The sequence below is a fragment of the Rhodoferax sp. RT5P35 genome, from assembly GCF_056521385.1.
On sequence record NZ_JBWMAX010000008.1, the window covers coordinates 166,281 to 222,785 of the forward strand.

The 56,505-nt window shown below is 63.3% G+C and carries 53 protein-coding genes (2 of these 53 running past the window's edge); 16 read left to right on the top strand and 37 right to left on the bottom strand.

Going from position 1 to position 56,505, the window contains the following annotated elements:
* The 13 genes from AC097L_RS14605 to pgm all read right to left on the bottom strand — a co-directional run.
* Positions 1-190 carry the start of a Tex family protein gene (locus AC097L_RS14605; protein ID WP_479587160.1) on the bottom strand. 2,168 nt of this gene lie to the left of the window's left edge, so the window shows 190 of its 2,358 coding nt (coding positions 1-190); it begins with the start codon at positions 188-190; its stop codon lies off the left edge, out of view.
* Between the two features lie 107 nt (positions 191-297).
* A complete protein-coding gene (locus AC097L_RS14610; RefSeq protein ID WP_479587163.1) occupies positions 298-1,068 on the bottom strand; it encodes an ABC transporter ATP-binding protein in 771 nt (256 codons plus the stop codon).
* 147 nt (positions 1,069-1,215) lie between these two features.
* The gene (gene modA, locus AC097L_RS14615) at positions 1,216-1,950 is read right to left on the bottom strand and encodes a molybdate ABC transporter substrate-binding protein (RefSeq protein WP_479587165.1); all 735 of its coding nucleotides are present in this window, start codon (positions 1,948-1,950) and stop codon (positions 1,216-1,218) included.
* 11 nt (positions 1,951-1,961) lie between these two features.
* Entirely contained in the window at positions 1,962-2,636 is a 675-nt protein-coding gene (gene modB, locus AC097L_RS14620; protein WP_479587167.1) for a molybdate ABC transporter permease subunit, read from the bottom strand.
* A 30-nt stretch (positions 2,637-2,666) separates the two neighbouring features.
* Positions 2,667-3,014 (bottom strand): winged helix-turn-helix domain-containing protein, encoded by a 348-nt coding sequence (locus AC097L_RS14625; protein ID WP_479587169.1) that lies wholly within the window; start codon positions 3,012-3,014, stop codon positions 2,667-2,669.
* Complete coding sequence (locus AC097L_RS14630) at positions 2,974-3,300, bottom strand: hypothetical protein (RefSeq protein ID WP_479587171.1); 327 nt, start codon at positions 3,298-3,300, stop codon at positions 2,974-2,976. Before AC097L_RS14630 ends, AC097L_RS14625 begins: the two co-directional genes overlap by 41 nt.
* Positions 3,301-3,309: 9 nt before the next feature.
* Positions 3,310-4,779 (bottom strand): RCC1 domain-containing protein, encoded by a 1,470-nt coding sequence (locus tag AC097L_RS14635; RefSeq protein WP_479587337.1) that lies wholly within the window; start codon positions 4,777-4,779, stop codon positions 3,310-3,312.
* A gap of 17 nt (positions 4,780-4,796) precedes the next feature.
* Positions 4,797-6,341 (bottom strand): hypothetical protein, encoded by a 1,545-nt coding sequence (locus AC097L_RS14640; RefSeq protein ID WP_479587172.1) that lies wholly within the window; start codon positions 6,339-6,341, stop codon positions 4,797-4,799.
* 12 nt (positions 6,342-6,353) lie between these two features.
* On the bottom strand, positions 6,354-6,806 hold the full coding sequence (locus AC097L_RS14645; RefSeq protein ID WP_479587174.1) for an immunoglobulin domain-containing protein: 453 nt from the start codon (positions 6,804-6,806) through the stop codon (positions 6,354-6,356).
* A 237-nt stretch (positions 6,807-7,043) separates the two neighbouring features.
* On the bottom strand, positions 7,044-8,321 hold the full coding sequence (locus AC097L_RS14650; protein ID WP_479587176.1) for a sensor histidine kinase: 1,278 nt from the start codon (positions 8,319-8,321) through the stop codon (positions 7,044-7,046).
* Entirely contained in the window at positions 8,314-9,009 is a 696-nt protein-coding gene (locus tag AC097L_RS14655; protein ID WP_479587178.1) for a response regulator, read from the bottom strand. Before AC097L_RS14655 ends, AC097L_RS14650 begins: the two co-directional genes overlap by 8 nt.
* Before the next feature lie 60 nt (positions 9,010-9,069).
* A complete protein-coding gene (locus AC097L_RS14660; protein WP_479587180.1) occupies positions 9,070-9,807 on the bottom strand; it encodes a sulfite exporter TauE/SafE family protein in 738 nt (245 codons plus the stop codon).
* 83 nt (positions 9,808-9,890) lie between these two features.
* Positions 9,891-11,531: a phosphoglucomutase (alpha-D-glucose-1,6-bisphosphate-dependent) gene (pgm, locus tag AC097L_RS14665; RefSeq protein WP_479587182.1), complete on the bottom strand. Its 1,641-nt coding sequence runs from the start codon at positions 11,529-11,531 to the stop codon at positions 9,891-9,893.
* Positions 11,532-11,825: 294 nt separating this feature from the next.
* Here pgm and AC097L_RS14670 point away from each other — a divergent pair, with 294 nt between their 5' ends.
* The gene (locus AC097L_RS14670) at positions 11,826-12,488 is read left to right on the top strand and encodes a DUF1223 domain-containing protein (RefSeq protein WP_479587184.1); all 663 of its coding nucleotides are present in this window, start codon (positions 11,826-11,828) and stop codon (positions 12,486-12,488) included.
* Between the two features lie 23 nt (positions 12,489-12,511).
* On the opposite strand, the gene AC097L_RS14675 is transcribed toward AC097L_RS14670, so the two are convergent.
* The 9 genes from AC097L_RS14675 to AC097L_RS14715 all read right to left on the bottom strand — a co-directional run bounded on the left by AC097L_RS14675 (position 12,512) and on the right by AC097L_RS14715 (position 22,890).
* Positions 12,512-13,441, bottom strand: coding sequence for a glutathione S-transferase family protein (locus AC097L_RS14675; RefSeq protein WP_479587186.1), 930 nt, complete (start codon positions 13,439-13,441; stop codon positions 12,512-12,514).
* A gap of 11 nt (positions 13,442-13,452) precedes the next feature.
* On the bottom strand, positions 13,453-13,659 hold the full coding sequence (locus tag AC097L_RS14680) for a hypothetical protein (RefSeq protein WP_479587188.1): 207 nt from the start codon (positions 13,657-13,659) through the stop codon (positions 13,453-13,455).
* A gap of 92 nt (positions 13,660-13,751) precedes the next feature.
* Complete coding sequence (locus tag AC097L_RS14685; protein WP_479587190.1) at positions 13,752-14,927, bottom strand: acetyl-CoA C-acyltransferase; 1,176 nt, start codon at positions 14,925-14,927, stop codon at positions 13,752-13,754.
* A gap of 161 nt (positions 14,928-15,088) precedes the next feature.
* Positions 15,089-17,206, bottom strand: a complete 2,118-nt coding sequence (locus AC097L_RS14690) for a 3-hydroxyacyl-CoA dehydrogenase NAD-binding domain-containing protein (RefSeq protein ID WP_479587192.1) — start codon at positions 17,204-17,206, stop codon at positions 15,089-15,091.
* A 99-nt stretch (positions 17,207-17,305) separates the two neighbouring features.
* Entirely contained in the window at positions 17,306-17,992 is a 687-nt protein-coding gene (locus tag AC097L_RS14695) for an ABC transporter ATP-binding protein (RefSeq protein ID WP_479587194.1), read from the bottom strand.
* Positions 17,992-18,738: an ABC transporter ATP-binding protein gene (locus tag AC097L_RS14700; protein WP_479587196.1), complete on the bottom strand. Its 747-nt coding sequence runs from the start codon at positions 18,736-18,738 to the stop codon at positions 17,992-17,994. Before AC097L_RS14700 ends, AC097L_RS14695 begins: the two co-directional genes overlap by 1 nt.
* Complete coding sequence (locus tag AC097L_RS14705; RefSeq protein WP_479587198.1) at positions 18,735-19,865, bottom strand: branched-chain amino acid ABC transporter permease; 1,131 nt, start codon at positions 19,863-19,865, stop codon at positions 18,735-18,737. The genes AC097L_RS14700 and AC097L_RS14705 overlap by 4 nt, the downstream gene beginning before the upstream one ends.
* Complete coding sequence (locus AC097L_RS14710; protein WP_479587338.1) at positions 19,855-20,733, bottom strand: branched-chain amino acid ABC transporter permease; 879 nt, start codon at positions 20,731-20,733, stop codon at positions 19,855-19,857. Before AC097L_RS14710 ends, AC097L_RS14705 begins: the two co-directional genes overlap by 11 nt.
* A gap of 213 nt (positions 20,734-20,946) precedes the next feature.
* Positions 20,947-22,890, bottom strand: a complete 1,944-nt coding sequence (locus AC097L_RS14715) for a PhoX family protein (RefSeq protein WP_479587200.1) — start codon at positions 22,888-22,890, stop codon at positions 20,947-20,949.
* A 268-nt stretch (positions 22,891-23,158) separates the two neighbouring features.
* Between AC097L_RS14715 and AC097L_RS14720 the strand changes: the two genes are divergently transcribed.
* Both AC097L_RS14720 and murI read left to right on the top strand, forming a co-directional pair.
* The gene (locus AC097L_RS14720; RefSeq protein WP_479587202.1) at positions 23,159-24,709 is read left to right on the top strand and encodes a fumarate hydratase; all 1,551 of its coding nucleotides are present in this window, start codon (positions 23,159-23,161) and stop codon (positions 24,707-24,709) included.
* 98 nt (positions 24,710-24,807) lie between these two features.
* A complete protein-coding gene (murI, locus tag AC097L_RS14725; RefSeq protein ID WP_479587339.1) occupies positions 24,808-25,611 on the top strand; it encodes a glutamate racemase in 804 nt (267 codons plus the stop codon).
* On the opposite strand, the gene AC097L_RS14730 is transcribed toward murI, so the two are convergent.
* The gene (locus AC097L_RS14730) at positions 25,608-26,042 is read right to left on the bottom strand and encodes a VOC family protein (RefSeq protein ID WP_479587204.1); all 435 of its coding nucleotides are present in this window, start codon (positions 26,040-26,042) and stop codon (positions 25,608-25,610) included. The genes murI and AC097L_RS14730 overlap by 4 nt on opposite strands.
* A gap of 18 nt (positions 26,043-26,060) precedes the next feature.
* Positions 26,061-26,522 (bottom strand): N-acetyltransferase family protein, encoded by a 462-nt coding sequence (locus tag AC097L_RS14735; RefSeq protein ID WP_479587207.1) that lies wholly within the window; start codon positions 26,520-26,522, stop codon positions 26,061-26,063.
* Between the two features lie 221 nt (positions 26,523-26,743).
* Between AC097L_RS14735 and AC097L_RS14740 the strand changes: the two genes are divergently transcribed.
* The 4 genes from AC097L_RS14740 to AC097L_RS14755 all read left to right on the top strand — a co-directional run bounded on the left by AC097L_RS14740 (position 26,744) and on the right by AC097L_RS14755 (position 36,142).
* Entirely contained in the window at positions 26,744-28,252 is a 1,509-nt protein-coding gene (locus AC097L_RS14740; RefSeq protein WP_479587209.1) for an MdtA/MuxA family multidrug efflux RND transporter periplasmic adaptor subunit, read from the top strand.
* A 136-nt stretch (positions 28,253-28,388) separates the two neighbouring features.
* A complete protein-coding gene (locus tag AC097L_RS14745; RefSeq protein ID WP_479587211.1) occupies positions 28,389-31,460 on the top strand; it encodes an MdtB/MuxB family multidrug efflux RND transporter permease subunit in 3,072 nt (1,023 codons plus the stop codon).
* Between the two features lie 196 nt (positions 31,461-31,656).
* Positions 31,657-34,782 carry a multidrug efflux RND transporter permease subunit gene (locus AC097L_RS14750; protein ID WP_479587213.1) on the top strand — a complete coding sequence of 1,042 codons (3,126 nt, stop codon included), beginning with the start codon at positions 31,657-31,659 and terminating at the stop codon, positions 34,780-34,782.
* Positions 34,772-36,142, top strand: coding sequence for an efflux transporter outer membrane subunit (locus AC097L_RS14755; protein WP_479587215.1), 1,371 nt, complete (start codon positions 34,772-34,774; stop codon positions 36,140-36,142). The genes AC097L_RS14750 and AC097L_RS14755 overlap by 11 nt, the downstream gene beginning before the upstream one ends.
* A gap of 134 nt (positions 36,143-36,276) precedes the next feature.
* Here the strand turns inward: AC097L_RS14755 and AC097L_RS14760 are convergent, their stop codons facing one another.
* A complete protein-coding gene (locus AC097L_RS14760) occupies positions 36,277-36,912 on the bottom strand; it encodes a DUF6806 family protein (RefSeq protein WP_479587217.1) in 636 nt (211 codons plus the stop codon).
* A gap of 387 nt (positions 36,913-37,299) precedes the next feature.
* On the opposite strand from AC097L_RS14760, the gene AC097L_RS14765 reads away from it, so the two are divergent.
* A complete protein-coding gene (locus AC097L_RS14765; protein ID WP_479587220.1) occupies positions 37,300-37,632 on the top strand; it encodes a hypothetical protein in 333 nt (110 codons plus the stop codon).
* A 14-nt stretch (positions 37,633-37,646) separates the two neighbouring features.
* Here the strand turns inward: AC097L_RS14765 and AC097L_RS14770 are convergent, their stop codons facing one another.
* A complete protein-coding gene (locus AC097L_RS14770; RefSeq protein ID WP_479587222.1) occupies positions 37,647-37,868 on the bottom strand; it encodes a hypothetical protein in 222 nt (73 codons plus the stop codon).
* Positions 37,869-37,986: 118 nt separating this feature from the next.
* Here AC097L_RS14770 and AC097L_RS14775 point away from each other — a divergent pair, with 118 nt between their 5' ends.
* Complete coding sequence (locus AC097L_RS14775) at positions 37,987-38,913, top strand: alpha/beta hydrolase (protein WP_479587224.1); 927 nt, start codon at positions 37,987-37,989, stop codon at positions 38,911-38,913.
* Positions 38,914-39,076: 163 nt separating this feature from the next.
* On the top strand, positions 39,077-40,426 hold the full coding sequence (argA, locus tag AC097L_RS14780) for an amino-acid N-acetyltransferase (RefSeq protein ID WP_479587340.1): 1,350 nt from the start codon (positions 39,077-39,079) through the stop codon (positions 40,424-40,426).
* 123 nt (positions 40,427-40,549) lie between these two features.
* On the opposite strand, the gene AC097L_RS14785 is transcribed toward argA, so the two are convergent.
* Positions 40,550-42,160: an HD-GYP domain-containing protein gene (locus AC097L_RS14785; RefSeq protein ID WP_479587226.1), complete on the bottom strand. Its 1,611-nt coding sequence runs from the start codon at positions 42,158-42,160 to the stop codon at positions 40,550-40,552.
* Positions 42,161-42,411: 251 nt separating this feature from the next.
* Between AC097L_RS14785 and AC097L_RS14790 the strand changes: the two genes are divergently transcribed.
* The 3 genes from AC097L_RS14790 to AC097L_RS14800 are packed head-to-tail and all read left to right on the top strand — an operon-like array spanning position 42,412 to position 45,209.
* On the top strand, positions 42,412-43,131 hold the full coding sequence (locus AC097L_RS14790) for a PDC sensor domain-containing protein (RefSeq protein ID WP_479587229.1): 720 nt from the start codon (positions 42,412-42,414) through the stop codon (positions 43,129-43,131).
* Positions 43,132-43,143: 12 nt separating this feature from the next.
* A complete protein-coding gene (locus AC097L_RS14795; protein WP_479587231.1) occupies positions 43,144-44,316 on the top strand; it encodes a GGDEF domain-containing protein in 1,173 nt (390 codons plus the stop codon).
* Positions 44,313-45,209: an aldose 1-epimerase gene (locus AC097L_RS14800; RefSeq protein ID WP_479587233.1), complete on the top strand. Its 897-nt coding sequence runs from the start codon at positions 44,313-44,315 to the stop codon at positions 45,207-45,209. Before AC097L_RS14795 ends, AC097L_RS14800 begins: the two co-directional genes overlap by 4 nt.
* Before the next feature lie 71 nt (positions 45,210-45,280).
* Here AC097L_RS14800 and AC097L_RS14805 read toward each other — a convergent pair whose 3' ends face one another.
* The 9 genes from AC097L_RS14805 to AC097L_RS14845 form a co-directional block, all read right to left on the bottom strand.
* Positions 45,281-45,949 carry a Rossmann-fold NAD(P)-binding domain-containing protein gene (locus tag AC097L_RS14805; RefSeq protein ID WP_479587235.1) on the bottom strand — a complete coding sequence of 223 codons (669 nt, stop codon included), beginning with the start codon at positions 45,947-45,949 and terminating at the stop codon, positions 45,281-45,283.
* Complete coding sequence (locus AC097L_RS14810; protein WP_479587237.1) at positions 45,946-46,881, bottom strand: SDR family oxidoreductase; 936 nt, start codon at positions 46,879-46,881, stop codon at positions 45,946-45,948. The genes AC097L_RS14805 and AC097L_RS14810 overlap by 4 nt, the downstream gene beginning before the upstream one ends.
* A 56-nt stretch (positions 46,882-46,937) precedes the next feature.
* A complete protein-coding gene (locus AC097L_RS14815; RefSeq protein WP_479587239.1) occupies positions 46,938-47,516 on the bottom strand; it encodes a TetR/AcrR family transcriptional regulator in 579 nt (192 codons plus the stop codon).
* A gap of 44 nt (positions 47,517-47,560) precedes the next feature.
* Entirely contained in the window at positions 47,561-48,067 is a 507-nt protein-coding gene (locus tag AC097L_RS14820) for a disulfide bond formation protein B (RefSeq protein WP_479587241.1), read from the bottom strand.
* Positions 48,068-48,119: 52 nt separating this feature from the next.
* Complete coding sequence (locus tag AC097L_RS14825; RefSeq protein WP_479587243.1) at positions 48,120-49,241, bottom strand: sulfate/molybdate ABC transporter ATP-binding protein; 1,122 nt, start codon at positions 49,239-49,241, stop codon at positions 48,120-48,122.
* A 9-nt stretch (positions 49,242-49,250) separates the two neighbouring features.
* Positions 49,251-50,207: a sulfate ABC transporter permease subunit CysW gene (gene cysW / locus AC097L_RS14830; protein WP_479587247.1), complete on the bottom strand. Its 957-nt coding sequence runs from the start codon at positions 50,205-50,207 to the stop codon at positions 49,251-49,253.
* Positions 50,204-51,073 carry a sulfate ABC transporter permease subunit CysT gene (cysT, locus tag AC097L_RS14835; protein ID WP_479587249.1) on the bottom strand — a complete coding sequence of 290 codons (870 nt, stop codon included), beginning with the start codon at positions 51,071-51,073 and terminating at the stop codon, positions 50,204-50,206. Before cysT ends, cysW begins: the two co-directional genes overlap by 4 nt.
* Positions 51,070-52,095, bottom strand: coding sequence for a sulfate ABC transporter substrate-binding protein (locus AC097L_RS14840; RefSeq protein WP_479587251.1), 1,026 nt, complete (start codon positions 52,093-52,095; stop codon positions 51,070-51,072). The genes cysT and AC097L_RS14840 overlap by 4 nt, the downstream gene beginning before the upstream one ends.
* 108 nt (positions 52,096-52,203) lie before the next feature.
* Complete coding sequence (locus AC097L_RS14845) at positions 52,204-52,386, bottom strand: hypothetical protein (protein WP_479587254.1); 183 nt, start codon at positions 52,384-52,386, stop codon at positions 52,204-52,206.
* Positions 52,387-52,574: 188 nt separating this feature from the next.
* On the opposite strand from AC097L_RS14845, the gene AC097L_RS14850 reads away from it, so the two are divergent.
* Both AC097L_RS14850 and mnmC2 read left to right on the top strand, forming a co-directional pair.
* On the top strand, positions 52,575-52,847 hold the full coding sequence (locus AC097L_RS14850; protein WP_479587258.1) for an oxidative damage protection protein: 273 nt from the start codon (positions 52,575-52,577) through the stop codon (positions 52,845-52,847).
* Positions 52,848-52,849: 2 nt separating this feature from the next.
* Positions 52,850-54,583 carry a tRNA (5-methylaminomethyl-2-thiouridine)(34)-methyltransferase MnmC2 gene (gene mnmC2, locus AC097L_RS14855; RefSeq protein WP_479587262.1) on the top strand — a complete coding sequence of 578 codons (1,734 nt, stop codon included), beginning with the start codon at positions 52,850-52,852 and terminating at the stop codon, positions 54,581-54,583.
* Here mnmC2 and AC097L_RS14860 read toward each other — a convergent pair.
* Positions 54,580-55,365: an SDR family oxidoreductase gene (locus AC097L_RS14860; RefSeq protein WP_479587266.1), complete on the bottom strand. Its 786-nt coding sequence runs from the start codon at positions 55,363-55,365 to the stop codon at positions 54,580-54,582. The two genes, mnmC2 and AC097L_RS14860, sit on opposite strands and share 4 nt — an antisense overlap.
* 144 nt (positions 55,366-55,509) lie before the next feature.
* Between AC097L_RS14860 and AC097L_RS14865 the strand changes: the two genes are divergently transcribed.
* Positions 55,510-56,505, top strand: partial view of an electron transfer flavoprotein-ubiquinone oxidoreductase gene (locus AC097L_RS14865; protein ID WP_479587269.1) — the 5' portion only. It continues 702 nt past the right edge of the window; the window shows 996 of its 1,698 coding nt (coding positions 1-996); its start codon is at positions 55,510-55,512; its stop codon lies beyond the right edge, outside the window.

Here is a 56,505-nt window from a genome sequence, read left to right on the forward strand (position 1 = left end):
GTTCGCGCAGGTAGCCCAGGCGGGTTTCCAGTTCGCGCAGCTGGATGTCGTCCAGCCCGCCGGTGACTTCCTTGCGGTAGCGGGCGATAAACGGCACGGTGGCCCCACCGTCGAGCAATTCAACGGCGGCGCGGACTTGCTCCTCGCGGGCTTTGATTTCGAGGCTGAGCTGGCGGATGATTTTCTGCATGGACTGGGTGCGGGTGGGTCAACAAGGGCGAGAGTTTGCCACAGCTGACCCATCGCCAAATTTAGATAAAAATAGGCCCCAAGCGCATATATAGCCTACACAAGACGCTACTGATTCAATAGCATTTGGCGGAGTTTGGTTTGCAACGGTGTGTGCACTGCGCCGCCCATCGCCACGCGTGCCAGGCTGCGCGCGGTCGCGTCCTCCAGGTGGACCTCTTGCACCACCTGCCCGGCATCGAACACAAAGGCCACGTCGGCCAGGGCCAGCACGTCGTCCACGTCGTGGGTGATCATCAGCGCCGGAATGCCCCACTGGCGGCGCGCTTGGGCCAGCTCTTCGCGCAGGCTTTGGCGCAAAGCCGGGTGCAGCGCGGCAAACGGCTCGTCCAGCAACAGCACCTGCGGCTGGCAGGCCAGGGCCCGCGCCAGGGCCACACGCTGCTGCTGCCCTCCCGACAGCGTGGCCGGTCGGCTGTGGGCCAGGGCGGACAGGCCAAAGCTATCCAGCAGGGTCTGGATATGCTCCTGCTCAGAAGGCGACAGGCTGCGTTTGCGCCAGGATTGAAGGCCGAAAGCGATGTTCTGCTGAACAGAAAGGTGTGGAAACAGCGCGTAGTTTTGCGGCAAGTAGCCCACGCGGCGCTGGGGCGTGGAGACGTTGATTTTTTGGGCCGAGTCGAACAGCGTGCGCCCGTCCAGCCGGATGTGGCCTTGTGTGGGCCGCAGCAGCCCGGCGATGGCCTGCAAGGTCAGCGTTTTGCCCGCGCCCGACGGCCCGTACAGCGCGGCGAATGGCACGTCGCTGGCGAAGCGTACCGCCAGATCGAAGCGCCTGCGGCCATCGGAGACGGTTAACTGGATATCTACATCAATCATCACAGGTGCGTGGCCCAGAACAAATGTAATAAACGCCCCTTCCAGGAACAACGCAGAACTGGCTTTGCCAGGCTGCTGGTGTTGCCCCCTGCAAGGGGGTTGGAGGCCACACGCAGTGGGCAAGCCTGGGGGTGTTTCATCGGCTCGTCAAGGTTTGCCGAAGCCGTATTTGGTGAGCACCTGCTGGGCCGCGTCGGTGAACAGGAAGCTGACAAAGTTCTGCGCTACGGCCTTCTGCTTACTGTCGCTAATCACGGCGATCGGGTACGACACGGGCGTGTGGCCGGGCGGGGTCAGGACGATCTTGACCTTGTCGCCAAACAAGATGGCGTCGGTGCGGTACACAAAACCGGCTTCCACCTCGCCCCGGCTAACGTAGTCCAGCACCTGGCGCACGTTGTCAGCCTGCACAAATTTGGGCTCCAGCAGCGTCCACAGATTCGCGCTGGTCAGGGTTTGCTGGGTGTAACGGCCCGCAGGCACGGTGACGGGCTTGCCGATAGCGATTTTGCGCACTACAGGCCCGGTGAGGTCTTGCAGGGTCTTGAGGCCAGGGCCGTCTTTGCCGGGTTCGACCAGCACCAGGCTGTTGGTGACGAAGTTTTTGCGGCTGTCGGTGTCGATCAGCTTTTGCGCCATGGCCCGGTCCATGGTGTCTTGGTCGGCGCTGACGAACACATCTACCGGCGCGCCCTGGCTGATCTGCTGCAGCAGTACACCGGACGCGGCAAAGTTGAAGCGCACGGTTGTGCCGGGTTGGCTGGCCTCGAATTTGGGGCCGAGTTCTTTGAACGCATCGGTCAGGCTGGCGGCCGTGGAGACGGTGATTTGCTGCGCTGAGACAACAAAAGGCAAGAAGCACAACAGGGGCAGAAGGCGCATGGCGGGTTTCCTTAGCGGAGTGAAAAAAAGCGGTTCGACAGCACCAGCACGGTAATCGACAGCAGCGAAGTGATGGCCACCAGCAGCAGCGCCAGGTCGTCCTGTCCGGCCTGCACCGCGTCATAGATAGCCATCGACAGGGTTTGGGTTTGCTGCGGAATCGAGCCGGCCACCATCAGCGACGCGCCAAACTCCCCCATGGCGCGGGCAAAGGCCAACAGCGTACCGGCCAGAATGCCGGGCCAGGCCAGGGGCAGCGTGACGCGCAAAAACACCGACAACGGACTTTGGCGCAGCGTGCTGGCCGCCGCCTCCAGCGAGCGGTCGACCCCGGCAAACGCCGCGCTGGCGGATTTGAGCACCAGCGGCAAGGCGACGATGCTGGACGCGACCACCGCGCCGTGCCAGCTAAAAATAATCGTGTAATCCAGGTGTGCCCGCAGCCAGCTGCCCAGCGGGCTGCGCCGTCCGGCCGCTACCAGGATCGCGTAGCCAATGACCGTGGGCGGCAGCACCAATGGCAGCATGCACACCGCTTCCAGCACGCCGCTACCGGGGAAGGTCTTGCGTGCGAATATCCAGCCCAGTGCAATGCCCGCGATGGTGGCCAGCAGAGTTGCCACCGCCGCCACTTTGAGCGACAGGATGAGCGGAAACCAGTCCATGGTGGCGAGGAGCGCGGGCATGGCCCGCATTGTATCCAGCAGGATATAGCGCTACGGAGCTAGTAGCGCCTGCAGTGCCCCGATGTCCGCCGCTGCAGCGTTGCGCGCAGCCGCCTCCACCGCCCGGTAATGCCGCACCAGCTTCTCGCCCAGCGGCGACAGCACCGTGCCCCCGCCCTGCACGCCGCCAGCGACCGTGGTCACCACCGGTGACACCAGCGCGCGGTTCATCTCGTCCACCAGCACCCAGGCGCGCCGGTACGACATGCCGAGCTGGCGGGCGGCGGCGGAGATGGAGCCGGTCTGCGCAATGGCTTCCAGCAGATCGACCTTGCCCGGGCCGATGGCAACGCTGTCGTCACGGTAAATGCGCAGGCGGAATTGGGCTTTGGATGGCATGGCTGCGATTGTTGCACTTGGCACCCTTCATGCGGCTGCCCATAACCAGGCGGCGCACCCGCAGTATTTCGTCGATCAACCGCACAATATTCACCGGCAGCAAGATGGAATGCAACACCAGCACCGGCAGCAGCCCCGAACTCAGCCCGTAGGCAATGAAGGCCAGATTAGCCAGCACCGCCACCGAGCGCAGGTAGCGCGGCTCACGCAGCATGAAGGTCAGCAGCATCAGCGATGCTGCAAGCCAGCCGCAGAGGTCTGGCAGCGAGATGGCGGCGGCATCCATAGCCGGGACCTAGAACGCCACCGGCGTGGGGCTGAAACGCTGCACGGTGCTGCCGTCGCCCAGTTGCCCATAATTGTTCAACCCCCAGCAAAAAACCGTGCCGTCCGTTTTGGTGGCACAGGTGTGGGCGTCCCCCAACGCCACGGAGCTCACGCCGGCCAATCCCGGGACTGCGGTAGGCAGCCGGTCCACCTGGGTGCCGTCGCCCAGTTGGCCGTAACCGTTGTATCCCCAGCACCACAGGCTGCCATTGGATTTCACCGCGCAGGCGTGGTGAGCCGAACTGCCGATACCAAGAGACACCACATCTGTCAGGCCCGGTACTGCGACCGGGACGAGGGAAGATGAGATGCTGCTGTTGCCGAGCTGCCAACTGGTGTTGGTGCCCCAGCACACAACGGTGTGATCGGACTTCAGCGCGCAGGTGTGGCCGGCGCCGGCCGTGAGGGCAACTGCACCGGTCAAATTAGGCACCAAAGTCGGAGTCGCTCTATCGATCGTCGTACCGTCGCCCAACTGCCCGGCGAAGTTATAGCCCCAGCACAGCACGCGGCCGTCGGCCCGGACCGCACAGGTATGCATCGCGCCCGCTGCCAGAGATATTACGCCGCCCAGGCCCGCAACCGCCGTGGGCAGGGAGTGGCCCGCGGTGGTGCCGTCACCCAGTTGGCCCTGCGCATTAAAACCCCAGCAGAGCACGCTGCTGTCCTGCTTCACCGCGCAGGTGTGAAAGGTGCCGCCCGCGATGCCCGTCAAGCCGGTCAGGGGCAGATCGGCCCCCGTGGCATAGGGATAGGGGATTTGCAATGTGTCGCCATGGCCCAGTTGGCCTTCACCATTGCCACCCCAGCAGTTCATGCTGCCGTCTGAATGCAGGCCGCAGGTATGGAAGCCCCCTGCCGCAAGACTGACAACGTCGTTGATGCTGACCGCGGTGGGAGTAGATTTGTTGGTAACAGAACCATCGCCGAGCTGGTAGTAAAGATCGTTATTGCCCCAGCAGGCAACGGTATTGTCCGGCTTCACCGCGCAGCTGTGTTCGCTGCCCAGCGCCAGGCGCATGCCGACCGCCAATCGCGGCGTAACGGTCAATGTTCCTCCATTGCTGGTGGCATCCGGCGCAGTGCCGTTGCTCACGACCACGCTGTAGTTCCCCACGTCCCCGTTCTGCACATTGCTCAGCGACAACGTAGCCGAGCCGCTGCCAGCCACGCCGGATGTGCCGCTGCCAGCGGCGTGGTCCGCCAGCGGTGTGCCGTTGAATCGCCACTGGTACGACAGCGGGGCCGTGCCACCCGCACCCACGCTGAAGCTGGCTGCGCCACCCAGCACGGCGGTGGTGGGCGTGGGCTGGCTGCCGATGCTGGGTGCCACGGCGGTGCTTCCTACGGTCAGCGTGGCGGTGCGGCTGGTGATGGTGGTGGCCTTGGCCTGGTCGTTCCAGGCTTCGGCCCAGACCCGCGTGCCTGAATCCCCCACATCCAGCGCAACGGTGGTCAGCGTGCAGGTGGTGGGGCCGTTGACACCGTGTACGAAGGGGCAGGTTTGCGTGATCTCGGGACTGGCGGGCAGCTTGATATGCAGGGTGACGACAGGCGGCGGTACGCCTGTGGCGGTGGCGGTGAAGCTGGCGGTGGTGCCGGCCGGGATGCTGGTGTCCAAGGGCTGCAGGGTCCAGGCGGGCGCGACCGGGTTGTTCCACATATCCATGGTGACCACCTGGCTATCGGTACAAGTAGCGTTACCCGAAGGAAAACCGTCGCATACATGGCCCGGAACTTCGCGCCGTAGTCCTGCGATATATCCGCGGGGGTGATGGAGAAAGTGCCGGTTTCTATGACGCCGGTGGACAAAGTCGCGTTGAGGGTGCTGGCATCCGTGCCTACCGTCGTAAAAGCCTTGGAGTCCTTGGCGCTCTTCCACTGCTGCGTACTGGCATCCAGCCGCTGCCAGGTGAAACCGATGGCATGCGGGGCGCTAGCGGTGACCTTGAAAACAGCTTGATCGCCTCGGCGCACACCGGCATCCACCGGTTGCACCAGGATGGTGGGTGCATCGGGCGCGGGGTTGGTGTCGCGCAGGCGAAACGCCAGATCGGCATCGAAACTCCAGCATACCGTCTGGTTGGCACCCCGGCCGATGATGAAGCCGGTCCAGCAATAGTTGGCGCTGGCGTTAAAGCGGTGGATGGCACCGTGGACACCGGCCGCGCCAGGGGTTTGGGCAGGGTCCAGGCGCACCTTCACGTCCTTGGAGAAAAAGACCTGGTTGGCGGTTTCGTCGATCAAGAGGCCGCCCAAATACTTGCCGCTGAGTGTCAGCCGGTCTTGCCGGTCCACGCCCCGGGGACGGGACCAGTTCAGGCGCAGCACCACGTCGGTGGGTGTGGTGATGTCGTTCAAAAAAGGCAGCGCACGGCCAAAGTTGTCGCGCGGCACCGGTATGTCCAGCCCGTTGCCATCCAGGTATTCCAGGGTAAGCACATGGTCGGCCGGGCAGTCGCCGATGCCAAAACCAAAAACCCCCGCATCGCCCGGCGTGCACACACCCATGCCGTACCAGGACAGGCTGGACACATCGACCGCAGCCACGCCAGGCGCTGCGTTGACCAAAGGCTGCACATGCCAGGTGCCGTCGGCCTCGCCACGCAGCACCACGGCCTGCGAACCGGGGGGTATCTTGCTGGCATCAAACGGCAGCTTGAGCAAGGCGCTGGTGGCGAAGCTGGTGCCGTGCGGTGTCACTGCGTAAAGGGGACTCAACAGGCTCATGCCGAGCAAGGGCGGCGCACCGCTGGAGTCACGCGCGATGCGCAGGGTCATCGGGGCATCCAGCGACTGCGCGGGAACCGACAGGCTCACGCTATCCGGTCCCGTCACCGTGCCGCCATTGGCATCCAGCGTGGCACTGCTTTCGGTGGATACGGGCGCGGCAGAAGCGGGATCGGCGCTGGAACCGCCCCCGCAGCTGGCCAACAACGCCAACAGCAGGACCGCGACGGTGCGCCTAATTAGGCACAGGTTCGATGCATGGATGGTCATGGCAACACCTGCTCATAAAGTGGCGGAGGCTTGCGACACACGCAGAGCCGCGCCTACGCTACGGGCATCCGGAAAGACGCCGTTACCCACCACCACGCTGTAGCTGCCCACGTCGCCTGGCTGGACATTGCGCACGACCAGGGTGGGCTTATGGCTACCCTCTATGCCCGAGTGGCCGGGTGCAGCCGCATGGTCTGACAGCGGCTGGCCTTGGTACTGCCATTGGTAGTACAGCAAAGCCGTGCCATCGGCACTGACGCTGAAGCGGGCCTCGCCACCTGGCGGCGATACGGCGCGAACGGGGCCTGCGTCAATGCTGGGCGGCACGCCGATGCCCTCCACCGCCAGCGTGCTGTTACCGCCACCGCAGGCAAGCAGTGACAGCACGCACAGCGACATGCCACCGGCTGCCAGTGTATGTAGCCAAGGTGTGGTGCGGTTCATGTTCAAAAGAGGGGTGTGCATGGCGACTCCTGTATCGGTTAAGTGGACTTTGGAGGTGATGCGATACGCATTGGCCCCTGCTGGAGATTGTCCGAACCTGTACTGCTGCCGTCGATGGCTGCGTGTACCGTGAACCCGGTACACGCCATCCTCTGTTTGGGGGAAGAACACCAGGAAAGCGCCGCCGCCAGACTGCGGCTTAGCCTTGAAGTTAAGAATAAAAAATGCCTCTGGCGCAGGTAAGCTCTGCGCTATTAGCTATTTATTTTGTAGCAACGGTCCACCAGGAGGTCTGGGCACACTGCGCCGCTCCACTGGCAGCCGCAGGCGCACGGCGGTGCCGCGACCGGGTGCACTGTCCACCTGCAGTTCGCCACCGAGCTGGTAGGCCCGTTGGCGTTGGCTGGCCAGGCCCCTGCCGGCCTGGATGGAGCTGTGGTCAAAGCCACGGCCGTCGTCTTCGATGTGGATTTCCACCCAGCCGTTGTGGTGCAGGGTGGCCACACGCACGCGCCGCGCGTTGGCATGTTTGAGCACATTGGCCAGTGCCTCCTGCACCAGTCGCAGCACATGCAAGGTGTCTGAAGGTTGCAGCCATGGCAGTGGCGGCAGGTCTTGCACATTCCAATCCAGCGCCAGGCCGGCGGCCTTCAGACGCGGCCCCAGGCGAAAGCGGATGGTGGCCAGCATGGTGACCAGGTCTTGCGACATCGGTTCCAGCGAATCGATCACCAGGCGCAGGTCGGTCACGCAGGCGCGCAGCGCCTCGGCCACGGCAGATGGCTGCAACTGCCCTTGCTCTACCGCAGCCAAGGTCACCAGCAATGTACTGCCCAGGCCGTCGTGTACATCATGGACCAGGCGCTGGCGCTCCAGCAGCCGGGTGTTTTCACGCTCTACCCGCAGCAGCAGCTGTTGCTGTTGCCGTAGTTGCTCGGTCAGGTTTTGGGCCATAAAACGCTCTTTCAGCGTAGTACCCACGGTTTGCTGCACGCGCAAGCCGTACAGGTACAGCAAGCCCACATCTGCGCCAAACGCCAATGCTTGCCACCCCTCGCCGTGCACCGCCAATGACAAGCCGTTCAACACCACCAGCGGTACAAACGCACAGCCCAGCATGGCCAGTGTGCCGGGCGCATTGGCCACGCAGAACAGCAGCATGGTGTTGAATATGCTGATCCACACCAGGGTAGTGGTGGAAATGTCTGCCAGCAGCCATGGCACTGCGCCCCATCCGGTGCTGCCGCCAGTGAGCGCCGCTAGCAGCCAGGGCATGTAGCGTGGCATAGCCAGCGCTAACGAGGGCGCCCGCTGCAGCCGCTGCGCAGCCCAGGCCTGGACCAGGTAGCTGAGCGTCATCGCTAAGCCCCACAGCAGGCGGGTGGACAGCAAGGTGGCATCGTTCCACACCAGCAAGACGCCCCCAGTCAATGAGAAGACCGCCAGCATGGTGCTTTGCCAGCTGGTCAGAAACAACCGCACCCGGGCCAGCCGGATTTCTACCTCCAGCGCGTCACTGGACGTGGTGTCAATCACGCAGCCACCCGAGCTGCCGCGCCTCGAAAACGGCCTCGCTGCGGCTGTGCACCTGCAGCTTGCGGTAAATGCGCTTCACGTAGGTTTCGATGGTGTGGCGCGACAAGGACATCAACCGCGCGATCTCTTCGTAGCTGTAGCCCTTGGCGCACAGCTCCAGCACATGCTGTTCCTGTGCCGACAGACCCGAATCGTCCTCGCGCAATAGCGCGATGCGGAGCGTCTGCCGACCCTGCGGCAGGGCCAGCCGGCCCAGCAACTGCCGCGCAATCACCGGGCTGATGGGACTGCCGCCCGCTTGCAGGGTGCGGATTTGCTCCGCCACATCGACATCGAGAGAGCCTTTGAGCAGGTACCCGGTGGCGCCGGCCTCGATGCAGGCGATGACCAGGCTTTCCTCACCAAACACCGTGATCACCAGCACCTGGCATTGCTTCAGTTGCCGGGATGCCCGCTGGATCAGCCGTACGCCGCTACCGCTGGGCAGGCCAATATCCACCAGCAGAATGTCTGGCCGGGTGGTGTCCAGCAGGCGCTCGGCTGCGGGCAGATCATCGGCTTCGCCTACCAGAAGCAGCGCGGGCTCGGCCTGCACGGCCTGCACCAGCTTGGCCCGGAATACCGGCTCATCTTCAACAATGAGCACGGTGCGCGGCATAGGCCGCGATGGCGGATCGGTCTCAGGCATGCGATGTCCTCCTGGTACGGCAAGCGCTGCCAACGACCGAAGGCCATCGCAGCGCGGTAGTTACAGCGGCTTCACGAACAGGCCGATGCTCAGGCACACGCCGATGCAGACGATGGCGATGCGCAGGTATTTCTCGTTCACCCGGTGCAGCGCCCAGGAGCCGACCAGGCCGCCGACGATGGCACCCGCGCCCAGCACCAGGGCAGGTTGCCAATGCACCTGCGGCGAGGTGATGAACAAGGCCACGGCAGAGGCATTCATCACCCCGGCCAGCGCGTTCTTGGTGGCCCCGGCGTTGCGGGTGGGCAGGCCGGCCATGGTCAGCGCGGCCATCATCAAAAAGCCGATGCCACCGCCGAAGTAGCCGCCGTAAATGGCAATAAAAAACTGCGCCCCCGCCGCACCCGCAGGGCCGATGTGCACCGAGGCCTCCCCCGGCTTGCGAAAGAAGCTACCCCAGGCAAACACCACCGTGGCAAACAGCACCAGCCAGGGCACCAGCCGGGTAAAAATATCCGACGGGGTGTGCAGCAACAACAGGCCGCCCAGCGCCCCGCCCACCACGCTGACCAGCAGCAGCGCCCAAAACGGCAGCGCGCCTGCACCGGTAACCAGCTTGCGGCCCGCCAAACCGGCCGTGACCTGGCCCGGAAACAGCGCCACGGTGGAGGTGATATTGGCCGCCAGCGGCGACATGCCCGACAAAATCAGCGCGGGCAAGGTAACGAACGAGCCGCCACCCGCCAAAGAGTTCTGCAAACCCGCCCAGAGCCCCACCACCAAAATCAAGACAAGCACGCTGGGGACCTTTAAAAAATGTATAAAAAAGCACTCTAGCGCATATATTATCTACGCCATTAGCTATTTATTACATAGCAAAATCAGGCCAGGGCCAAATCCACAATGCCTTGCGCTTCTTTGGCGATGCGGCGCAGATGCTCTTCGCCGTGGAAGCTTTCGCAGTAGATTTTGTAGATGTTCTCGGTGCCCGAGGGGCGCGCGGCGAACCAGCCGTTCTCGGTCATCACCTTCAGGCCGCCCAGGCTGGCACCGTTGCCGGGGGCCGTGGTCAGCACTTTGGTGATGGGCTCGCCCGCCAATTCGGCACTGGTGACCTGCTGCGGGGTGAGTTTGCCAAGCTTCTTTTTTTGTTCCGGCGTGGCGGGTGCGTCGATGCGGTCATAGGCCGGGGCACCGAAGGCATCGGTCAGCAGCTTGTAGGCTTCGCCGGGGTCGCGGCCGGTGCGGCCGATGATTTCTGCCGACAGCAAGGCGGGCACCAGGCCGTCTTTGTCGGTGGTCCACACACTGCCGTCGCGCCGCAGGAAGGACGCGCCCGCGCTTTCTTCGCCCACAAAGCCCAGGCTGCCATCGCACAGGCCGTTGGCAAACCATTTGAAGCCGACTGGCACCTCGTACAGCTTGCGGCCCAGGCGGGCCGCCACCCGGTCGATCATGTTGCTGCTGACCAGGGTTTTGCCGATGCCGGCCTGTTGGCTCCAACCGGGGCGGTTCTGGAACAGGTAGTCGATGCACACGGCCAGGTAGTGGTTGGGCTGCATCAGACCGACACTGCGGGTAACGATGCCATGGCGGTCGTGGTCGGTGTCGCAGGCAAAGGCAATGTCGTATTTGTCTTTGAGCCCGATCAACGAGGCCATGGCGTTCTTGCTGGACGGGTCCATGCGGATGCGTCCATCCCAGTCCACCGACATGAAGCGGAAGGTGGCATCCACCTGCTCGCTCACCACACTGAGGTTCAGCGCGTATTTCTCGGCAATGCGGGCCCAGTAGTGCACGCCCGCGCCGCCCAGCGGGTCCACGCCCATGCGCACGCCCGCGCCGCGGATCACATCCATGTCGATCACATTGGCCAGGTCGGCCACATAGTGGGTCACGTAATCATGGCGGTGGGTGGTGTCGGCGCGCAGGGCCTGGGCGTAGGGCATGCGCTTTACGTCCTTGAGGCCGGTTTCCAGATGCACATTGGCGGCTTTTTCGATCCAGCCGGTGACATCGCTATCGGCCGGGCCGCCGTTGGTGGGGTTGTACTTGTAACCACCGTCTTCGGGCGGGTTGTGCGACGGGGTCATCAAAATGCCGTCGGCCAGGCCGGTGGTACGGCCCTGGTTGTAGACCAGGATGGCGTGGGACACGGCCGGCGTGGGCGTGTATTCGTCGCCCTCGGCCAGCATCACATGCACGCCGTTGGCGGCCAGCACCTCCAGCGCGGTAGCGCCGGCGGGCTCGGACAGGGCGTGGGTGTCGATACCCAAGAACACCGGGCCGGTGATGTTGTTAAGTGCCCGGTACTGGCAGATGGCCTGGGTGATGGCCAGCACGTGCTGTTCGTTGAAGCTGCTGTGGAAAGCGCTGCCCCGGTGGCCGGAGGTACCAAACGCCACACGCTGGGTGCTGGTGCCCGGATCGGGTTGCAGGCTGTAGTAAGCGGTGACCAGGCGTGGCAAATTGACCAGCATGGAAAGCGGTGCGGTGTGACCGGCTAGGGGGCTATGGGACATGGAGGGTTCCATTTCTTGTGTTGGGTGTGTCTCGCGTGGCCTGCACGGCGGGTGTGCAGGCTGCAATATTGAACCACACGCGCCTGGCAGTTTGGGCTTGTTACACGGCCTTACCTGGTTAATTTAAAGCGCTTTGGAGGGCGGGCAGACACGCACTGTGTAAGCTCTGCCGCCCTGCTCCGACCAATGGCTATCGATTACTTTTTTCCAGGAGCCACCATGGCAAGTGCTATCCAATATATAGCTTCTAGCGTACTGTCTATCTGCGCGGGAGCCTCTTTTTCTTCTGAAAGCATGTGCACGCAACAGTCGGGCAAAAACCGGCTACCGGTGGTGGAGCTGTACACCTCGGAGGGCTGCAGCTCCTGCCCGCCTGCCGACCAGTGGCTCAGCCACCTCCAGGGCCAAGCGGCGGTGGTGCAAGCCTTCCACGTGGGGTACTGGGACCAGTTGGGCTGGGTGGACCGCTTCGCCACGCCCGCGCATACCGTGCGCCAACGCCAGGTGGGTGCCTGGAACCAGTTGGCTTCGATCTACACGCCGCAAGCCGTGCTGAACGGCAAAGACTGGGCGCGCTGGGGCGGCAATGTGGCGGACACAGCCGCTGAGCCGGGGCTGGCCAACATCAGCCTGCACCAACTGGGCCCCGACCAGTTCGAGGCGCTGGTCACGCCGGTGGCCGGTGCGCCAGGCCGCTGGTCGGCCTACTGGACGGTGACCGAGAACGGCTACAGCTCCAAGGTAAAAGCGGGCGAGAACGCGGGCGAATTTTTGCAGCACGACTTTGTGGTGCGCCAGTATGTGGTGGCAGGGGTGTACGCCAGCAATGCCAGCACGGCACAGAAGCTGGCGTTTCGCAGCATCGCCCGCAGCCCGGACCATCCCCGGCAGGTGAATCTGGTGGTGTTTGACCCGCAAACCGGCAAAACGCTACAGGCCATCTCAGCTCCTTGCTGAGTCACCCCTTCCTGAATCGAAAGCTACACCTTGCGCAGCACGTAACCGATGCGCGGAAAGTGCACGTGCACCGTGCCTGCCCGCGCATCCACCCGGCGCAGCGTAAGGTGCATGCGGGTGGCGGCGACCAGCTCGCCCTCGGTCACCTCCAGGCCAAAGCTCTCGGCGTGCACGCGCACCTGGCTGCCCAAAGGAATGCCGTGGTCGTCCTGGAACATCTCGTCGGCCAGGGCCAGCGGCGTGGCGGCTGCCGCCACGGCTATCGCGTCCGCAGATTTCATCCGCCCCGCCTCCTCTTGGGCGAACGCCGCCATGCGGTCCATCCAGGCCAGCACGCCCGGGGTGGCATCCAGAATGCCTGCAATGCGGGACACATTCACGCGGGTGAACCACAGCGGCGCGTAGGCCGCGAAATCGGCCAGGCAAGGTGTATTGCCGACCAGAAAGGCCTGGTCTTCCAGCATGGTGGCCAGGCGGCGCAGGTAGGATTTGTAGGCGGTGGTGGCGTCATTCACCCGCAGGCGCGGCGCGATGCCGCCCATCTTGGCCCGGTCGTCGGCAAAAGCCTGGGCAAAGCCGGGCGGTGCCTGGGCAAACAACTGCGCCGCGCCGTCGGGCTGGAAGTTGTAGGCCATGGCGGTACCAAACAGCGTGGTGTCGGCCCACTGCGCCAGCACCCGCGCCAGGCCCTTGTGGCTAGCGGGCGACAGGGATGGCGCGGGCTGGCGGTGTTCCAGCACGTCGCAAATCAGGGCGGTATCGCAGTAGATGTCGGCCCCGATTTGCAGGATGGGGGTTTTGCGGTAGCCGCCGGTGAGCGCCTCCACATCGGGCTTGGGCGCTATGGGCGGGATGTTGACCGACTGCCAGGCCAACTGCTTGAAGGCCAGCACGCGGCGGATCTTTTCGGCGAAGGGCGAGGTCTTAAAGTGGTGCAGGATCAGATCGGCCATCCGGGTCTCCGTTATTTTTGCTTGGAATTCATCCGCGAACGCAGGTAAATCAACACCGCCCCCAACACCGCCGCAATGCCGCCACCCACCACCAGTGCCAGCCCCAGGTCATCGTCGGCGCGCTGGGTGAACAGGCCCAGCACCAGGGTCAGCAGCCCGCCGTACAGCAGGAGCCAAATGGCGTTTTCGACCCGGCGAATAGTTTTTTCAGTGAACATGGCCGCACTGTAACCCCGTGACGCACCGTGCGCCATATTTACAAGAAATAGGCCCCTAGCGCAGGTGGAATATGCGCTAGTAGCTATTATTTCTATAGTACTTCAAACACACCCGCAGCGCCCATGCCACCGCCAATGCACATCGTCACCAGCACCCGCTTGGCGCCGCGCCGCTTGCCTTCGATCAGCGCGTGGCCGGTCAGGCGCTGGCCGCTCACGCCGTAGGGGTGGCCCACAGCAATCGCGCCGCCGTTCACGTTCAGTAGCTCGGCCGGGATGCCCAGCTTGTCGCGGCAGTAGATCACCTGCACCGCGAAGGCTTCGTTCAGCTCCCACAGGTCGATATCGCTGACCTTCAGGCCAAGTCGTTTCAGCACCTTGGGGATGGCAAACACCGGGCCAATGCCCATTTCGTCCGGCTCGCAACCCGCCACCGCAAAGCCCAAAAACCGGCCCAGCGGCTGCAGGCCGCGCTGGCTCGCCAGGGTTTCGTTCATCACCACCACGGCACCGCCGCCGTCGGAAAACTGGCTGGCGTTACCGGCTGAAATCAACCCACCCGGCATGGCCGAGCGCAGACCGGCAATGCCCTCAGCCGTGGTGCCATCGCGTATGCCTTCGTCCTGGCTGACGGTAACTTCCTTGGTCATCAGGCCGCGCACCTTGTCGGCCACGCCCATGGTGACGGTGATAGGCGCAATCTCGGCGGTGAACAGCCCGGCGGCCAGGGCAGCTACAGCTTTTTGCTGGCTGGCCGCGCCGTAGGCGTCCATCTGCTCGCGGCTGATGCCGTAGCGCTGCGCCACCAGCTCGGCGGTTTGCAGCATGTTCCAGTAAATCTCGGGCTTGTTTTTGACCAGCCAGGGGTCGGTGAGCATGTGGGTGTTCATCTCTTGCTGCACGCAGGAAATGCTCTCCACACCGCCCGCCACGTACACGTCGCCCTCGTTGGCAATGATGCGCTGCGCGGCCATGGCGATGGTTTGCAGGCCAGACGAACAAAAGCGGTTCACGGTGACACCCGATGTCGTTACCGGGCAGCCTGCGCGCAGGGCAATCTGGCGGGCGATGTTGGCCCCGGTGGCGCCCTCGGGCGTGGCGCAGCCCATGATCACGTCATCGACCTCGGCGGCTTCAATGCCTGCACGCTGGATGGCGTGCTGCACGGCGTGGCCACCCAAGGTGGCCCCGTGGGTCATGTTGAAAGAGCCCTTCCAGCTTTTGGCCAGGGGGGTGCGGGCGGTGGAAACGATTACGGCGGCGGTCATGTTCTTTATTCCTAGTTTGAAGGTTCTATAACTACGCAACTCCTGGCTACAGTCTGAACGCACGCCTACCAGAAACACCGCAGAACTGGCTTTGCCAGGCTGCTGGTGTTGTCCCCTGCAAGGGGGTTGGCGAAAGATGCGAAGCACTGTAGCCTGGGGGTTTACAAAGTTCCGCCGTCGGCGGCAAGCTGAGCCAGCAGGGGCGCGGGGGTCCAGAAGGCGGCATCGTCCAGCGGGTTCTGGGCGAAGCGCTGCATGGCCTGCACCACGTTGAACAGCCCGATCTCATTGGCGTAGTGCATGGGGCCACCGCGGTGAATCGGGAAGCCGTAGCCGGTGAGGTACACCATGTCGATGTCGCCGGATTTGGAAGCAATGCCCTCCTCCAGAATGTGCGCGGCCTCGTTCACCATGGCAAACACCAGGCGCTGCACGATTTCTTCATCACCAATCTTGCGCGGCGTTAGCCCCAAACTGGCCCGGTGGTCCGCCACCATCTTCTCCACCAGCGCGCTAGGCATCGCATCGCGCTTGCCCGCCTGGTAGTCGTACCAACCCGCGCCGGTTTTCTGGCCAAAGCGACCCAACTCGCACAGCAGATCGGCTGTCTTGCTGTACTTCAGGCCCGGCTGTTCCACTACCTTGCGCTTGCGGATGGCCCAGCCGATGTCGTTGCCCGCCAGGTCGCCCATGCGAAACGGCCCCATGGCCATGCCGAACTTTTCCAGGGCCTTGTCTACCTGGGCCGGGGTGCAGCCCTCGTCCAGCAAAAAGCCCGCCTGGCGGCCATATTGCTCGACCATGCGGTTGCCGATGAAGCCGTCGCACACGCCGGACACCACGGACGTTTTCTTGATCTTTTTGCCCAGCGCCATCACCGTGGCCAGCACGTCCTTGGCAGTCGCCTTGCCGCGCACCACTTCCAGCAGCTTCATCACATTGGCGGGGCTGAAGAAATGCGTGCCCACCACGTCTTGCGGGCGCTGGGTGAAGCTGGCGATCTGGTCCAGGTCCAGCGTGGAGGTGTTGCTGGCCAAAATCGCGCCAGGTTTCATCACGCGGTCGAGTTCCTGGAACACGGCTTTTTTGACGCCCATGTCTTCGAACACGGCTTCGATCACCATGTCGGCATCCTTCAGGTCGTCGTAGCTGAGCGTGGTGCTCAACAGGGCCATGCGCTGCTCGTACTTGTCTTGCTTGAGCTTGCCCTTGGTGACCTGCGATTCATAGTTCTTGCGGATGGTGGCCACGCCGCGTTCCAAAGCTTCGGGTTTGGCCTCCAGCATCTTGACCGGAATGCCTGCGTTCAGGAAGTTCATGGCGATGCCGCCACCCATAGTGCCCGCGCCGATAACCGCTATGCTGTTGATAGCGCGCTGGGCTGTATCGGCAGGCACATCGGGTATTTTGGAGGCAGCACGCTCGGCCGCGAACAGGTGGCGCAGGGCGCGGCTTTCCGAGGTCATCATCAGGCCCATGAAGGTGCTGATTTCAAAAGCCATGCCTGCTTCAAACTTCTGCTTTGTCGCAGCCTCTACCGCGTCCACGCACTTCAGCGGGGCCGGGTAGTTCTTTGCCATTCCCTTCACCATGTTGCGCGCGAACTGGAAGTAGGCATCGCCCTGCGGGTGCTTGCATTTCAGGTTGCGCACTAGCGGCAAGGGACGCACGTCGGCAATGGATTGGGCAAAGGCCAAGGCTTCTTCCAGCAGCGATTCGGGCGACGTGGCCAATTTGTCAAACAGCTTTTGGCCCGGCAGCGATGCCAGCAGCTCGCTTTTCACCGGTTCGCCGCTGACGATCATGTTCAGCGCCACTTCCACGCCCAGCACCCGGGGCAGCCGCTGCGTGCCCCCCGCTCCGGGGATCAGGCCCAGCTTGACCTCGGGCAGCGCCACGTTACAGTCGGGCGCGGCGATGCGGTAGTGGCAACCCAAGGCAGTCTCCAGCCCGCCGCCCATACAGACAGAGTGGATGGCAGCCACCACCGGCTTGGCCGAGTGCTCGATAGCCAAAATCATGCTCAGCAGGTTCGGCTCCTGCATGGCCTGAGGCGTGTCGAATTCCTTGATGTCCGCCCCGCCCGAAAAAGCTTTGCCTGCACCGGTCAGCACCATCGCCACCACCGCCGCATCGGCATTCGCCTGTGCCAGCCCGGCGGTCACCGCGCGGCGGGTCGCCAAACCTAGGACATTCACTGGCGGGTTGTTCAGCGTAATCACAGCAATGTTGCCGTGGACTTGGTAAAGAACGGGGGAGGAAGGGTTGGGAGCCGTCATGCGTACACCTCGAAGTTGGAATAGAACGATCGTTCGATTTTTATTCTAGGGGCTCAACCGGAGTTAACCTCTGCTGGTTTGTCCCAGTTGGGACAGGATTTACAGCCCTAACCACTCGGCGCAAAGCGCCTTGTCCGCACGCAGGTTTTCGGGCGCACCGTTACACACCACCTGCCCCCGCCCCATCACCAGCACCCGGTCGGCCACGTCCAACGCGAGCGCCAGTTTCTGCTCCACCAGCAACACAGCCACACCCTGGGCTTTCAGCAGGCGCAGGGCAACCGCTACCTGCGCCACCACCTGCGGGGCCAGGCCTTCGGTGGGTTCGTCGATGACCAAGAGCTGGGGGTTGCCCATCAGCGCGCGGGCCAGGGCCAGCATTTGCTGTTCGCCGCCCGAGAGCACGCCGCCGGGGGTGTGCTCTCTAGCCTTGAGTTGCGGAAACAAGGTGTAGACGGCATCGAAAGTCCACGAACCGCTGCCTTTTTTACCCAACAGCAGATTGTGGTGCACGCTCAGGCGCGGAAAGATGTCGCGGGCTTCGGCCACATAGGCGATGCCTTGCTGGGCGATGGCAAACGGTAGCTGACCCACCAGTTGCTGGCCGCGCCACAGGATGGAACCCTCGCAGCGCACCAGGCCCATCAACGCTTTGGCGGTGGTGGAGCGGCCTGCGCCGTTGCGGCCCAGCAGAGCCACGGTTTCACCGGGCAAGATGGCGAACGACACGCGGTGCAACACAGGGGTTTGGCCGTAGAAGGCGCGCAGGTTTTGGACTTGCAGCATCAGGCCACCTGCCCCAGGTAGGCGGCCTGTACCAGCGGGTTGAAGCGCACCGCCTCGGGGGTGTCGAAGGCAATGACTTCGCCCGCCACCAATACAGCTATTTTGGCTGCTAGCGCTGACACTACCTGCATATCGTGCTCTATTATCAATAGCGTCCTGTCTTGCGTCACCTTGCGGATGAGCTGCACAAAACAGGCTGCCTCGTGTGCGCCCATGCCGGCCGTGGGCTCGTCCAGTAGGACCACGCTGGCTCCGCCTGCGATGGTGATGCCCAGCTCCAGCGCCCGCTGCTCGGCGTAGGTCAGGTGGGCGGCCTGCACATCGCGTTTGCCGCCCAGCTGCACTTGGGCCATGACCTGCTCGGCCCGTTCGCGCACGTCCTTCAGGCTATTCAGCAACCGCCAAAAGCTATAGCCGTACCCCTGACTCCACAGCAAGCTGCAGCGCAGGTTTTCAAACACGCTGAGGCGAGCAAACAGGTTGCTGGTCTGGAAGCTGCGCGACAGTCCTGCGCGGTAAATTTCGAATGGTTTTTTGCCGTGGATAGGCTGGCCGTGCAGCAGAACCTGGCCGCTGCTGGGGGCGATGCGGCCACTGATGAGGTTAAACAGCGTGGATTTGCCCGCGCCGTTAGGGCCGATCAAGGCCACGCGCTCGCCTGTGGCTACCGAAAGATCCGTGCCCTGGATGATCTGCGCCGGGCCGAAGCTCTTGCGCAGGGCAATGAGTTGCAGCGCGGGGGTCATTTGCGCAGTCCCAAAAGCACGCCTGCCGCCAAAGCCGCAGTGGCCCCGGCCCAGCTCAGCCCGCTGGTCGCATCCAGCGCCAGGCCCATGAAGCGCAACTCCGGCCCCAACGCCGCCCGCAGCTGCAGCTGGTAGACCATCTCCACCATGGCCGCAAACCCGGCAAACGCCAATGACCAGGCGGCGTACCGAGGCACACTGCGCCAGCGCAGGTGCCCGGTCAGACTGACCATTCCACCAGGCATCCACACCACCATGGCAATAAACACCAAGCCCACATACAGCAGCCAGGCCCTGGTAATGCCGCTGAGCAGTACGTTCGCCAACACCATCAGCACGGCACCCAGCACCGGGCCGAAAAAATGGCCCGAGCCGCCCAAAAAGGTAAACAGCAAATACGCCCCCGAGCGCTGGCTGCCCAGCACGTCGGCAGTCACCGTCTCGAAGTTCAGCGCCGCCAGCCCACCACCGATGCCCGCAAAAAATCCGGCGATAACCACCGCCATGCAGCGTATCCGCCGCGTATCAAAGCCCACAAATTCCACCCGCTCGGGGTTGTCGCGCACCGCGTTCAGCATGCGGCCCAGGGGCGTGAGCGTGAAGGCGAACATCAGCGCGGTACACACCAGGGTGTAGGCCGCGACCAGGTAATAAACCTGTATCTGTGGTCCGAAAGTGATGCCGAAAGTGGCCGTGCCCGCCACCCGGTTGCCCGACACTCCCGCCTCGCCACCAAACACCTGCGGCAGCAGCCAGGCCAGCGCCGCCACCAGTTCGCCCAGGCCCAACGTCACCATGGCAAAGGTGGTGGCCGACTTTTGCGCAGTCAACCAGCCCAGCAACAGCCCCGCCATGGCCCCGGCCAGCCCGCCCACTATGGGCACCAGGCTGACCGGCAGCACGCTGGCGTTCAGTGCGTGGATGGCGGCAAATGCACCCAGGCCGGAATAGAGGGCGTGGCCAAAACTCAGCATGCCCCCCTGCCCCAGCAGGATGTTGTAGCTCAGGCAAACGATGGCGGCGATGCCGATTTGCGTCAGCAGGTTCAGGCCCAGGCTGCTGCTGAAGACCCAGGGCGCGGCCAGCAGCACCAGGGCGCATGCGGCCCCTGCGGTCTTAATCTGCATGCCGCCCCCAAAGCCCGTGGGGGCGCACCAGTAATACCAAAATCAAAAGGGCGTACGGCAGCAGCGGCGCAAACCGGCTGATGGAATCGAAGCCCACCGCAAACGTCTGCAGCACACCGATCAGCAACGACGCACCCAAGGCCCCGGCCAACGACCCCATGCCGCCCACCACGACGACCACAAACACCACCGAGCCCACCGTGGCCGCCATGCCCGGTTCGGTGACGAAGGCATTGCCGCCCACCACACCCGCCAGCCCGGCCAGCGCCGCACCGCCGCCAAACACCAGCGTGCAAATGCGCGGCACGTTATGGCCCAGGGCCTGCACGGCATCGGGATGCGTCAGGGCGGCCTGTACCACCAGCCCGGTGCGGGTACGGGTGAACAGCAGCCACAGCGCCAACCACATGCCCAGCGCCACCAGCACCATAAAGACCCGATAGGCCGCAAACGGCGTGCCCCACAGCGTGAACAGCGGCCCGGCCAGCGCCGACGGAATGCGGTAGTCCACCGGGCCGCGCCCCCACACCAGTTGCACCAGCTCACCCAGCACCAAGGCCAGGCCAAAGGTCACCAGCATCTCTGCCTTGTGCCGATCGGGGCCATGGGCCTGGACGCGGCGCAGCACGGTGCGTTCAAACCCCGCGCCTACCAGGCCCACCAGCAGCGGGGCCAGCAGCAGCGCGGGCCAGAAGCCCAGCACCCCCGTCAGGCTGTAGGCCGCATACGCGCCCAACATGTAGAAGCTGGCGTGGGCCAGGTTCAGCACGCCCAGCATGCTGAAAATCAGCGCCAGGCCCGCGCTCAGCATGAACAGCAGCAAGCCGTAACCAAGGCCGTTCAAGAGCGAAAGGGTCAAAAACTCCATGGGATGGGCACCAAAGGCAGGGCCATCCAGCCAACGGGCCGCGGCACCATGCAGCGGCGGCAAAGTGTAGCCCGGCATAGCGCAGGGCCCCAGGGCACCGGCCAGCGGATTGCCGCCTAAAAAACAAGCAAAAAGAGCCGCCAGCGCATATTTTATATACGCTAGCAGCTCTTTTTTATGTAGCAAACATCCTTGCGGCCAGGGCCGCCTGCATCAGCCCAGCTTGATCGCCATCGGGTCGGCGGTCAAATAGCCCACTGCCGCGCCAAAGCGGTCGTTGTAGTTGGCGCGCACCAGCGGGTCCAGGGTGGCTTGCACCTTGCCGTGCAGCGCGGGAATCCAGTCACCGGCGTGTTGGAAGTTGCTCATGATGTAGGTCCAGCCGTTGATTTCGTCCACCGCGTGCAGGCCAGTGGATTCCGCGCCTGCGGGGGTGGACAGCACGCGGCTCAGGGCCTTGGTGTCGACGTTGTAGGCCCACAGGTAGTTGTTGACGTGCAGGCTGGTGTCTTCGCCGATGAACAGGGTACGCAGCTTTTCCGAGAACTTCAGGTTGTCGGGGTTGGCGATTTTGTCGATGTGGGCCAGGTTGCCCATGCCATCGGCGGCAATGTCTTCCCCGGCCAGCAGGGTTTTGGTGGCGACGGGCACCCAGTCACTGCGGATAGCTTCGCCCAGAATGTCTTTCTGGCCGCCCACCAGCTTGTGCTCGATCACGGCACCGGCCACCAAGGCCTTTGGCAGGGCGATACCGCTGCCTGCCGTCCAGCCCTTGCCGCCCTTGACCATGGATTCCTGGATGTAGGACAGCGCGGAATAGGCCACCTTGTCCTTGATGTTGACAGTCGTACCTTCCATCTTGGTAAAGGCCATGGTGCCGCCCACCAGACCGGCGTAGCGGTGGGTTTCCAGGAAGGCAGCGGCTTTTTCCATGCCGGGCTTGACCTTGATCCAGTTGGGCACGCCGCTCAAGAACACCTGGGTAAAACTGGCATCTTTGGGGTCGTCCTTGCGCACGTCCATGATGTCGGCGGGCTTCAGGGTATTGGCCATCTGCTCGATCTCGGCGCTGGTGGCGTGGCCCAGTTTGACCCAGTACACGCCCACTGCCGCTGCGGTCGGGTTCACCGAGAAGCCGGTGTCCAGGCTGGCCACGTACAGGGTGCCGGCGGACAGGTCTTTTTCGCGGTCGGCCACAAACATGAACAGACCGCCGTTGGTGAAGTCGTCGCCCATCAGCGCAGTGCGGTTGTCGGGCATGACCTGGATCAGCTCGTGCGATATGCGGCCCAGGCAGTAGTGCTTTTTGATGGTGCCGGTACCGTCGGGGTTGACGGTGACTTCCGGCAGGTGTCCGTAGTGGTAGGGGTTGGCCTTGTTTTCATCGCCAAACACGTTCTTGCTGAAGGCCTTGAAGTGCTTGACTTCGCCAATAAAGGGCGCGTTGGGCTCGTACTCTTCGCTGGACAAATGCGTGTTCCAGGGCGACAGGCTGGCACCGCAGGTGATCCACAGGCCGTGGGCGCTGGAGGTGTCCACGTTGTGGTACTTGACCAGGCTGAGCTGGCCGGTTTTGGGATTTTGGTCGAGCGTGAGCACGGCGATGGGCGACGGCAGCGTGCCGTAGGCATCGGCGCCCTTTTGGTCGCGGGTGGTGTATTCAAACTGCACCACGGCGAAGACGGTGTTGCCTTTGACACCGGGCACATTCGGATTGGCCAGGGTCAGCAGCGAGCTGCCATCGGGGCAGTCGGAGAAGAAATGGCGCTCTTTGCCGGGCACCGAGCGGTCCAGGATGGGCTGGTTGCGGATATCAAAGTAGCCACCGGCCAGCACCTTGCCGCCCTTGCCGTCCGGCACCATGTCGCCGGTGTTGAAAAACGGCTGGTAGGCTAATTTGTAGCTGCGGGTGCTGTTGTCGCTGTAGGCCACGTTGAGGGTAGAGCCCACGGCCATGGTGGCCATGGCCGCTGGATTCGCCAGGGTGGGCGCGGCCATGCCGGTGAAAGTGGCCGACACGAAACCGGCGCTGGACGGAGCGGTGGTGGCGCAACCGGACAAGAACGAGGTGGTGGCAAATGCGCCCAAGGGCAGCATCGGCGCAGTAGCCAAAAATTTCAGCGCGCTGCGGCGCGAAGCGATAGAAACATCAGACATGGTGGGGTTCCAGGAAGTGGGGGATACATCAGACTTTTGGGCGGATCATAAGAACGGGGTGTGACAATTTTTTGACAAAACCCAGACACACCGCCTGAACCAAAAATTCAGGACAAAATCGAGCTCCAGCGCAATATATAAATGCGCCAGTAGCTATGTTTAACGGAGCACGCAGACGCTCCACAGCCCACCGCACCCCACACCGCCGCACAGCGGATAATCTGCGGGTTTGCCCTTTCTTTCCTATCCACATCCAAGCCAGGCCCCCATGACTGCTATCCGCCAAGCCGATCTGATCGAATCCATCGCCGCTGCCCTGCAGTACATCAGCTACTACCACCCCACGGACTACATCGCCCACCTGGCCCGCGCCTATGAGCGCGAACAGAGTGCGGCGGCCAAGGACGCGATTGCCCAAATTCTGACCAATAGCAAGATGAGCGCCACCGGCCAGCGCCCGATCTGCCAGGACACCGGCATCGTCAACGTCTTCCTCAAAGTGGGCATGGACGTGCGCTGGGAAGGCTTCACCGGCAGCCTGGACGATGCCATCAACGAAGGCGTGCGCCAGGGCTATGCCCACCCCGACAACACCTTGCGCGCCAGCATCGTGGCCGACCCGCAGTTCGACCGCAAGAACACCAAGGACAACACCCCCGCCGTCATCCACACCGAGATAGTGCCTGGCAACACTGTGGACATCACCGTGGCAGCCAAGGGCGGCGGCTCTGAGAACAAAAGCAAGATGGTCATGCTCAACCCCGGCGACTCGGTGGTCGACTGGGTGCTGAAAACCGTGCCCACCATGGGTGCTGGCTGGTGCCCGCCCGGCATGCTGGGCATTGGCATCGGCGGCACGGCCGAAAAAGCCGTGCTGATGGCCAAGCAAAGCCTGATGGACGACCTGGACATGTACGAGCTGCAGGCCAAGTCGTCGGCGGGCGGCGCGCTCACCAAGACCGAGGCGCTGCGCCTGGAGCTGTTCGAAAAAGTCAACGCTTTGGGCATTGGCGCGCAAGGCCTGGGCGGCCTGACCACCGTGCTGGACATCAAGATCAAGATGTACCCCACCCACGCCGCCAGCAAGCCCGTGGCCATGATCCCCAACTGCGCTGCAACCCGCCACGCCCACTTTGTGATGGATGGCAGCGGCCCGGTGTACCTGGACCCACCCAGCCTGGATCTGTGGCCCAACGTCAACTGGACCCCCGACTACAACAAGAGCAAAAAGGTCGACCTGAACACCCTGACCAAGGCCGAAGTCGCCAGTTGGAAACCCGGCGACACCCTGCTGCTGAACGGCAAGATGCTCACCGGCCGCGATGCCGCCCACAAGCGCATCCAGGACATGCTGGCCAAGGGCGAGAAGCTGCCGGTAGATTTCACCAACCGCGTCATCTACTACGTCGGCCCGGTCGATCCAGTGCGTGACGAAGCCGTGGGCCCCGCCGGCCCCACCACCGCGACCCGCATGGACGGCTTCACCGAAATGATGCTGGCTGAGACCGGCCTGATCTCGATGATCGGCAAGTCCGAGCGTGGCCCGGTCGCCATCGAAGCCATCAAAAAGCACAAGAGCGCCTACCTGATGGCCGTGGGCGGTGCCGCCTACCTGGTCAGCAAGGCCATCAAAACCGCCAAGGTCGTGGGCTTTGCCGACCTGGGCATGGAAGCCATCTACGAATTCGACGTGGTGGACATGCCCGTGACCGTGGCTGTGGATGCAGGCGGCACCAGCGCGCACATCACCGGCCCGGCAGAGTGGCAAAAGCGGATTGCCACGGGGGAATTCAAAAATATCGGAGTCGTAGCGGCTTGAAGGCCACCGAGCGCCGCGCCGGGCCGCCCCAAGCAAGCGAGCACCCCCTCGGGGGGCAGCGCAGTACACGCAGTGACCAGCGTGGGGGCAACAATGCCATCGGGGTATTTGACAGCGGCATCGGCGGCTTGAGCGTCTTGCAGGCGCTGCAGGCTGCGCTGCCGCTGGAGCATTTCGTCTACCTGGACGACAGCGCCTACGCGCCCTACGGAGAGCGCGATGGTGCGCACGTTGTCAATCGCTCCGGCGCCATCACCACCTACCTGCGGGAAACGCACAACATCAAGGCCTTGGTGATCGCCTGCAACACCGCCACCATGGCCGCAGTCGCCCTGCTCCGCGCCGAACACCCGGGCCTGCCCATCGTGGGCGTAGAGCCGGGCTTGAAGCCAGCAGCCGCCGCCAGCCATACCAAACGCGTGGGCGTGATCGGTACGCGCGGCACCGTCACCAGCGCCAAGTTCAAGGCATTGCGCACCAGCCTGCAAGACCAGGCCGACTTCGTTGTGCAGCCCTGCGACGGCCTGGCCGATGCCATCAGCCGCAGCGTGGAAACCGGTGATGACTCAAAAATAATAGCACTCTGCGCAGAATACACCTACGCCATGGGTCGATTTGGCTCAAACCCGGGCGAGATCGATACGCTGGTGCTGGGCTGCACCCACTACGTCTTCGCGCAGGCCCATCTGGCCGAGTTGGTGGGCCCGCAGGTGCAGATTTTGTCCACTGGCGAACCGGTGGCACGGCGTACGCAGTCTTTGCTGGAAAGCGCTGGCACCTTGGCAACCCAAGGGCCGGGCCGGGTCCAACCCGTCACCACCGGCGAGCCCGGCGTGCTGCAAGCCGCCGCCCGGCGTTGGCTGGGGTTTGCCACCGAGGATGCGGTGCGCTGGGTGGCCTAATCCCAGGCGTCGTGCCGCGCCCGCCGCTCCTGGCGGTAGTTGGTCACTTCCAGCCGGATTCCGTCGGGGTCGGTGAAAAACGTGGCCCAGTAGTCGGGCGCGTATTCCGGGTACAGCCGGGCCGGTGTGGCATCCAGGCCCGCCGCGCGCAGTTGCCCGGCCACCGCCTGCACGTCAGCCACCGTGTCCACCCGCAGGCAAAAATGGTGCAGACCTGGCGCATACGGGTCGTGCGGCACGCCACTGCGCGCCGGACGCAATACAAAGCCGAAGTGGCGGTTGAAGTACTGGATGTGCGGATCAACGCCTAAGACAAACGCGTTCTTGCGAAAGCCTAAAGCGTCCACCAGCACCTGGTCGTAAAACGGCTCGGCGCACGCCAGGTCAGACACGGTGATGTAGATGTGGTCTATACCGGTTGCTTCAGGCATGGTGAACTCCTCAGTGGGTCAAACGGCAGCCGGGCCATCCACGGCCTTGCTGTACGCAAAAAACACGGTGTCACGCACCCATCCAAGCGACTCGTACACCGACTGCGCGGCCAAATTCGTCTTGGCCGTAGTCAGGTCCATCCGCGCCACGCCCTGGCTAGCCGCGTACTGCTCCGCCGCCTGTAACAGCGCCCGGCCCGCGCCGGATTTGCGCGCGTCCGCAGCCACGTACAGGTCGTACAGCACGTAAATGGGCGCAGCCGCCACAGAGCAGAACGAAGGATAGAGCTGGCAAAACCCCAGCAACCGACCGCCGTCGCCCTGTGCCACGAGGATGGTGGACTCGCCATTCACCATGCGCGCCTGGATGAAGGCCGTAGCCCGCGGCAGATCAGGCAGCTGGTCGTAGAACTGGCGGTAAGCATCGAACAGCGGCGCGATGGCGGGAAGGTCGTGCAGTGTGGCGGGGCGGATCGGCATCGGTACAGCGTAGAAATCGGGTTAAAAATACCACTTTAGCGCATATTCCACCTGCACCAGCAGCTACGCATTCCGTAGCAGTCCTGCCGTTAGCGCGTAAGGCAAGTTGGCGCGGGGGTAAATCCATCGTAAAGGCCTGCCGCGCGGAGCGGAGCCCGTGGGCCTACGGGCTAATATGCACGCGGTATGCGCCCCACCACCACTTTCCCTCTTTCCCGACCATGAACCAACGCACTTTTATACGCACCCAAACAGGCCTGTCCGGGCCGGGCTACCTGGGCTTGGTTTTGCTGGTGGTTGCCGCTGGCGGTGGGGGCTGGTGGTGGGGGCAACACCACAGTGCGGCGGATGCCAGCGCGGTGGCGGCTCCGGCCAAATCGGCCAGCGCGCCGGGTGTTGGTGGTGCAGGTGGCGCAGCAGGCGGGCGGCGCTTTGGCGGGGCCAGCAATGTGCAGCCGGTGTCGGTGGCCACCGTCCAGCAGCACGATGTGCGGGTGCTGGTGTCGGCCATCGGCAATATCAGCGCGCTCAACACCGCCGTGGTGCGCTCGCAAGTGGCAGGCGTTTTGCAGGCGGTGCGTTTTACCGAGGGCCAGCAGGTCAAGGCCGGGCAGGTGCTGGCCGAGATCGACCCGCGCAGCTTCCAGGTCGCGCTGTCGCAGGCCCAAGGCAGCCTGGCGCGCGACCAGGCCCAGTTGCGCAACGCCCAGCTGGACCTGGCCCGCTACCAGGATTTGCTGGCCAAGGACTCGATTGCCAAGCAGCAGGTGGACACGCAGGACGCGCTGGTCAAGCAGCTGCAGGGCACGGTGCTGACCGACCAGGCCCAGGTTGACAGCGCCAAACTGCAGCTCTCGTACACCCAGGTGCGTGCGCCCATCGCCGGGCGGCTGGGCTTTCGGCAGGTGGACGTGGGCAATATGGTGCAGACCAGCGACGCCAACGGCCTGGTCAGCATCACCCAGACCCAGCCGCTGAACGTGGTGTTTGCTGTGCCCGAGGCCAATGTGGCGCAGATCAACCAGAAGCTGGCTGCCAAAGCGCCGCTGGTGGTCGAGGTCTGGGACCGGGCACTCAAAAACAAGCTGGCCGTGGGCAAAGTGGCCAGCACCGACAACGCCATCGACACCACCACCGGCACGCTAAAAGTGAAAGCCCAGTTTGCCAATGCCGACGCCGCGCTGTTTCCCAACCAGTTTGTCAACGTGGTGCTGCAGCTGGGCACATTGAAAGATGCCATGGTGGTGCCGTCTGCCGCCGTGCAGCGCGGCGCGCAGGGCACGTATGTGTACGCCGTGAAGGAAGACGGCAGCGTCACCGTGCGCCGCATCCAGCTGGGTGCCACCGATGGCGACGGGGTCAGCGTGCGGGGCGATATCTCGGTGGGCGAGAGGGTGGTGACCGACGGGGCCGACCGCCTGCGCGAAGGTGCCAAGGTAGAGGTGATTGCCGCCCCGGCTGCCGATACGGGCAAGCGCCAGAAATCTGAAACAAATACGGCTCCAGCGCAGGCAGCGTCTGCACCAGTAGCTACAAAATCCGAAGCACCCGCTGCCCCACAGAAAACCGCTCCCGCCAGCGAAACCACCGCCGAGGAGCGCCCCCGCTGGCTGGACCGCCTGCCGCAGGATGTGCAGGACAAGTTCCTGAAGATGTCGCCCGACGAACGCAAGGCCTTCATCGAACAAAGGCGCGAACAACGCCGGCAAAAAGAAGCCTCAGGTGGATAGATTGAACACCCCCAGGCTTGCCCACTTTGTGTGGCCGCCCACCCCCTTGCAGGGGGCAACCCTGGCGGCCCGGCAAAGCCGGTTCCGCGGCGTTCTGGCCTGGCCGTTCGCACCTTATGCGCCGTAGGGATCTCCAGTGAACCTGTCCAGACTTTTCATCCTTCGCCCGATCGCCACGTCGCTGCTGATGCTGGCCATCCTGATTGCCGGGCTGCTGGCCTACCGGCTGCTGCCGGTGTCCGCCCTGCCCGAAGTGGACTACCCCACTATCCAGGTCACCACGCTGTACCCCGGTGCCAGCCCGGACGTGATGACATCGTCGGTCACCGCGCCGATGGAGCGCCAGTTTGGCCAGATGCCGGGGCTGGCGCAGATGTCGTCCACCAGCTCGGGCGGTGCCTCGGTGATCACGCTGCGCTTCTCGCTGGAGATGTCGCTGGACGTGGCCGAGCAGCAGGTGCAGGCCGCCATCAACGCCGGTAGCAACCTGCTGCCCAGCGACCTGCCCATGCCGCCCACCTACAGCAAGGTGAACCCGGCGGATGCGCCCATCCTGACGCTGGCCATCACCTCGCCCTCGCTGCCGGTGATCCGCGTGCACGACCTGGTGGAAAACCGGCTGGCCCCGAAGCTGTCGCAGGTCGAGGGCGTGGGCCTGGTGGCGCTGGCCGGGGGCGGTCGCCCCGCCGTGCGCATCCAGGCCGACCCAGGCAAGCTGGCCGGTGTGGGCCTGGCGCTGGACGATGTGCGCACCGCCATTGCCGCCGCCAACACCAACCAGGCCAAGGGCAGCTTCGACGGCCCGCTGCGCGCCTCGACCATCGACGCCAACGACCAATTGCGGTCCGCCGCCGAGTACAGCAACCTGGTCATCGCCTTCAAGAACGGGGCGGCCATCCGCATGAAGGACGTGGCGAACGTGGTGGATGACGCAGAGAACATCCGGCTCGCCGCCTGGGCCAACGCTACCCCCGGCATCATCCTGAATATCCAGCGCCAGCCCGGTGCCAACGTGATCGACACCGCTGACCGCATCAAGGCCCTGCTGCCCAAGCTGCAAGCCACCCTGCCCGCCTCGCTGGATGTGCAGATCCTGACAGACCGCACGGTGACCATCCGCGCCTCGGTAGACGACACGCAGATGGAGCTGCTGTTGGCGATTGGCCTGGTGGTGGCCGTTATTTTTGTGTTCTTGCGCAGCGGCTCGGCCACACTGATCCCGAGTCTGGCGGTGCCTTTGTCGCTGGTGGGCACCTTTGGCGTGATGCACCTGGCCGGGTTTTCGATCAACAACCTGACCCTGATGGCGCTGACCATTTCCACCGGCTTTGTGGTGGACGACGCGATCGTGATGATCGAGAACATCGCCCGCTACGTGGAGCAAGGCGAGAAGCCGTTTGACGCGGCGCTCAAGGGTGCCAAGCAGATCGGCTTCACCATCATTTCACTGACGATTTCGCTGATTGCGGTGCTGATTCCGCTGCTGTTCATGGGCGATGTGGTCGGGCGGCTGTTCCACGAGTTCGCGATTACCTTGGCGGTATCCATCCTGATTTCCGCAGTGGTCTCGCTCACCTTCACGCCCATGCTGTGCGCGCGCCTGCTCAAGCACACGCCCGAGGAAAGCCATGGCCGCATCTACCAAGCCACCGGTAAATTTTTCGACAGCCTGATCCGCCGCTACGGCGTGGCTCTGCACTGGGTGCTGGCACGCCAGGCGGGCACGCTGATCGTATTTGTGCTGACCGTTGTGCTCACTGGCTGGCTGTACTTTGTAGTACCCAAGGGCTTTTTTCCGCTGCAGGACACGGGTGTCATCCAGGCCATGACCGAGACCGCGCAGAGCAGCTCGTTTGCAGCCATGGCGGACCGGCAACAGGCGCTGGCCGCGGTGATTTTGCAAGACAGCGCGGTGCAGAGCGTGTCGTCCTTCATTGGCGTGGACGGGGTGAACACCACGTTGAACCAGGGCCGAATTCTGATCAACCTCAAGCCCAAGGCCGCACGCGACGCGTCGGCCAGCGCCATCCTTCGCCGCCTCAGCGATGCCAGCCGTAAGGTGTCGGGCATCACGGTGTACATGCAGCCGGTGCAGGACCTGACCATCGAAGACCGCATCTCCAAGACCCAGTACCAGTTCCTGCTGTCGTCGCCGAGTTTCGACGAGCTCAACACCGGTGCCGCCGCGCTGCTGGAGCGCCTGCGCAGCCTGCCGCAACTGGCCGACGTGGGCAGCGACGTGCAAGACAAGGGCCTGCAGGCCTATGTTGAGATCGACCGCACCGCGGCCGGGCAGTTGGGGGTGACGGTGGCGGCCATCGACACCGCCCTGTACAACGCCTTTGGCCAGCGGCTGATTTCCACCATCTACACCCAGTCCAACCAGTACCGCGTGGTGCTGGAGGTGGGGCCGCAGGACCGGCTGGGGCCGCAGGCGCTGTCCCGGCTGTATGTGCCCGGTGCCAACGGCGTGCAGGTGCCGCTGTCGAGTGTGGCCAAGGTGCAAGAACGATCCGCCGCGCTGGCGGTGAACCACGCGGGGCAGTTTCCGTCGGCCACCATTTCCTTCAACACCGCGCCTGGCCATTCGCTAGGCGATGCGGTCAGCGCCATCCAGGCCGAAGAAGCGGCGCTGCAGCTGCCCGCCAGCATCGAGACCAGCTTCCAGGGCGCGGCGCTGGCCTTCCAGGCATCGCTGAACAACACTTTGCTGCTGATTCTGGCGGCCATCATCACTATGTACATCGTGCTGGGTGTGCTGTACGAAAGCTTCATCCACCCAGTGACGATTTTGTCCACCCTGCCCTCGGCGGCGCTGGGTGCGCTTCTGGCGCTGCTGGTGTTCCGGCTGGACCTGGACATCATTGCCATCATCGGCATCGTGCTGCTGATCGGCATCGTCAAGAAGAACGCCATCATGATGATTGACTTCGCGCTGGATGCCGAGCGCGAACAAGGCCTGAGCCCGCGCGCCGCCATCCACCAGGCGTGTTTGCTGCGTTTTCGGCCGATTTTGATGACCACCCTGGCCGCGCTATTGGGGGCCTTGCCGCTGATGCTGGGCACCGGCGTGGGCAGCGAGCTGCGCCATCCGCTGGGCGTGACCATGGTCGGTGGATTGATCGTCAGCCAGCTGCTGACGCTGTTCACTACGCCGGTGATTTACCTGGGCTTTGCGGGTTTGGCCGAAAAATGGCGGGCGCGATGACCGGCGGGAATGTAGCCAATAGGGGTCAGATCCCAATTGCGCGCAGAGTGTTTGCGGTTCGAGCACGACACTTCCCGCATTTGGGCTCTGCCCCTTATTGGCGGGTTGGCGTTAACAACCACCCCCGGTTTGGAATGCGTATCTGCACCGAGGCGCGCCACTGCGGAAATAGGGATCTGACCCCTATTGTTTTCCCATGAATTTCTCCGCCCCCTTCATCCACCGCCCCATCGCCACCACCCTGCTCACCCTGGGCATCGCCATCGCCGGGGTCATCGCCTTTCTGCTGCTGCCCGTGGCCCCGCTGCCGCAGGTGGATTTCCCTACCATCTCGGTATCTGCATCGCTGCCCGGTGCCAGCCCCGAGACCATGGCGGCCACGGTGGCAACACCTTTGGAGCGGGCACTGGGGGCCATTGCGGGGGTGACGGAGATGACCTCCAACTCGTCGCTGGGCAGCAGCCGGGTCACCCTGCAGTTTGACCTGAACCGCGACATCAACGGTGCGGCGCGGGATGTGCAGGCAGCCATCAACGCGGCCCGCACCCTGCTGCCCAGCGGCATGCCTAGCAACCCCAGTTACCGCAAGGTGAACCCGGCCGATTCGCCCATCATGCTGCTGTCGCTCACCTCCGACACGCTAACGCGCGGCCAGATGTACGACGCGGCCTCTACCGTGCTGGCCCAGCGGCTGGCGCAGATCGACGGCATTGGCCAGGTCAACATCGGCGGCGGTGCGCTGCCTGCAGTGCGGGTGGAGCTGGACCCCAACAAACTGGCGGCCAACGGCATTGCGCTGGACACCGTGCGCCAGACCATCACCAGCACCAATGCCAACCGGCCCAAGGGCGCGGTGGAAGACGGCACGCGCAACTGGCAGATCGGTGCCAACGACCAGGCACGCACCGCAGCCGAATTTGCGCCGCAGATCATTCGCTACAAAAATGGTAGCGCAGTACGCATGCAGGACGTGGGCCAGGTGCTCGACAGCGTGGTGGACGTGCGCAACTATGGCGTCAGCGACGGTAAACCGGCGATTCTGCTGATTCTGTTCAAACAGCCCGGTGCCAACATCATCGACGCGGTAGACAAGGTGCGCGCCCTGCTGCCGCACCTGCAGGCCTCCATTCCGGCCGCCATCCAGCTGCAGGTGGTGATGGACCGCACGCCCACCATCCGCGCCTCGCTGCGCGAGGTGGAGCGGGCGCTGGCCATCTCCATCGGGCTGGTGGTGATGGTGGTGTTTTTGTTCCTGCGCAATGCCCGTGCGGCACTGATCCCCAGCGTGGCCGTGCCGGTGTCGCTGGCGGGCACGTTTGGCGTGATGTACCTGCTGGGCTATACGCTGGACAACCTGTCGCTGATGGCGCTGACGGTGGCCACCGGCTTTGTGGTGGACGATGCCATCGTGGTGCTGGAGAACGTGACACGCCACATGGAGCGCGGTAAATCGGCCGTGCAGGCAGCGCTGGCGGGCACGCGGGAGATCGGCTTTACCGTGGTGTCCATCAGCCTATCGCTGATTGCAGTGTTCATCCCGATTCTGCTGATGGGCGGCATCGTGGGGCGGCTGTTCCGTGAATTTGCGGTGATTCTGTCGGCCTCGATTCTGGTGTCGATGGTGGTGTCACTGACCACCACCCCGATGATGTGCGCGGCGCTGCTACGGCAAGCCCCCGTCCAAAAGGAACCCAGTCGCCTGGCGGTATGGGCGGGTCGGCTGCAAAAGCGCCTGCTGCGCGGCTACCGGCGCTCGCTGGCCTGGACGCTGCGCCACCAGCCCATCGCCCTGGTGGCGCTGCTGTGCGTAGTGGCCTTGAACGTGCATTTGTATGGTGCTATTCCCAAAGGCTTTTTCCCGCAGCAGGACACGGGGCGGGTCAACGGCAATATCCGCGCCGACCAGAGCACATCCTTCCAGTTCATGCAGCAGCGGCTGGTGCGCTTTATGGACGTGGTGCGCACCGACCCGGCCGTAGAGAGTGTGACCGGCTTCACCGGCGGCGGCCAACGCAACACGGCCAATATGTTCATGACGCTCAAACCCCTGGCCCAGCGCGACGTATCCGCCGACCAGGTAGTGGCCCGGCTGCGTACCAAGCTGGCGCACGAGCCGGGTGCCAATCTGTTCCTGGTGCCGGTGCAAGACATCAACATCGGCGGCCGCCAGGCCAACGCCCAGTACCAGTACACCTTGCAGGCCGACGACCTGGCCGACCTGCGCGCCTGGGAGCCGCGCATCCGCCGTGCCCTGTCGCAACTGCCCGAGCTGGTGGATGTGAACAGCGACCAGCAAGACAACGGCCTGCAGACCTCGGTGGTGATGGACCGCGATGCCATGGCCCGCCTGGACCTGAGCGTCAGCACCGTAGACACCACGCTGAACAACGCCTTCGGCCAGCGCCAGGTGGGGGTCATCTACAACCCGCTGAACCAGTACCGGGTGGTGATGGAGCTGGCGCCGGAGTTTTTGCAAAATGCCGAGTCGTTGCGCAAGCTGCTGTTCACCTCCAGCACCGGCGCGCAAGTACCGCTGGCGGCCTTTGCCAAGGTGGAGCTGACCAATACGCCGCTGTCGGTCAACCACCAAGGCGGCACGCCGGCCAGCACGGTCAGCTTCAACCTGCCGCTGGGCGTGTCGCTGTCGCAGGCTACCGAAGCAGTGAATAACGCGGTGGCCGAATTGGGCGTGCCGGTGTCGGTGCGCGGCAGCTTTGCGGGCACGGCGCAGGCGCTGAAAAGTTCGTTGAACAGCCAGCCGCTGCTGATTCTGGCGGCCATCGTCACTATCTACCTGGTGCTGGGCATTCTGTACGAGAGCCTGATCCACCCCATCACCATCCTGTCCACCCTGCCCTCGGCGGGTGTGGGGGCCCTGCTGGCGCTGGAGGCCTTCAACACCGAGTTTTCCATCATCGCGCTGATCGGAGTGATTCTGCTGATCGGCATCGTCAAAAAGAACGCCATCATGATGATCGACTTTGCCATCACCCGGCAACGCAATGCGGGACAACGCAACGCAGGCCAAGTCACCGCAGCGCAAGCCATCTACCGCGCCGCCCACCTGCGCCTGCGACCGATTCTGATGACCACTGTTGCCGCCATGCTGGGTGCCGTGCCGTTGGCCGTGGGCCACGGCGACGGGGCCGAGCTGCGCCAGCCGCTGGGCATTGCCGTGGTGGGTGGCCTGGTGCTGAGCCAGCTGCTCACGCTCTACACCACGCCCGTGGTCTATGTCAGCATGGACCGTTTGCGCGCATGGGGGCACAGCCTGCGCTGGCCCGCCTTTCATTCACTGCGGAGGGCCAGCGATGCTGCCTAAATTAACCCCCTGGCTGGGCTGGGCGCTGTTGCTTAGCGCCTGCAGCACCACGCCACCCTACCAGGCTCCCAGCGCGCCCGCCACGGCCAGCGCCTTCAAAGAAACCGGCCTGTGGCACACCGCCAATCCACAGGCCGCTGCCGTGCCGGACGACTGGTGGCAGCTGTTCAACGACCCTGTGCTCAACGGCTTGCAAACCCAAATGGGCCAGAACCAGAACCTGCTGGCCAGCGCCGCGCAAATCCGCGTCGCACAGGCCGCGTTGGGCAGCAGCCGTGCGGCCTTGTCGCCCACCCTAGGCGCGGGCCTGGCAGCCACCCGCAGCGCTTCACCCACTGCGGGAGTCGCCAACAGCGTGGCCCTGACTGGCAGCGCCAGCTGGGAACTGGACCTGTGGGGGCGGCTCTCGAGTGCGGTGACCGGCGACCAGGCCCGTGTGCAGGCCAGCCAGGATGATTGGGCCGCGGCCCGCCTGTCGCTGCAAGCCACGGTGGCGCAAACCTATTTCTCGCTGCGCGCCGCCGAAGCCCAGTCGGCCCTGCTGGAGCGCAGCGTGCAGGCCTACCAGCGCTCTTTGGAACTGACGCAGAACCGTTACCAGGGCGGAGTCGCCTCGGCCGACGACGTGGCGCAGGCGCAAACCCAGCTAAAAACCACTTCGGCCCAACGGATCGAATCCGATAGCTCCCGCGCCCAACTGGAACACGCGCTGGCCGTGCTGCTGGGCCTGGCACCGTCCGAATTCAGCCTGGCGCGCACCGCGGTTCTGCCTGCCACGCCGGACGTGCCCGACCAACTACCGGCCAAGCTGTTGGAGCGCCGCCCCGACATCGCAGCGGCAGAACGCCGTGTGGCCGCGGCCTACGCGCAGATCGGCGTGGCCAAAGCCGCGTTCTTCCCGGCGCTGACACTGTCGGCCAGCGCCGGGTACAAGGGAAGTAACTTGGCGAACCTGGTCAGTGCGCCGAATCTGCTTTGGTCGGTGGGGCCCGCGCTGGCGTTGGCGGCGTTCGATGGTGGCCTGCGGCAGTCGAATGTGGATTCCGCCCGGGCCAGCACCGATGCCGCCACCGCCAGCTACCGCCAAACCGTGCTGACGGCGCTGCAAGAGGTGGAAGACAACCTGGTGATCGTAGGCAGCCTGCAGCAGGAAGCCGCGCTGCAAACCGAAGCCCTGGCCGCCGCCAGGCGGTCTTTGGAGATTGTGAAAAACCAGTACCAGAGCGGTACGGTGAGCTACCTGAACGTGGTGGTGGCGCAGGCCACGGCGCTGTCCAGCGAACGCAGCCTGCTGGACGTGCAAAACCGCCGTTTGGCGGCTACCAACCAGTTACTGAAGAATATTGCCGGGCGCTGGTAGCTATGGCTTACCCCCAGGCTACCGTGCTGCGCACTTTCCGCTAACCCCTTGCAGGGGGCGATACCAGTGGCCCGGCAAAGCCGGGGCCAGCTATCTCTGAAAAATACAGGGCGACTTTTGCACCCTAGCTAGGATCAGTGCAGGTGGCGCGGACGGCGACCGCCGCCGCCGTGGCCACCGGCTCCACCAGAACCGCCAGGGCCACGGGGCGGCTTACCCAGCTCCAGCGAGTTCACCAGGGCATCAAAGCGCTGCGTGAATAGCTGGTCGATCTCGCGCACGATGCCGTTGAGTTCGGACGCGTCGAAGTGGCGCTCCATCATGTTGATGACATCCTGCACCAGCAAATCGCGCTGCACCTGCATGATGGCCGCAGGCGTGGGGCCGACGAACAGCATCATGAAGTCGTCGCGCGAATCGTCGGTGGCTTCTTCGTCTTCTTCGTCAAAGTCGGTGTCGTAGAAGGTGATCTCAATAGACGCACCGCGTTCGGCCAGCTCGTTCAGGCTCATGCACATCTCGTCCAGCGCCTGCTTGAAATCTTCGTCGCCCGGCACCGTCCAGCACATTTGCAGCATGTGCTCGGGCGCATCGAACTGGATGCCCGGCTCTTCTTCGTAGGCGCTGCCTGCGGCATCGGCCAGGGACTTGGCCCCGGCATACTTCCACAGCGGCTTGAGCGCGTCCTGGACTTGGTGGAACGTGACATCGGTGCGCAAAGGCACTTGGCCGTGCACATGGATTTCAAAGGGGGCGTTGTAACGGGGCATAGGGAGATAGTAGGCGCTTTTGACAGGGTTGAAAACCAGCGCTCGGACCAGAGCCACAAAACCTTTTGGAATCAGCCAAAAGAAAAGTGCCTCCGTCTGTGGTGGATTCGAAGCCGACTGATTTTACGTGCACTGACAGAGGCGGCCAAACGCGGCTAGCGTGAAAAGTGTGCCGGTTGCCCAACCCATCAATTTATAATGTTTTAGCTTTCTAGCGCATACAGATTCTAGGCATATAGCTATTATTTTAGTAGCAATCTAAAGTTTATGCAACCTGACGCGCCAGGGCGCTTAAAAGCGGCACCTGCGTACTTGGCCGTGCGAAGTTGTCCTACAGCCGCATTGGTTCAAATTGGGTGAAATAGGTGCTTGTCTCTGGAGAAATCTATGTCCGTTACTTTTTTGAAAAAACTGTCTTTGCAACGCGGCCACGTGTATGTGTCCAATTCACTGGAAATTGACCGCGTGATCGACCTCAAGCGTGCCGGGTGGTTGGACGCCGAAGTTGGTCCGTTTTTGAAGGGCGGACAGACCTCCAAACCACCGCTTTTTGCCATCGTGCGCGGGCTGACACAGGAGGGATGGGACGAACTGGAGCGGCTGGATGGACCGGACACTTCACCCACATCGGGCTGGGACCAACTGGTCAGTCTTACCAAACGCAGCCTTCCGCACTTCAAATCCCGCAACATCGACAGCAGCTTTTTACCCAGAAATTGACGGGGCCTGGCTGCTCAGTGCGCCAGGGCTGCCACCAACGCATCGGCAGCCCGCACGGCTTCAGCGCGCGTCGGCCAGCTTATGTTGTTATCAGTCAAGGGCGGCAAGCCCTCCACGTGTACGACCTCGATGAACCATGGGCCTTCGGCAAAGTGGCACAGCTTGGCCATGTAGTGGCGGCCATTTGCCACGCCGGGCACGTATTCTTCTATCGCTTCAGGTTTCTCTTGGTCCATGGGGGTCTTTACAAAATCTGAATAAACCGGGGAAATGGGCGGGAAATAAATTTCGATTATCGCCACCGCCAGGGCACTATGGCCGCATCCAAACCCGGCTTCATTACGTACCCAGCCTATGTCTATCCATACACCCATCCACACTGGCGGCAGCATTGCCCTCACCCGCCGTCTTGGCTTGCTGGGCGCAGGCAGCGCCGTGCTGGCGCTTTTGTCCGGCTGTTCGGCCACCAAAGCGCTGGACCATTTGATTGCCCACGACACCTACCATGGCCAAACCGGCATTCCTTACGGGCCCGATCCCCGGCATATGCTGGACATTTACCAGCCCGTAGGAACGCCAATACATGGCGGCTTTCCGGTAGTGCTGTTTTTTTACGGCGGCAACTGGACCCGGGGCGAGCGTGCGGATTACCGCTTTGTGGGCGAGGCCTTGGCGGCCAATGGCATTCTGGCGCTGGTAGCAGACTACCGGCTCAGCCCGCAGGTCCACTACGCCGGACTGCTGGATGATTGCGCCCGGGCGCTGCAATGGACGCTTTCCCATGCAGCCGCGCTGGGCGGCAACCCGGCACGGGTGCTGCTGATGGGGCACTCCGCCGGCGCCTATAACGCCGCCATGCTCGCACTCGACCCGCGCTGGCTGTCGCCTCTTGGGCTGGCGCCCCAGCGCTTGGCGGGCTGGATCGGACTGGCGGGGCCGTATGATTTTTTACCGATTGGAGACCCCGAGGTCCAGGTCGCCTTCGGCTGGCCACACACGCCCGCCGATTCACAACCCATCCACCACGCGTCGGCCAAAGCCCTACCCACCCTGCTGCTTGCTGGGCGCACCGACAGCATCGTCAACACCCAGCGCAACACCGAAGGCCTGGCCCGCACGCTGCGGGCCGCGGGCACGTCTGTGGAGGTGCGCATTTTTGACGGCCTGGGCCATGTGACCACCGTGGCAGCCTTGGCCCGGCCCCTGGACTGGTTGGCACCGGTGCTGCCCACCGTGGTAACTTTTGTCAACCAGGTCCCGACCCCGCCAAAGACACCCTGACAATTGCTATTATATAAATAGCTGCAGGCGTATATTTCATCTGCGCTAGAGGCATGAAAAGCATATAAAAGCAGCCGCCCCCATCGCACCGATGGGCACGCGCTAACGGCTGCTACACTTTTCCCCCATACTCCTTGCCGTCCTGTGCGGCTGCGCGCCCATGATGACTTCCGTTTTCAACTTCACCTTTGTGCCCTGGTTCCGCTCGGTGGCACCGTACATCCACAAGTTCCGCAACCAGACTTTTGTGGTGGGAATTGCGGGCGAGGCGATTGCGGCGGGCAAGCTGGCGCACCTGGCACAAGACCTGGCGATGATTCAGAGCATGGGCGTGAAAATTGTGCTGGTGCATGGCTTCAGGCCGCAGGTGACTGAACAGCTCAAGGCCAAGGGCCACCCGCCCAAATACGCTAACGGCATCCGCATTACCGACGGTGTGGCGCTCGACTGCGCCCAGGAGGCGGCCGGCCAGTTGCGCTACGAGATCGAGGCCGCGTTCAGCCAAGGGCTGCCGAATACGCCGATGGCCGGGGCCACCATCCGGGTGATTTCGGGCAACTTCATCACCGCCCGGCCCGTGGGCATTGTGGACGGCATCGACTTTCAGCATTCGGGCCTGGTCCGCAAGGTGGACACCGGCGGCATCACCCGGGTGCTCGACATGGGGGCCATGCTGCTGCTGTCGCCGTTTGGCTTTTCGCCCACTGGCGAGGCCTTCAACTTGACGATGGAAGAAGTGGCGACCTCGGTGGCCAGCGCGCTGCAGGCCGACAAGCTGATCTTTTTGACCGAGGTGCCCGGCATCCGCATGCGGCCGGACCAGCCCGAGAGCGAAGACAACCCCATTGACACCGAGCTGCCGCTGGCTGTGGCCGAAAAGCTATTGGCCGACCTGCCCGCCGCCAACCGTCCGACCGACACCGCCTTTTACCTGCAGCACTGCGTAAAAGCCTGCAAATCCGGCGTGGAACGCAGCCACATCATCCCGTTTGCGGTAGACGGCGCGATTTTGCTGGAGGTGTATGTGCACGACGGCATCGGCACCATGGTCGTAGACGAAAAATTAGAGAGCCTGCGCGAGGCACTGGTCGACGATGTGGGCGGCATCTTGCAACTGATCGAACCGTTTGAGAAAGACGGCACCCTGGTCAAGCGCAGCCGCACCGAGATCGAACGCGATGCCGACCTGTACACCGTGGTGGAGCACGACGGCGTGATCTTCGCCTGCGCGGCGCTCTACCCCTACCCCGAAGCCCACACCGGCGAGATGGCGGCACTGACCGTGTCGCCCCAGGTGCAGGGCCAGGGCGACGGTGAAAAGGTGCTCAAACGCATCGAGCAACGTGCCCGCGCTGCCGGGCTGGACAGCATTTTTGTGCTCACCACGCGCACCATGCACTGGTTTATCAAGCGCGGCTTCGAGCAGGTGGATCCCGAGTGGCTGCCCGAAGCCCGCAAGCGCAAATACAACTGGGACCGCAAAAGCCAGGTGTTGGTGAAAAAACTGAACTAGAGCGAACACCAACTGTCTTTTCCAGAGATACCGCAGAACTGGCTTTGCCAGGCCACTGGCATCGCCCCCTGCTAGGGGGTTGGCGAAAGATGCGAAGCACTGCAGCCTGGGGGTGAGCCCAAGCTAAGCGGGAAGATCAATCTGTTCAGGGCTCAGGTACTGCTCGGCAAACTTGCGGTAGATGCCCTGGCGCATGAATACGTCGAACAGGTCGGGATCGATGTGGCCGTTTTTACTGAAACGCACCATGATCTCCAGCGCCTTGGACAGCTTCATGCGTGGCCGGTACGGGCGGTTGGCACTGGTCAGCGCTTCGAAAATATCGGCCAGGGCCAGCATGCGGGCCTGCAATGGCATTTGGTGCCGGGTCGGGCCTTGGGGAATGCCACTGCCGTCAACCCGCTCACGGCCCGTGCTGGCGTATTCAGGCACATTTTTCAGGTGCTTGGGCCAGGGAACTTGCGCCAGCATGGCCTGCGTGGCGACCACGTGTTGGTTGACGATGCCTCGCTCCTGCTCGGTCAGCGTACCGCGCGGAATGCACAGGTTTTCCAGCTCGTCGCTGCTTAAAAATGGCACTTGCACAGCGTCTGCATTGCGCCAATGGCGGCGCGTGCCGATGTCACGGACTTTGCCGAGCTGGGCATCGGTCATGCGCGACTGGGCCTGGTTCACCTCGCGCAGAAATGCCCGGTCGGCTTCGATGCCGAGCAGCGCATCTTCACCGCGTTGCTCGGCGGCGGCCTCGGCGGCGGGGTCGGTGCAGGCCCGCAAGGCGAGTTGCTGACGCAGCGTGGCGATTTCGGCATCGCGCTTGAGCACTTCAAAACGGGTGCTGATGAGCTCGATGCGATCAAACAGGGTTTGCAGCTTGGTGGCTTTGTCGGCTACGTGCACAGGCGTGGCGATCTTGCCGCAACCGTGCAGCATGCCGGCAATCTTGAGCTCGTAACGGTCGCGCTCGGTGGTTTGAAAGCTGGCATAAGGGCCGTCGGTGGTGGCATCCACGGCCGAGGCCAGCATCATGGTCAGCGCCGGCACACGGTGGAAGCGGTCACGGGCGTAGGGTGACTTGTCGTCGATCGCGGTGTTGATCAGTTGCACAAACGACTCGAACAGCGTCTCCAGCTGGGTCACCAGTTGCCGGTTGCTCAGCGCAATGGCGGCCTGCGAGGCCAGTGATTCGACCAGGCGCTGGTCGGCTTCAGAGAATGTGACAACCCGGCCCAGGCCCGGCTCCAGCGCGTTGATGAGCTGCAGCACGCCAATCACTTCGCCGTCGAAGTTTTTCATCGGTACGGTTAAAAATGACTGTGAGCGGTAGCCGGTTTGGGCATCAAACGCCTTGGTACCCGAGAAGTCGAAACCGGCTTCACCATAGGCATCGGCAATGTTGACAGTGCGGTCGTGGATGGCAGCAAACGTGGCCACCATGGTGTCGTTGAAACCGCCCTCGGCGTTGATCAATTGCAGTGGCGCGAAGTCGATGGGGCGGCCGGTGCTGCCGCCCAGAAACAGGTCCAGCGAGTTGGTGCGCATGATCTCAAAGCGCAGTGCGCTGCCGTCTTCGGTCATGCGGTAGAGGGTGCCGCCATCGGCCTGGGTGATGTTTTTGGCGGCAATCAAAATGCCTTCTAGCAGGCTCTGGGTATTGCGCTCTTTGGACAGCGCTGCTCCAATGGCATTGAGCTGATCGAGTCGGCTGAGCAGGTCGTCGACGAGGTCCATCGCCATATTTGCATTGTCCCGATTAGTGTTTTTTGTAAGCACTTGTGAACTGGGAAGATTAACACCAAATCCTGACCTGCAAGCTCACAAGAATTGCGCACCACCATATCCACCAGTGCGGGTTTATCCGCAAACCTCTCTCGTTACAATCAAGCAAGGTCACCAGTACTGGCCGTGTACCGCACGCAGTGAAGTCCATTTCCCCCCCTACCATCCCCCCTGCCCGCATGGACCGCCGTCAAGTTCGGGAGTGGCTAGTGTTGTTATTGCTACTGGCCCTGCTGGGTACTGGCGTGATCTACTGGCTGGACCGGGCCCATAGCGCCAACCGGGAGCGCGAGCGCAACCAGCTGCAAAACCAGGCCCGTGTGATCGAAGAAAACCTGGTCCGCCAGTTACAGGGGGCCAATAGCGCCCTGACCGGTGTGCGCTACGACATGTTTTATGGCGATGGCGATGCGAGTGCAACCAATGTGCAGCGCCGCCTGCAGGTACTGACCGACGCTATGCCAGGCGTACGCAACATGGTGGTGCTCAACAAAGACGGCCTGTCAGTATGGGCCAACCGCAAAGAACTGCTGGCTAAAGACTTCCATGCGCGGGCCTACTTTGCGGTTCCCCGTGCACAGCCAGATTACGCCATGCTGTATGTGTCACCTCCCTTTTTATCCATTCTGAATACCTATGTGGTGGCCTTGAGCAAGGCGTTTTCTGATGAACAGGGGCAGTTTGCCGGGGTGGTCCTGGCGGCACTCGACCCCGACTATTTCGATATCGTGATGCGCTCGGTAATTTACGCTCCCGACATGGCCGTCAGCCTCGCCCATGGCGATGGCAAGGAATTTCTCTTCGCCCCGCCCGACAAGATTCCGAACATCCCGCGCGAAGAGAATCTGAACGTTGCAGGCTCCTTGTTTCGCCAGCATGTGGATTCGGGCCAGGCCAGCAGCAACTTGATTGGCACGTCGCAACGCTAGAAGGATGAACGCATGGTGGCCATACGCAACATCCTGCCCCCCGAACTGCGCATGAACAAACCGCTGACCATCACGGTCAGCCGCAATCTGGCGGCAATCGATGCGCCCTGGCGTACCGATGCGCTGGCCTCGGCCGGTGTTTTTAGCCTGCTCTGTGGCGGGGCCTGTATTGCCATGGGCTATGTACACAACCGCCGCCGGGCGCTTAAACGGGTCCATGACAGCGCGCAGCAGGCATTGGAGGAAACTTTGCGCCGTTTCGAGTTTGGCCTCAAGGGGGCGGATCTGGGCCTGTGGGACTGGGATATTCCGAACGACGCGCTGACCATCAACGAGCGCCAATGGCAGATGCTGGGCTACGCCCCTGAGGCTACGCCGCTGAAATCGGCCTTCTGGCAAAGCTTTATTCACCCCGATGACGCGCCGGCCGTGCATGCGGCCTTTTCAGCCCATGCCAAAGGTTCGGCTACAGGCTACAAGCTGGAACACCGCATGCAGCACAAAGATGGCCATTGGATCTGGGTACTCAGCCACGCCATGGTGACCGAACGCGACGCTGCCGGCCGGGCCACGCGCATCCTGGGTACCCACCTGGACATCACCGAGCGCATGCAATTCCAGGCCGAGTTGCAGCAGGCCAATACGCAGCTGGCACAGCTCAGCATCACCGATGGCCTCACCGGCGTGGGCAACCGGCGCTACTTTGACCAATGCCTGCAGTCCGAATGGGCCCGCAGCGCACGCCAAAAGCAGTCCTTGGCCCTGCTGATGATAGACATCGACCACTTCAAGCTCTACAACGACCGCTATGGCCACCAGGGCGGCGATGCCTGCCTGCGCGAAGTGGCGCGGATTTTGACCGGCTGCGTATGCCGCCCCGGCGAGCTGCTGATGCGCTACGGTGGCGAAGAGTTTGCAATTCTTTTGCTGGACACGAATGCCCAAGGTGCAAGCGTTGTAGCCCAGCGCTGCCTGGACCGCATGCGCGATGCTAGCCTGCCACATGTGGCATCGCTGGTGTCCGACTGCGTTAGCCTCAGCATTGGCGTGGCCAGCACCCTCCCAGGTCAGAATACCCTGCCCCAGGACCTAGTAGCCCAGGCCGATGCCGCCCTCTACCAGGCTAAGCACCAGGGCCGGGCCCGTTACGTCTGTGCCCCCCAAACCTTGACCGAAACTTTATGACACCGAACCTTGAATTACGTGCTGGTGAACTCATCGCCACCCTGGCCCCGGCCGTGGGCGGTGCCATCGCCAGCTTTTACAGCCAGCGTGGCAGCGAGCAACAGCACTGGCTGCGCCCCAACACGGCCCCCAACCCGGCCACACCCTGGACCATGGCCAGCTACCCGCTGGTGCCCTACGCCAACCGCATCCGCGATGGCCGCAGCAGCTTTGGCCCGCGCCCGCTGGATCTGCCCGCCAACTACCCGGACTCAATACACGCCATCCACGGCACCGCCTGGCAAAAACCCTGGCAGGTGGTCCGCCAGGGCAGCGACCACGCCACCCTGGCGCTGGACAGCCCGGCCGGTGTGTGGCCCTATGCTTTTCGCGCGGAGCAGCGGTTTACGCTGGATGCACAGACCGGCCTGACGGTAGTGCTGTCCGTCACCAACACCGACACCGTGGACATGCCGGTGGGTGTAGGCCACCACCCCTATGTGCCGCACCGCGCCGGTACGCGCCTGACCACCGCGGTAAAAGCCATGTGGGGGGGCGATGCCGAAGTCATGCCGACCACGCTGCAAACGCCCGATTTCTTGGCCGCCATGCGCAGCGGCATTGTGTTGGACACGCTGGACCTGGACAACAACTTCATCGGCTGGAACCAGCAAGCCCGCGTGGATTGGCCCGACACCGGCACCGCGCTGGTGATGACGGCACAGGCCCCGTTCGACTACTTCGTGCTGTACTGCCCCAAAGGAGGCGATATCTTCTGCATTGAGCCCGTGACCAACTGCACCGACTGGATGAACCTGGCCCAGCAGGGCCAGGGTGATGTGGGCGGCCAGTTGCTGGCACCTGGAGCTACGCTGCACACCACCATGGGCTTGCAGCCTATCTGGCCAGTCTGAAGCCAGGGCAGGCGTTATGCTATATATTTAGTAGCTACTAGCGCATACGATATATGCGCTAGAGCCTGTTTTCATCTAAAAACCAGGGCACGGATATCCGCAGTCTCCAGCACGGCCTTCGGCGCGCCGGTATGGGCGCAACGCAGCATGGCCTGGCCGATCTGGCGGGTGGTGAGCACCTGGTTGGGTAGCAGCGCGCGCAGCACGGGCAGCAGCGGCTTGAGCAGGCTGTACAAGATGCGGTAGGAACCGGTTTTGGACTGGATGCCGTCTAATGGCTGAATGATGCCGGGGCGGAACAGGTAAACCGACTTGAACGGCAGGCGCAGCAGGGCGTTTTCGGTGCGGCCTTTGATCCGCGCCCACATGCTGCGGCCTCGCTCGGTGCTGTCGGTGCCCGCACCCGATACGTAGACAAACACCATCTGCGGATTGCAACGCGACAGCACATCGGCGGCAGCCAGCGTCAGGTCATAGCTGATGTGGCTGTACTGCGCCTCGGTCAACCCGGACGATGTGGCCCCCAGGCAGAAAAAGCAGGCACCAAAGCCGGTCAGCTCGGCAGTGACCGCGCTGTAGTCCTCCATATCGGGCACCACCAGCTCGCGCAGCTTGGCGTACTGCTGGCCCAGCGGTGTGCGTCCCACGGTTTGTACCTGTGTGACGGCGGGGTCGGCCAGGCATTCGCGCAACACGCCCTGCCCCACCATGCCCGAGCTGCCAAAAATCAAAATCTTCACCGTGCGACCCCTGCAATCTGGGGCAGCCAGTGCGCCCCGGTCAATGGCTCTGATGCCGCCCACAAACGGGCTGCCACACCGGCATCCCGCGCGGGCGCAGCCACTTTGGCTAGGCGCGGTGGGCCTTTGAGCTCAAACCACCCGTCGGGGCCATAGTAGGCCCCCGCCTGCGCCTGCGGGTCTACCGCTGCAAACAAGATCGGCAGTGCACCCTGCGCCGCCGAATGGCTCACAAACGGCTGCAGCCACCGGTTGATCTGTGCCAGCAGCGGGCCCAGTTTGGGCCCGTTGGCAATCAGCTCGGTACGGGCAAAGCCTGGATGGGCCGCGTAGCTGCTCAGGGCCCAGCCTTCTTGCTGGCTGCGGCGCTGTAACTCAAAGGCAAACATGAGCATCGCCAGCTTGGACTGCCCATACGCCGCCCAGGGCTTGTAGCGGCGCTCCCACTGCAAGTCGTCAAACTGGATGGCCGCCCCACGGTGCGCAATGCTGCTCAGGTTGACCACCCGCGCCCGGCCCTGGCAAAGCAGCGGCAGCAGGCGGGCCGTCAGCGCAAAGTGGCCCAGGTAGTTGATGCCAAACTGCAGCTCAAAGCCGTCGGCCGTGGTCTGGCGCTGCGGCGGCATCATCACACCGGCGTTATTGACCAAAATGGCGATGGGCTGCGCCTCGGCCAGCAACCGGTCTGCAAAGCTGTAAACAGATGCCAGGTTGGCCAGGTCCAGCAGTTCAAACCGCACCCGCGCCTGCGGCAGCATGCGCACCAGATGCCGCACCGCCTCCACACCCTTTTGCGGATTGCGCCCGGCCAGGATGACTTCGGCCCCGGCGCCCGCCAAGGCCAGCGCGACCTCGAACCCCAGTCCCCCCAACCCGGTCACCACTACCCGCTTGCCGGTTTGGGGTGGGATATTTTGAACATTCCAATGCATCCATGCTCCTTTATGCGTGAGTAATCACGCAACTAAAATCCAAAAAAATTTCCGCGTCATTTTGTCTGTGCTATGCCGTTCCACAGCATTTCAAAACCAATATGCCGGTAGCCGTCCGCGGCCTCGGGCTCTCGGGCCATGAAGTCCATGGTGGCTTCGGCCAGGCTGGCCATGCAAACCCAAATGAAGGCCACCGGGTAGTCGCGCAGCACCCCGCTGACCACACTGGCACGGAACAGTTGCTCAATGCCTGCAAAGGGTGCCGCCGCCACCTGCCGGGTTTCTAGGGTGATGGCCGCCGCCGTTTTCAGCTGGTCCATGACTAACTTTTTATCCGGGTTCGCCACACCCCAGCGCACAAAACAGTCCCACATGTACTGCAATTGCTGGCGGATGGCGGCATGGTGCGGGAAGCTGTCCATCATGGCATCGGCCATTTCGCGCTTGATCTCCAGGTACAGCGCATTGACCAGCGCGTCCTTCGTTTTGAAATAGGTGAACAGCGTGCCCTCGGCCACCCCTGCCGCCTTGGAAATGGCCGAGGTGGGCGTGGCCGCCAGTCCGCGCTGCGCGATCACCTGGACGGCGGCATCCAGAATGGCGGCATGCTTGTCAACGCTGCGGGGTCGGGCCATGGGGTTTTGTTATTAATTGAGTAATCACTCAATTATAAACAACTTTAACGTCGGTGGGATGTGCGGGCCAGAAACACCAGAGCCAATGCCGTGATCAGCGCAAAGCAGACAAACGACCAGTTGGCGATGGAGCCGCCCAGAAAGGTCCAGTCCACCACCGTGCAGTCACCGCCGCCCTTGAAGATCATGGGGATGGCGCGCTTCAAGGGAAAGGTTTCGATCATGCCGTACAGATCGCGGCCACAAGTGGCCACTTCGGGCGGGTACCACTGCAAAAAGCTTTGGCGGGCGGCCACAAAGGCACCAAACCCGGCTACCAGCAGCAGCAAGACCACGCCAGCATTTTGCAAGCCTTTTCGGCCACTAGCGCATACAACGCCTGCGCATATAGCTACTAAAACAAGAGCATAGCGCTGCACGATGCACATCGGGCAGGGCTCCAGCCCCACCACGTGCTGCAGGTACAAACCAAAAGCCAGCAGGCCGACACAAATCAGGCACACCAGCAACCACACGCGGCGCGGGGCCGTATCTATCCAGTTCAACAACATCTATAGCTTTCAAAAAATGGCCGCTATGGATGCAATCGCACTACAGATCGCACTACACGCCAGCGGCCTCTTCAATAAACACCTTGGCGCGGCGCGGTGTTACCACCAGCGTATCGCCCTCGTTCACACCCAGGTCCCGGAATGTCTGCGCAGGCAGCTGCGCTTCGACCAAGTTGTCTTGGGTATTGTCACCCGCTTGGTTCGCATCCACCGGCGTTAGTTCCAAACGGGCGATGGGGCCGATCACCAGCGCGCGGCTCAACGTCACCACCATGCCGCGCGGCTTGCCGGCATCGTCCAGGCCTTCGCCCTTGGCGTAGCGTTGCACCTCGATGTCGTGCGGACGCACGTAGGCAAAGGCCTTGGCATCCTGCGCGCGGTCGTGCTCGGGGGCCTGGATCTTGATGCCCTCCAGCTGCACCTCGCCCTCGTGGGCGCGGCCATGGAACAGGTTCACGTCGCCCAGAAAGCCGTACACAAACGGGCTGGCCGGGTGGTCCCATACCTGCTGCGGTGAGCCGATCTGCTCGACCTTGCCCTTGTTCATTACCACCACACGGTCCGCCACCTCCAGAGCTTCTTCCTGGTCGTGGGTCACGAAGATGCTGGTCACATGCAACTCGTCGTGCAGTCGGCGCAGCCAGCGGCGCAGCTCTTTGCGCACCTTGGCGTCCAGCGCGCCAAAGGGCTCGTCCAGCAGCAGCACCTTGGGTTCGACCGCCAGGGCGCGGGCCAGGGCGATACGCTGGCGCTGGCCGCCGGAAAGTTGCGACGGGTAGCGATTCGCCAGCCAATCCAGTTGCACCAGGCCCAGCAGCTCGTGCACTTTGGCCTTGATCACCGCGTCGCTGGGGCGCTGGTTGCGGGGTTTGACGCGCAGGCCAAAGGCCACGTTCTCGAACACCGTCATGTGGCGGAACAGCGCGTAATGCTGGAAAACAAAACCCACCTGGCGCTCGCGCACATGCACGTCGGTGGTGTCTGCACCCGAAAAGTGGATGCTGCCCGCGTCCGGCGTTTCCAGCCCGGCGATGATGCGCAACAGCGTGGTTTTGCCGCAGCCCGAGGGGCCGAGCAAGGCGACCAGTTCGCCAGATTCGATGTCCAGGCTCACATCACCCAAGGCGGTGAAGCTGCCAAACTGCTTGTGGATATTGCGGATTTCAATGCTCATGCTTGTCTTTCAATGGGCCGCAGCCAGCTGGCCGTTAAAGGGGGGCGATGGGGGCGTGGGCACATCCACACGGGGCTGCTCGGGCGGGGCTTCGGCAATCGCCTTCAGCTCGCGCTCGATGCGCCACTCGGCCACCGACTTGATCACCAGGGTGACGAGCGCCAGGATGGCCAGCAGCGAGGCCACGGCAAATGCGGCCACCGACTGGTATTCGTTGTACAAAATTTCCACGTGCAGCGGCAAGGTATTGGTCTGGCCGCGGATGTGGCCCGACACCACCGACACCGCGCCAAACTCGCCCATGGCGCGGGCGTTGGTCAGAATCACGCCGTACAGCAGGCCCCATTTGATGTTGGGCAGAGTGACATACCAAAAGGTCTGCCAGCCAGTGGCACCCAGCACGATGGCCGCCTGCTCTTCGTCGTTGCCCTGGGCCTGCATCAGCGGAATCAGCTCGCGGGCGATGAACGGAAAGGTCACAAACACGGTGGCCAGCACGATGCCCGGCACGGCAAAGATGATCTTTATGTCATGCGCCTGCAGCCAGGGCCCGAACCAGCCGTGCGCGCCAAACATCAGCACATAGACCAGCCCGGCCACCACCGGCGATACCGAAAACGGCAGGTCCACCAGGGTCGTCAAAAACGACTTGCCCCAGAACTCGTACTTCGCAATCGACCAGGCCGCCGCCAGGCCAAACACCAGGTTCAGCGGCACGGCGATAGCCGTGGCGAGCAGCGTGAGCTTGATGGCGTCCCAGGCATCGGGCTCTTGCAGCGCTTCAAAATACGCGCCCGCACCCTTGCGGAAGGCTTCGGTAAACACCGCCGCCAGGGGCAGCACCAGGAACAGAAACAGAAACACCAGGGCGATGGTCAGCAACGTGGTGCGCACCCAGGCGGCTTCGGTGGTGCCCGCTTTGGCGCGGCGCACGGGTTTAGTGAAATTGGCTGATGGGGCGCTCATGCCGGGGCTCCTGCGTGGCGGCGCTGCCAGGCCTGCAAGGCGTTGATCAGCAGCAATAAAACGAATGAAATCACCAGCATCACCAAGGCTACGGCGGTGGCACCGGCGTAGTCGTACTGCTCCAACTTGCCGACGATGATCAGCGGTGTGATTTCCGACACCATGGGCATATTGCCCGCGATGAAAATAACCGATCCGTACTCGCCAATGGCTCGGGCAAAGGCCATGGCAAAGCCGGTCAGCAGCGCAGGCGCAATGTGCGGCAGGATTACGCGGGTGAAGATTTGCAGGCGGGTCGCACCCAGCGAGGTAGCTGCTTCTTCCAGCTCTTTTTCCGCGTCTTCCAGCACCGGCTGCACCGTGCGCACCACAAAGGGCAGGCCGATGAAGATCAGCGCAATGACGATGCCCGCCGGGGTAAAGGCCAGCTTGATGCCGAGCGGCTCCAGGTACTGTCCCACCCAGCCGTTACCGGCCAGCAGCGCAGTCAGCGAGATACCGGCCACGGCAGTGGGCAGCGCAAACGGCAGGTCCACCAGCGCATCGACGATCTTTTTGCCAGGGAAGCTGTAGCGCACCAGCACCCAGGCCACCAGCAGGCCAAACACCAGATTCACCAGCGCGGCAAACAGCGATGCGCCAAAGGTCAGGCGGTACGAAGCCATCACGCGCGGGCCGGTCACGGCGGCTACAAACTGGTCCCAGGTCAGGTTAAAAGTGTTGAACACCAGGGCCGAGAGCGGCACCAGCACAATCACGCACAGGTAAAACAGGGTGTAGCCCAGCGTCAAGCCAAAGCCGGGCAGCACCCGCTTGGCCTTGCCGGTTTTGGCGCGGGCCAGGGGGTTGAAAACCGCTGCCGTCATTTGGCACCCGGGGTGTAGATCTTGTCGAACTGGCCGCCGTCGTTGAAGTGCACCTTCTGCGCTTCGCCCAGGCTGCCAAACAGCTCATTCACGGTGAATAACTGGATCGGCTTGAACACGGCCGAATACTTCTTCAGGATGGCTTCATTGCGGGGGCGCAGCGCGTGCTTGGCCGCGATTTCCTGGGCTTCGTCGGAGTACAGGTAGTCCAGGTATTCCTTGGCCAGGACCTGCGTGCCCTTCTTGGCCACGGTGCGTTCCACCACGGCCACCGGGTTCTCGGCCACCACGCTGATGCTGGGGTGGATGGCATCGACCTTGCCCGCGCCGAATTCGCGGTCGATCGACACCACTTCGGACTCAAAAGTCACCAGCACGTCGCCGATATTGCGCTGCAAAAAGGTGGTGGTGGCGGCGCGCCCGCCCTGGGCCAGTACCGGCACGTTCTTGTACAGCTTGGCAACGAATTCAGCAGCTTGCGCGTCGGTGCCGCCCTTCTTTTTGGCGTAGCCCCAGGCGGCCAGGTAGGCGTAGCGGCCATTGCCACCGGTTTTGGGGTTCACCACAACCACCTGGATGCCCGGTTTGACCAGGTCATCCCAGTCCTTGATGCCCTTGGGGTTGCCGTTGCGCACCAGAAACAGCATGGTGGAGGTGGTGGGCGAGGCGTTGCCGGGGAATTTCTTGTTCCAGTCTTTGGCGACCACGCCTTTTTCGGCCAGGAAGTCGATGTCGGTGGAGGTGTTCATAGTCACCACATCGGCATCCAGCCCCTCGGCTACCGAGCGCGCAATGGCGCTTGAACCGGCATGCGACTGGTCGACCTTCACGTCTTTGCCGGTGGTCTTCTTGATGTGGGCCACGAAAGCCGCGTTGTAGTCCTTGTAGAACTCGCGCGCCACATCGTAGGAGCCATTGAGCAGCGTGGTTTGCTGCGCGGATACGATGCCGCTGGCTGCCAGCAACAAGCCCGCAAACAGGGTCCGAACAGGTGATTTCGAGCGAAACGGAGAAGTGGGCATGCGGGTACCAGACGATAAAAGAGTTGTCCTTTATTGTCTGGTCCGCCGCTTCATTCTCAAACGACTGATTATTTGTTTGGTTAGCTGGATTTCGAATATAGAAGCGAATTAACGCCCCCGGCCGCCCCAGCCCCGCCCGTAACCGCCACCATGGCCGTAGTAATAGCCACCCGACAGCACCACCTGGGGTTGCACCACCACGCCAGGACCGTACACATTGGGGCCGTAGGGCACGATGGCACAGCCGGACAAGGCCGCAACCACCACAAAAGCAGAGACAAGGGCACGCATGGCGAACTCCGGATAAGTAGTGTCTGTACAACGCCTGCCTGCCCATCTCGCCTACCCAGAGGGAATGAAGTTCTGTAAAGGCGACACGGCCCTGCCCACCAACGGGCTTCAAAAGATTGCTAAAGTCGTCCCCTGCATCGCGGGCCCTCGGGCTCGCCCCTCTCTCTCAAAATCTACAAGGCTCCCACATGGCACGCATGGTCCACTGCATCAAACTCGACAAAGAAGCCGAAGGCCTCGACTTTCCACCCTACCCCGGCGACCTGGGCAAGCGCCTGTGGGAAAACGTCAGCAAGGAGGCTTGGGCCGCCTGGCTCAAGCACCAGACCATGCTGGTGAATGAAAACCGCCTGAATCTGGCCGACCTGCGTGCCCGCCAGTACCTGGCCCGCCAAATGGAAAACCATTTCTTCGGCAACGGTGCCGATGCCGCCCAAGGCTACGTGCCGCCCGCAGCCTGATCTTGTCCGAGGCCATTGAATGGCTAACCGACGGCACGCCGTTCAGCCCGCGCTTCGGTGACCGCTACCACAGCGAAGGTGGCGGGCTGGCGCAGGCCCGCGAGGTGTTTCTCCACGGCTGCGGCCTGCCCACCGCCTGGGCCGACAAGCCACAGTGGCGCATACTAGAGACTGGCTTTGGCCTGGGCCTGAACTTTCTGGTCACCTGGGCCGCCTGGCGGGCCGACCTGCAGCGGCCCCGCCTGCTGCACTTTGCATCCATCGAAGCCTGGCCCGCCAGCGCCAAAGACCTGCTGCGCAGCCTTCCTACTGACCCCGCACTACAGCCCCTGGCCACCCAGCTGCACGCCCAGTGGTGGGGTCTGACTCCTGGCTTTCACCGCCTGGTGTTCGAGGGCGGCCAGGTGGTGTTGACCCTGTGCATCGGCGATGCCCAGGCCATGCTGCGCGAAATGGCTTTTGAGGCCGATAGCGTCTTCCTGGACGGCTTCAGCCCGCAGCGCAACCCCGACATCTGGAATCTGCACACCCTGAAAGCCGTGGCCCGGCGCTGCCGACGCGGCACCCGCGTCGCCACCTGGACCATCGCCCGCACTGTGCGAGACAGCCTGGCCCAGTGCGGCTTTGAGGTACAAAAAACCCCGGGTGTGCCGCCCAAGCGCGACAACCTGCAAGGCCACTACAACCCCGCTTGGGAGCCCCGCAAGGCCGAGGCCACCGCATCCATGTCGCCCAGCCACTGCATTGTCATTGGCGCAGGACTAGCCGGAGCCGCCGGAGCCGCCAGCTTGGCGCGGCGCGGCTGGCTGGTGACCGTGCTGGATGCCGCTCTGGCCCCCGCCGCCGGGGCTTCCGGCCTGCCCGGCGGCCTGCTGGCCCCGCTGGTGTCCAAAGACGACAACCTGGCCTCGCGCCTGTCGCGCTGCGGCGTGCGGTCCACGCTGCAGCAGGCGCAGGCGCTGTTGCAAATGAACCAGGACTGGCAGCCCTCGGGCGTGCAGGAATGGCAGGCCGATGGCGCGCCGCTTTGGCACGCCCACGCAGGCTGGATACGGCCCGCCCGCCTGGTGCAGGCCTGGCTGGCCCACCCGCGTATCACCTGGCAAGGCGGTGCCCAGGTCAACAAACTGCAAGCCACGCCCGCAAGCTGGCAGGTGCTGGATGCGCAGGGCCAGGTGCTGGCCCAAGCGCCCTTGGTGGTGGTGGCTGCCGGCATGGCCAGCCAGGCGATCACTGGAGCGGCGTTACCCCTGCAGGCCATTCGTGGTCAGGTGTCCATGGGGCCACGCGGGAACGAGGTCTTGCCACCCTACCCCATCAACGGCCACGGCAGCTTCATCCCTGACCTGCCCACGGCGCGGGGCCGCATTTGGGTGATGGGGGCCAGCTACGAACGCGACAACGCCTGTGCAGACACCACCGCAGCCGACCACCAGGCCAATTGGGAGCGCCTGCAGATACTGCTGCCTGACGCGGCCAGCGCACTGCAAAGCCAATTTGAAGACGGTACCGTACAAGCCTGGGCCGGTATCCGCTGCGCGGCCCCGGACCGCTTACCCGTGGTGGGACAGATCGCCCCGGGCCTGTGGGCCAGCACGGCCATGGGTTCGCGCGGGCTGAGCTTTGCCCACCTGTGCGCCGAGCTGCTGGCGGCGCAACTGCATGGTGAGCCCTGGCCGGTGGGCAAAAAAGCAGCGGCGGCGCTGGATGTGCGGCGCTACCTCAGCAAAGCTTAAGCAGCACCAAAGCCATCGTCTGCCGCAATCACCGCGCCATTCAAAAAGTGGCTTTGCCCGCTGGCCAGCAGTACCAGCAGCGCGTCCAGGTCTTCCGGCTTGCCGATGCGTTTGCGCGGCAGCATCTGCACCAGCTTCTGGCCCTGTTCAGTGCTCCAGTGATGGTGGTTGATTTCGGTGTCGATGTAGCCGGGGCAAATGGCGTTGACGTTGATGCCGTACTTGCCCCACTCCACCGCCATGGCCTTGGTCATCTGGATCACCGCCGCCTTGCTCATGCAGTACACGCCGATCTGCGGCAGCACCTTGAGCCCGGCCATGCTGGCGATGTTGATGATGCGCCCGCCCGTAAAACTGCCGGGGGCCGAGCCTTGGGCCCGCGCCAGCATGCGCTTGCCCACTGCCTGGGCCACGAAAAACGCGCCGCGCACATTGGTGTTGAACATGAAGTCGAAGTCGTCCTCGGTCACGTCTTGCAGGCGCTGGGTGGTGCTCACGCCCGAGTTGTTGACCAGAATGTCGATCGAGCCGACCTCGGTTTCGGTGTGCGCCACCGCCGACTGGATAGAGTCGTTATCGCTCACGTCCAGCTCCACCACGGTGGCATCAAAGCCCTCGCCGATAATCTCGGCCCGCAGTTCCTTGAGCTTGTCGATGCGGCGGCTGGCCAACACCACGGCCGCCCCGGCCTTTGCCAGCGTGCGGGCAAACTGGGCCCCCAAGCCGCCCGATGCGCCAGTGACCAGGGCCACCCGGCCCGAAAGATCCATGCTGTATGCCATTGAGAGTGTCTCCAAGATGATGCGGGAATGGCCCGATTGTGACAGTGCGTCTAAGCCAGTCCGCATAAAATTGCGGCGATTTTGTCCCTTCCGTAACAGCGCTGTAACTGCTATTGGCGGCACCCACCACCTAAAAAGAACCCCATGACAAACGAAGAAATACTGGCCCAGTTTGGTCCCCGCGAAGCGATGGAATACGACGTGGTGGTGGTCGGTGGCGGCCCTGGTGGCTTGGCTACCGCCATCCGCCTGAAGCAATTGGCGGCGGCCAAGGGCACAGACGTGTCGGTGGTGGTGCTGGAAAAGGGCTCCGAGCCCGGTGCCCACATCCTCAGCGGCGCGATCATGGACCCTATCGCCCTGACCGAGCTCTTCCCCGACTGGAAGGCCATGGGTGCGCCGCTGAACCAGCCGGTCACCGACGACGCGATGATTTTCCTGGGCGAGAAATCCGCTTTTCGCACGCCTAACTTCCTGCTTCCTGCTTGCTTCCAGAACCACGGCAACTACATCATCAGCCTAGGCGCACTCAGCAAATGGCTGGCCGAGCAGGCCGAAGCCCTGGGCGTGGAGATCTTCTCCGGCTTCGCGGCTGCCGAAGTGCTGTACAACGCCGACGGCTCCGTCAAAGGCGTGGCCACTGGCAATATGGGTATCGGTAAAGATGGCGAGCCCACGGCCGATTTCCAGATCGGCATGGAGCTGCATGGCAAATACACCGTGTTTGCCGAAGGCGCGCGCGGCCACCTGGGCAAGCAACTCATCGCCAAGTTCAAACTAGACGACGGCAAAGACCCGCAAACCTACGGCTTAGGCATCAAGGAGGTGTGGGAGATCGACCCCAAGCGCCACCAGCCCGGCTTTGTGATGCACACCGGTGGCTGGCCCCTGGACAACAGCACCTACGGCGGCGCTTTTCTGTACCACATGGAAGGCAACAAGGTCACGCTGGGCTTTGTGACCGGGCTGGACTACGCCAACCCGTACCTCAGCCCCTTCGAGGAATTCCAGCGCTGGAAAACCCACCCCAACGTGCGCTGGTACCTGGAAGGCGACGCCGAGCACGGCATCAAGCCCGCCAAGCGCCTGGGCTACGGAGCCCGCGCCATCACCGCCGGTGGCCTGTCCAGCCTGCCCAAA

What these genes read in the sequence shown, in the direction of transcription:
- AC097L_RS14700 (WP_479587196.1), bottom strand. Translation starts at nt 18,738, where the DNA reads ATGACCCCCGCGCTGCAACTCATTGCCCTGCGCAAGAGCTTCGGCCCG.
- AC097L_RS14740 (WP_479587209.1), top strand. Translation starts at nt 26,744, where the DNA reads ATGAACCAACGCACTTTTATACGCACCCAAACAGGCCTGTCCGGGCCG.
- AC097L_RS14795 (WP_479587231.1), top strand. Translation starts at nt 43,144, where the DNA reads ATGGTGGCCATACGCAACATCCTGCCCCCCGAACTGCGCATGAACAAA.
- AC097L_RS14690 (WP_479587192.1), bottom strand. Translation starts at nt 17,206, where the DNA reads ATGACGGCTCCCAACCCTTCCTCCCCCGTTCTTTACCAAGTCCACGGC.
- cysT (WP_479587249.1), bottom strand. Translation starts at nt 51,073, where the DNA reads ATGACGGCAGCGGTTTTCAACCCCCTGGCCCGCGCCAAAACCGGCAAG.
- cysW (WP_479587247.1), bottom strand. Translation starts at nt 50,207, where the DNA reads ATGAGCGCCCCATCAGCCAATTTCACTAAACCCGTGCGCCGCGCCAAA.
- AC097L_RS14750 (WP_479587213.1), top strand. Translation starts at nt 31,657, where the DNA reads ATGAATTTCTCCGCCCCCTTCATCCACCGCCCCATCGCCACCACCCTG.
- AC097L_RS14810 (WP_479587237.1), bottom strand. Translation starts at nt 46,881, where the DNA reads ATGCATTGGAATGTTCAAAATATCCCACCCCAAACCGGCAAGCGGGTA.
- AC097L_RS14815 (WP_479587239.1), bottom strand. Translation starts at nt 47,516, where the DNA reads ATGGCCCGACCCCGCAGCGTTGACAAGCATGCCGCCATTCTGGATGCC.
- AC097L_RS14630 (WP_479587171.1), bottom strand. Translation starts at nt 3,300, where the DNA reads ATGGATGCCGCCGCCATCTCGCTGCCAGACCTCTGCGGCTGGCTTGCA.
- AC097L_RS14735 (WP_479587207.1), bottom strand. Translation starts at nt 26,522, where the DNA reads ATGCCGATCCGCCCCGCCACACTGCACGACCTTCCCGCCATCGCGCCG.
- AC097L_RS14800 (WP_479587233.1), top strand. Translation starts at nt 44,313, where the DNA reads ATGACACCGAACCTTGAATTACGTGCTGGTGAACTCATCGCCACCCTG.
- AC097L_RS14760 (WP_479587217.1), bottom strand. Translation starts at nt 36,912, where the DNA reads ATGCCCCGTTACAACGCCCCCTTTGAAATCCATGTGCACGGCCAAGTG.
- AC097L_RS14695 (WP_479587194.1), bottom strand. Translation starts at nt 17,992, where the DNA reads ATGCTGCAAGTCCAAAACCTGCGCGCCTTCTACGGCCAAACCCCTGTG.
- AC097L_RS14655 (WP_479587178.1), bottom strand. Translation starts at nt 9,009, where the DNA reads ATGCCTGAGACCGATCCGCCATCGCGGCCTATGCCGCGCACCGTGCTC.
- AC097L_RS14825 (WP_479587243.1), bottom strand. Translation starts at nt 49,241, where the DNA reads ATGAGCATTGAAATCCGCAATATCCACAAGCAGTTTGGCAGCTTCACC.
- AC097L_RS14645 (WP_479587174.1), bottom strand. Translation starts at nt 6,806, where the DNA reads ATGCACACCCCTCTTTTGAACATGAACCGCACCACACCTTGGCTACAT.
- AC097L_RS14820 (WP_479587241.1), bottom strand. Translation starts at nt 48,067, where the DNA reads ATGTTGTTGAACTGGATAGATACGGCCCCGCGCCGCGTGTGGTTGCTG.
- pgm (WP_479587182.1), bottom strand. Translation starts at nt 11,531, where the DNA reads ATGTCCCATAGCCCCCTAGCCGGTCACACCGCACCGCTTTCCATGCTG.
- AC097L_RS14850 (WP_479587258.1), top strand. Translation starts at nt 52,575, where the DNA reads ATGGCACGCATGGTCCACTGCATCAAACTCGACAAAGAAGCCGAAGGC.
- AC097L_RS14770 (WP_479587222.1), bottom strand. Translation starts at nt 37,868, where the DNA reads ATGGACCAAGAGAAACCTGAAGCGATAGAAGAATACGTGCCCGGCGTG.
- AC097L_RS14680 (WP_479587188.1), bottom strand. Translation starts at nt 13,659, where the DNA reads ATGTTCACTGAAAAAACTATTCGCCGGGTCGAAAACGCCATTTGGCTC.
- modB (WP_479587167.1), bottom strand. Translation starts at nt 2,636, where the DNA reads ATGCCCGCGCTCCTCGCCACCATGGACTGGTTTCCGCTCATCCTGTCG.
- AC097L_RS14625 (WP_479587169.1), bottom strand. Translation starts at nt 3,014, where the DNA reads ATGCCATCCAAAGCCCAATTCCGCCTGCGCATTTACCGTGACGACAGC.
- AC097L_RS14670 (WP_479587184.1), top strand. Translation starts at nt 11,826, where the DNA reads ATGTGCACGCAACAGTCGGGCAAAAACCGGCTACCGGTGGTGGAGCTG.
- AC097L_RS14775 (WP_479587224.1), top strand. Translation starts at nt 37,987, where the DNA reads ATGTCTATCCATACACCCATCCACACTGGCGGCAGCATTGCCCTCACC.
- AC097L_RS14710 (WP_479587338.1), bottom strand. Translation starts at nt 20,733, where the DNA reads ATGGAGTTTTTGACCCTTTCGCTCTTGAACGGCCTTGGTTACGGCTTG.
- AC097L_RS14845 (WP_479587254.1), bottom strand. Translation starts at nt 52,386, where the DNA reads ATGCGTGCCCTTGTCTCTGCTTTTGTGGTGGTTGCGGCCTTGTCCGGC.
- AC097L_RS14685 (WP_479587190.1), bottom strand. Translation starts at nt 14,927, where the DNA reads ATGACCGCCGCCGTAATCGTTTCCACCGCCCGCACCCCCCTGGCCAAA.
- AC097L_RS14730 (WP_479587204.1), bottom strand. Translation starts at nt 26,042, where the DNA reads ATGCCTGAAGCAACCGGTATAGACCACATCTACATCACCGTGTCTGAC.
- AC097L_RS14765 (WP_479587220.1), top strand. Translation starts at nt 37,300, where the DNA reads ATGTCCGTTACTTTTTTGAAAAAACTGTCTTTGCAACGCGGCCACGTG.
- argA (WP_479587340.1), top strand. Translation starts at nt 39,077, where the DNA reads ATGACTTCCGTTTTCAACTTCACCTTTGTGCCCTGGTTCCGCTCGGTG.
- AC097L_RS14675 (WP_479587186.1), bottom strand. Translation starts at nt 13,441, where the DNA reads ATGGCCGATCTGATCCTGCACCACTTTAAGACCTCGCCCTTCGCCGAA.
- AC097L_RS14755 (WP_479587215.1), top strand. Translation starts at nt 34,772, where the DNA reads ATGCTGCCTAAATTAACCCCCTGGCTGGGCTGGGCGCTGTTGCTTAGC.
- modA (WP_479587165.1), bottom strand. Translation starts at nt 1,950, where the DNA reads ATGCGCCTTCTGCCCCTGTTGTGCTTCTTGCCTTTTGTTGTCTCAGCG.
- AC097L_RS14610 (WP_479587163.1), bottom strand. Translation starts at nt 1,068, where the DNA reads ATGATTGATGTAGATATCCAGTTAACCGTCTCCGATGGCCGCAGGCGC.
- AC097L_RS14785 (WP_479587226.1), bottom strand. Translation starts at nt 42,160, where the DNA reads ATGGCGATGGACCTCGTCGACGACCTGCTCAGCCGACTCGATCAGCTC.
- AC097L_RS14720 (WP_479587202.1), top strand. Translation starts at nt 23,159, where the DNA reads ATGACTGCTATCCGCCAAGCCGATCTGATCGAATCCATCGCCGCTGCC.
- AC097L_RS14715 (WP_479587200.1), bottom strand. Translation starts at nt 22,890, where the DNA reads ATGTCTGATGTTTCTATCGCTTCGCGCCGCAGCGCGCTGAAATTTTTG.
- AC097L_RS14840 (WP_479587251.1), bottom strand. Translation starts at nt 52,095, where the DNA reads ATGCCCACTTCTCCGTTTCGCTCGAAATCACCTGTTCGGACCCTGTTT.
- AC097L_RS14860 (WP_479587266.1), bottom strand. Translation starts at nt 55,365, where the DNA reads ATGGCATACAGCATGGATCTTTCGGGCCGGGTGGCCCTGGTCACTGGC.
- AC097L_RS14705 (WP_479587198.1), bottom strand. Translation starts at nt 19,865, where the DNA reads ATGCAGATTAAGACCGCAGGGGCCGCATGCGCCCTGGTGCTGCTGGCC.
- AC097L_RS14640 (WP_479587172.1), bottom strand. Translation starts at nt 6,341, where the DNA reads ATGACCATCCATGCATCGAACCTGTGCCTAATTAGGCGCACCGTCGCG.